Source organism: Microbacterium sp. ZKA21 (assembly GCF_050434165.1).
Lineage (GTDB): Bacteria > Actinomycetota > Actinomycetes > Actinomycetales > Microbacteriaceae > Microbacterium.
Window position 1 is genome coordinate 448675 of the sequence record NZ_JBNPVV010000001.1, and the last position, 57671, is coordinate 506345.

The following is a 57671-nucleotide window of genomic DNA, read 5'->3' on the forward strand; positions in this document are numbered from 1 at the left end:
GAGGCGCGCACGCAGCGCCTGCACGCCCGCGCCCTCGCCGAGCGCGGCGAGCAGACGCAGCGTGTCGGCGACCGGGCGCAGCCCGCCGAGCGCCTCGAACCGCTCGCTGAGGGCGACGATCAGCTCGGGCTTGTGGTTGTCGTCGCGGTAGTTGCGACTCGGGTCGTCCGCGGCGAGGTCGGTTTCGCGGGCCCAGCCGTCCTTCGCCTGCTCGATCGTCGGGTGCACCTGGATCGACAGCGGCCCGCCGGCCGCGAGGATCTTGAGCAGGTACGGCAGGGAACCGCCCGTGACGGCATCCAGCGTCCCGCCGCCGGTGACGTCGGCCGGGTCGCCAGGGTGGTCGCCGAACCAGACTTCGGCCTCCGGCGCACCGGACGGCGAACGGTTCTCGAGCTCGGCGATGAGGGAGGTCGAGCCCCAGGCGTAGTCGCGGGGCACGTTCGAAAGGCTCAGCAGCATGTCCTCCAGCGTAGAGGCCGGGCCCGATCGCAGCGGATGCCGTGACGTGCGCGGTAGCCTGATTCCCGATGGCGCAGTACACGAAGCATCCCGTGGCAGCCCCGCCCACCGCGCCGGAGCGCGAGTCGACGGGGCATCTGCTGTTGCGCGGCTACATCGTGCTCGTGCTGATCGCCGTGTTCGCGCATTCCGCGGTCTACAACCTCGTCGGGCAGATCGGCGCCGGCATCGCCATCGTCGTGCTCACCCTGTCGACGCTCGCGATCGGCATCCCGATGCTCGCCCGCGCGCGCCCCGCCCCCTTCCTCTGGCGACGGCTGCCGTGGGCGGCGCTGACGTACGCGGCGCTCGCGCTGCTGTCGGTGATCTGGTCGGGCTGGCGCGTGCCGACCCTGATCACGTGGGTGCTGCTCGCCGCGGTGACGGTGAACGCCCTGTTCATCGCGCACGCGCTGAGCTGGCACGAGATCCTCCGCGCCCTCGCGTCCGCGTTCAAGTGGATCCTCGGACTATCGCTGGCGATCGAGCTCTGGGCGGCACTCGTGGTGCACGGACCGATCCTGCCGAATTTCGCCGACCTGCCGGGGGGCGATCCCGATCCGCAGTGGTACTGGGTGCGCGCCAACCTCTTCGACGGCGGGCGTCTGCAGGGCATCGTGGGCAACGCGAACCTGCTCGCGTTCCTCTCGCTGCTCGCGATCATCGCTTTCGGCATCCGCTTCGCCCTCGGTGCGCGCTGGCGCACGACCCTGGGGCTGTGGATGCTGCTGGCGGCGTTCTTCTTCGTGCGCGCCTCCTCGGCCACCGCGTGGATCTGCGCCGTCGCGGCCGCGGCCGTCCTCGCCGTCGCGCTGCTCATCCGGCGCACCAGGACACCCCGCGGGCGCGCGAAGGTGTACGCCTGGAGCTTCGGCATCCTCGTGGTCGGCGTGGCCGCGGCCCTGCTGCTGTACCGGCCGATCCTCGCGGCTCTCGGCCGTTCGGCCGACCTCACGGGTCGCAGCGACAAGATCTGGGGTCCCGTCCTCGAGAAGGCGTCGACCAGTCCGGTGATCGGGCTGGGGTTCTCGAGTCCGTGGGTCCCGTCGCACCCCGCGTTCAAGGGCTGGATCACCGATCACGGGATCACCGTGTTCCATGCCCACAACATGTGGATCGACGTGCTGTTCCAGCTCGGCATCATCGGTCTCGTGCTCATGGCGATCGCCTACGGCGCGCTGCTCTGGCGGTCCTGGTTCTTCGCCGTCGACCGACCGCGGTGGGATCTGCGCGCCGACCGGCCGTACTCCCCCGTGACGCTGCTGCCGATCCTGTACACGACCGTGCTGCTCGTGCAGGGGCTCAGCGAATCCACCCCGATCATGCTGTGGGGCTGGCTGCTGCTGGTGCTGCTGTCGTTCAAGATGAAGTCCGTGCCCCTGGTCGGGGTCGGCCTCAGCGAACAGGTCCGCATCACCGAGCGCGGGCGCGGCTCCCGGCGGGTCCCGTGAACCGTCGCCGTGGTCTGGCGGCCCTCCTCGGCTCCGTCGAGATGGCGAGGGCGTTCACGCTGACGGCCCTGCTGGCCGTCTTCGGGTCCTTCGTGATCGCCCGCATGACCTCGACGGTGACGCTGGCGACCATCGTCTTCGCACTGTGCGCCGTCGGGGTCGCGATCCTGGTGGTGCGCCGTGAGGAGCTGTCGCTGCTGCGGCTGGCGCCGTCGTCGCTGCTCGCGTTCCTCGCGCTCGCACTGATCAGCGTGATCTGGACGACGGACCGCAGCGACACCGTGTTCGGCTGGCTGTCCCTGCTGGGGTACGCCGTCCTGGCGATCACGATCGGCCACATCAGGGACACCCTGCAGACGGTGCGCGCCATCGGCGACACGCTTCGGGTGCTGCTGTCGATCTCGCTCGGACTCGAGATCCTCTCCGGCATCCTGCTCGACCTGCCGATCGCATTCCTGGGCATCGAGGGGACGCTCGCATCCGGCGGACCGATCCAGGGCATCTTCGGCACCCGCAACATGCTCGGCTTCGTCGCCGTGATCGCCCTCATCACGTTCGTGATCGAATGGCGCACGCAGTCGGTGACCTCGCCGGTCGCGGTGCCGTCGATCGCGCTGGCGGGGTTCCTCGCACTGCTGTCCGCGTCCCCGACCGTCCTCGTGCTCGCGGCAGGTGTCGGCGTCGCCACGGCGGCGCTCACGATCGTGCGGCATACGGCCGCCGCGCACCGAACCGTCGTCCAGTGGGTGCTCGCCGCGCTCGTGACCGCGGCGCTGGCCGTCGCGTTCCTGCTGCGGCATCCGATCATCGCCTGGCTCGGCGCCGGGTCCGATTTCTCGATGCGCGCCGACCTGTGGAACCGCATCCTCGACTTCGTGGCGGCCAAGCCGCTGCAGGGCTGGGGCTGGTTCGGTCCGTGGCAGCGCGGCGAGTATCCGTTCAACTATCTGAACTACCTGCTCGATCAGCAGCACGCGACCGCGCTCAACGCCTACTTCGACGTCCTCCTGCAGCTGGGCGCCGCGGGTCTGGTGCTGTTCGTGCTGCTCGGCGGGATCGCACTGGTGCGGTCATGGCTCGTCGCGAGCTCGCGGCGCTCGGTCGTGTACGCGTGGACGCCGCTGATACTGGTGACCCTGGCCATCGATTCGATGTTCGAGAGCTTCACGCTGTCGGACGTCGGCTGGTTCATGCTCGTGCTGTGCGCGCTGCGCGCCGGCCAGTCGCGGTCGTGGCGGGAGAACATCGACGCGGTGCAGACGGGTGTGATCCCGACGCTGCCGCCGCAGCGCTGATCCGCCGGGGACCCGCCACGACTCCGGGGATCCCGAGGTCGGCCAGGTAGGCTTGCTCTGCTCGCCTGAGCCGCCCGTCGGCATGTCGTGTCGGCGAGCGCCGCCCCACCCGGAGAGATCATCACGTGACCCACGTCCTGCAGAACGTCGTCTTCCCGCTCGATCGTGACCCCGACCTGCTGCCGCTGTACGCCGACCCGGAGACGTGGTCGACGATCGAGGGCGAGGCCGTCAGGGTGTCCTCCCGCGCGCATCTGGGGAACATCCTCGGGCGCACCCAGGCGCGCATCGTCGCCGGCCGGCGCGTCTCGCTCGGCACCTACTTCAACGCCTTCCCCGCTTCGTACTGGCAGCACTGGACGAGTGTGCGCGACGTGCGCCTGACGGTGCGCACCAGCGGTCCGGCGACCGTCCTGGTGTATCGCTCGAACGGAGCGGGCGTCCAGCAGCGCGTCGCGACGCAGGAGGTCACCGGCGACGCGACCAGCAGCTTCGACCTCTCGCTCACGCAGTTCAGCGACGGCGGCTGGATCTGGTTCGATGTGGTCGCCGACGAGAAGCACGCCGTGCTCGAGGGCGCGCAGTGGACGACCGAACAGGAGCCGACCCGCACGGGCAAGGCCTCGATCGGCATCACGACCTACAACAAGCCGGACTACTGCGTCTCGACGCTCACCGCGCTGGCCGACGCGCCCGAGGTGCTCGACCTCGTCGACCGCATCTTCCTGATCGATCAGGGCACCCAGCTCGTCGCCGAGGAGGACGGGTACGAAGCTGTCGCCGAGCGTCTCGGCGACACGCTCGACATCATCCGCCAGCCCAACCTCGGCGGCTCCGGAGGGTTCGCGCGCGCAATGCACGAGACGCTGCAGCGCCCCGAGAGCGACTTCGTCCAGTTGCTCGATGACGACGTGCGCATCGAACCGGAATCCCTGCGCCGATCGATCATGTTCGCCCGCTACGCGACGAACCCCGTCCTCGTCGGCGGGCACATGTTCGATCTGCTCGACCGCCCCAAGCTGCACGGCTGGGCCGAGGTCGTCGACCAGGTGCCGTTCATGTGGCGCAACCTCTACCAGGAGGAGATGCCGCACGACTTCGGCGCCGCCAACCTGCGTCAGACCCCGCTGCTGCACATGCGCATGGATGCCGATTACAACGGCTGGTGGATGTGTCTGATCCCCCTGGACACGATCCGGGAAGTCGGCCTGTCGCTGCCGGCGTTCATCAAGTGGGACGACGCGGAGTTCTGCCTGCGCGCCGGCGAAGCCGGATTCCCCACCGTCTCGATGCCCGGCGTCGCGCTGTGGCACGTGTCGTGGATCAACAAGGACGACTCGATCGACTGGCAGGCGTACTTCCACGCCCGCAACCGGATCGTCGCCGCCCTCCTGCACTCCGGCGTCAGCCGCGGGGGCAGGCTCATCCGGCACAGCCGCCGCGTCGACCTCAAGCACCTGATGATGATGCAGTACTACCCCGTCGCCCTGCGGGCGCAGGCGCTGCGCGACGTGCTGTCCGGCCCCGACCACATGCGCGGCAACCTTGCAACAGCCATGCCGGCCGCTCGTGCCCTGGCCGCCGAGTTCCCCGAGACGGTCGTGCACCGCGATCCGTCCACGGTGCTGCACTCGCGCCACGGCCGCCAGGTGTACAAGCAGCTGAAGAAGAACGAGTTCGACAGCCCGACCGGTCTGAAGCTGCGCTGGTTCACGCTGTCCACGCTCATCTCGCACTGGCTGCATCGACCCGATCCCGCCAACGTCGCCCAGCCCGAGGTGGAGTTCGGCAAGGGAGACGCCCACTGGTGGCGGCTGCCGCACTTCGACAGCGCGCTGGTGAGCGCCGCCGACGGCTCGGGCAAGAACATCTACACGCGGGACCGCGCCCGCTTCCGCCGCATGCTGCGCGAGACGATCAGCCTGCACCGCCAGTTGCAGCGCCGCTGGCCGGAGCTCCAGCAGCAGTATCGCGGTGCGCTGCCCGGCCTCGTCTCCGACAGCTCCTGGCAGCAGACCTTCGAGGAGAAGGCATGAGCCCCGCCGCGTTCGACCCGGCCTCCGCGACCATCGTCATCGTCACGTTCAACCGCTCGCATCTGCTGACGGGGCTCCTGCGCAGCATCGAGGGCATGGATCCGAAGCCCGGCCATGTGGTCATCATCGACAACGCCTCGTCGGACGACACCACCGACGTGGTCGAGTCGTTCCGCGACACGATCGGCACCGAGATCGTCTATCGCCGCCTCGAGGAGAACACCGGTGGATCCGGCGGCTTCAGCGAGGGCATGCGCACGGCGTACGAGCTCGGATCCGAGTGGATCTGGATGATGGACGACGACGTCGAGGTCGTCTACGACGGCCTCGCCAGGATGGGCGCCTGGACGCCGCGGTTCAAGAGCATCCAGGGCCGCCGGTACGACTACGACGGCAGCGAGTTCTACTGGCAGTACAAGATCGCCGAGCGGATGGGCATCCCGATTCCGTTCGCTCCGGCCGGCTTCGACGCGTCCGGCTTCAAGGAGATGAACAGCGGATGCTTCGAGGGCATGTTCATCCACCGCTCCATCGTCCAGCAGATCGGCCTCCCCGACCCGCGGTTCTTCATCTACTGGGATGACCAGACGTACGGTTGGCTGGCATCGCGCAAGACCACAGCGGTGATCGTGAACGAGTTCGTGCTCCGGCGCACCCGCGAGATCCGCCAGTGGGACATGGGCGTGCGGCACCTGAACGCGTCGAGCAACGCCTACCGGTACTACATCATGCGCAACCGCGCCTACATCAAGCAGTACTACCGCGCGAACCGCGTGTACAACCCCGTGCTGTTCGGGCTCGGTACGACTGCGACGTTCTTCAAGGAACTGATCCGGCTCGTCTTCGTGGAACGCACGGTTCGCGGCACGAGCAACCTCTTCCGCGGCATCCGTGACGGCGGCAGGCTCGGCCGTGACCGGAGCTGGAAGCCGATGCCCCCGCTGGAGGCCTGATGACGAACGAACCGCAGCCCTCGGACGCGCCTCAGCAGGAGGCCGTCTGGTACTTCCCGCCGAAGAAGAACGGCAGCGGGAAGATCTGGCTGATCTCCGCTCTCGCGGGCATCGCCCTGGCGATCGCCGTGGTCTTCCTCGTGTTCGTGCTGCCGAGCGCCTTCGGCCCGGAGGCGTCCCCTTCGCCGACGCCGTCCGACTCCGCCACGCCGAGTCCGAGCCCGACGGCGACCGAAACGCCGACGCCCACGCCGACTCCGACCGCTACTCCGACGCCCACGCCGACTCCGACTCCGACGGCGGATCCCGAGGAGCCCGCTCCCCCGGTTCCCGATCCCGGCGTCGACGAGTTCGCCGCTCAGGTGCAGCCGCAGCTCGACGACGCATCGACCGGTCTGCAGTACGCCGCCGAAGCGGGCGGCGAGCAGGCCGCCTCCGACGTCGGTCTGCTCCGCGAGGATGCCGAACGGCTGTCCGACACGCCTCCGCCGAGCTCGATCGCGGCGGACTGGGCGAGCGGCGTCTCGAACTACCTGTCCGCGTTGGACGACCTGCAGAACGCGTACCGCAGCGGCGGCGACGTCGCAGGCGCCCAGAGCACCGCGACCTCCGCGCTGCAGACGCTGCGCGGCCTCGTCGGGATCTGACGCGGTCTGACGTCGGCACCGGGCGGCGTCAGACCTCCAGATCGGCGTTGTAGCGGTCCAGGACGTCCTCCAGGGGGCCGTCCAGCACGAGCCCACCGCGGTTCAGGTACAGGCCCCTGGTGCAGAACCGTCGCAGATCGCGCTCGTTGTGGCTCACGAAGAACATCGTTCGGCCCTCGGCGAGCAGTTCATCGATGCGGCGGTAGCACTTGTCCTTGAACCCCTTGTCGCCGACCGCGAGCACCTCGTCGACGAGCAGGATCGGCTCGTCCAATTGCGAGACGACCGAGAACGCGAGGCGCACCTTCATACCGCTGGACAGATGCTTGTACGGCGTCTCCTCGAAGCCCTCGAGCTCGGCGAACTCGATGATGCCGTCGTAGCGGCGGGCGATCTCGGCACGCGACATTCCGTGCAGTCCTGCCATCATGCGCACGTTCTCGCGCACGCTGAGATCATTGTGAAATCCACCGGTGAGCTCGATCAGGGGCGCGACCCCGCCGTTCACCGTGACACTGCCCTCGTCGGGCAGGAGGACTCCGGCGACCAGGCGCAGCAGCGTGGATTTGCCCTGGCCGTTGCGGCCGACGACGCCGATCGACTCCCCCGGCTGCACCTCGAACGAGACGTTGCGCAGCGCCCAGAATTCGCCCGGCCTCGACCGCCTCGTCGCGTCGGCGAAGATGTCCTTGAAGTTGCGCCGCCCGCGCCGGTTCCGCCGGAATCGGACGCCCAGTTCTCGCACTTCGATCGCGGCGGCCATCACAGCTCCTTCAGCACGGTGCGCTCGAGTCCGCGGAACGTCCAGGCGCCGAGCGCCAGGATGCCGAAGCTGATCACGACGCTGGCGATGACGGCGACCGGTTCCCACTGGTCGGGGAAGAACGCCATGCGGTAGAGCGTCATGATGCCGGCGAGCGGATTGAACGCACCCAGAGTGTCGAACGGCGCGGGCAGATCCTGGACGCCGTAGATGATCGGCGACGCATAGAACAGCGCCCGCAGGATCAGCGCCGTGGTGCGCTCGAGATCGTTGTACATGACGCACAGCGGAGCGATGAGAAGGCCGAGCCCGACGAGCAGGACGATCTGCAGCAGCACCGCGACGGGGAACCACAGAAGACCCCAGCCGACGTGCACGAGCTTGGCCGGGTCCGCCTCGACCATCACGTTCACGACGACGAAGAGCACGAGCACCGGAAGGGAGAACAGGAACTCCATGCCTTTGCTCAGCACGATCCGGTTGATCCAGATGGACCGCGGGATGTTCGTCGAGCGGACCAGACGCGCGTCCTTCTTGAAGGCCCGCGTGAAGTCCGACACCGCCACGTTGAACCACACCCACGGCAGCAGCGCCGTGATGAGGAAGATGATGTACGGCTCGTCGCCCACCGAACGCTGGAACACCTGCGTGAAGACGAACCAGTAGATCAGGCTCATGATCAGCGGGTCCAGCACCGACCAGAAATAGCCGAGGAAGCTGGTCGAGTAGCGGACCTTGAGGTCGCGTGCCGACAGCAGCCACAGCGAATGCAGGTATCGCCGCGGCATCCCCGGCGCCCCGACAGCAGCGTGACTCACGGTATCGAGTCTAGGAGAGTTGGTTGTTCCACATGGACAGGGCGGAGCCGATGGCCATGTGCATGTCGAGGTACTGGTAGGTGCCCAGGCGTCCGCCGAAGTGGACGTCCTTCTCGCCCTTCGCGAGCTCCCGGTACGCGAGCAGCCCGGCCCGGTCGTCCGTCGTGTTCACCGGGTAGTACGGCTCGTCGGTGCGTTCCGCGAACCGGGAGAACTCCCGCATGATGACCGTGCGGTCCTGCGCGAAGATGTCCTTGCGCTCGGGGTGGAAGTGCTTGAACTCGTGGATCCGGGTGAACGGGACATCCATGTCCGGGTAGTTCATCACGCTCGTGCCCTGGAAGTCACCGATCTCCAGGACCTCCTGCTCGAAGTCCAGCGTCCGCCAGCTCAACGCCCCCTCGGTGTACTCGAAGTACCGGTCCACCGGCCCGGTGTACACGACCGGAACCTGACCGACCATCGCCTTCTTGTGCAACGGCTGCGACTCGTCGAAGAAGTCCACATTCAACTTCACCTCGATGTTCGGGTGATCCGCCATCCGCTCCAACCACGCCGTGTACCCGTCCGTGGGAAGCCCCTCCCACGTGTCGTTGAAGTACCGGTTGTCATACGTGTACCGCACCGGCAACCGGCTGATGATGTCGCCGGACAGCTTGTGCGGGTCCGTCTGCCACTGCTTCGCCGTGTAATCACGGAAGAACGCCTCGAACAGAGGCCGCCCCACCAGAGCGATCCCCTTCTCCTCGAAGTTCGCAGCCGTCGCGACATCGAACTCCCCCGCCTGCTCCCGCACCAGCGCGCGCGCCTCAGCCGGCGAATACGCCGCCTGGAAGAACTGATTGATCGTGCCCAGATTCACCGGCATCGGGAACACCACACTCTTATGATTCGTGTACACCCGGTGCACATAATCCGTGAACGACGTGAACCGGTTCACGTACTCCCACACCGTCGCATTCGACGTGTGGAACAGATGCGCCCCGTACCGGTGCACCTCGATCCCCGTCGACGCCTCCGCCTCACTGTACGCATTCCCACCGATGTGATGACGACGATCGATGACAGTGACCTTACGACCCGCAGCAGCAGCACGCTCAGCAATAGTGAGGCCGAAGAAACCCGACCCGACGACAAGGAGATCCATACCACCATCGTATCCAGGCCAGGCAGTGAACCTTCTGCGCGCCCGCCTCCGAGGGTCCTCCGGGATCGCGACCTATGATGTTCGTGCCATGACTCTGCAGATCTTCATTCCCTACTGGGGGGAACCGGGCCTTCTCTTCGATGCCATCGACTCGGTCCGCGCCCAGCGCAACCCGGATTGGGAACTGACGATCATCGACGACTGCTACCCCGACGAGTCCGTGGGCGAGCGGCTGCGTTCGGAAACGGATCCGCGGATCACGTACATCCGCAACGAGACCAATCTCGGCATCACGGAGAACTACCGCGAAGCGATCCGCCGCGCGACCGGCCGCCACGTCGCGATCCTCGGCTGCGACGATCTGCTGCATCCGAACTACGTCGACGTCATCACCGGCATCCTCGAGCGGCATCCCGATGTGGACGTCGTCCAGCCGGGCGTGCAGGTCATCGACGAGCACGGCACCGTGGTGATGCCGCTCGCCGACCGCATCAAGCAGCGGATGCTGACGCCTCGCGCCGAGACGGTGCTCACCGGCGAGGAGATGGCGACGAGCCTGCTGCGCGGCAACTGGCTGTACTGGCCCTCGCTCACGTTCCGCACCGACACGCTGCGCCGGGTCGACTTCCGCGACGGGCTCCCGATCATCCAGGATCTCGCGCTGCTCGTCGACATCGCGTTCCAGGGCGGCTCGCTCGCCTATTCGCCGACGCTCGCGTTCTCGTACCGCCGTCACAGCGGCAGCGCGTCGCAGAAGACCCTTCTGGACGGACGCCGCTTCAACGACGAACGGACGTACTATGCGACCGCGCGGCGCCAGGCGGCTGCCAAGGGCTGGAAGCGCACGTCCCGGGTGACGCGGATGCGGGTCATGGCACGGCTGCACGCGATCACCGAGCTGCCAGGGGTTCTCCGGCACGGCACGGCCGCTGGGCTAAAGTCGACTCTGGCCCATATCTTCGCCCTGTAGTCACCCGGGCGAGGTGAGGCCCGATTGGAGAGACTCACCTCATGGCCGACCACGTTCTGATCACCGGAGGCGCCGGATTCATCGGCACTCGTCTCGCACAGCGCTTCGTCCGTGCCGGACACCGCGTGACGGTGCTCGATTCCCTGCTCCCCCAGGTGCACGGCGACGACCCAGAAGCCTCGCCGCTGCTGCGATCGCTCGACGGGGTCGCCACCGTGGTGCACGGAACAGTCACGTCGAAAGACGACCTCCGTACGGCGCTGGACGGCGTGAACGCCGTCATCCACCTGGCCGCCGAGACCGGCACCGGCCAGTCGATGTACGAGATCGACCGCTACGTCGAGACGAACGTCGGCGGCACGGCAAAGCTGCTCGACATCCTCACCAACGAGCAGCACGACGTGCGCCGCATCGTGATCGCGTCGTCCCGTTCGATCTACGGCGAGGGCGCCTACCGCACCGCCGACGGACGCGTCGTCTACCCCGAGCACCGCGCGGATGCCGATATGGCCGCCGGCGACTTCGACGTGCACCACCCCGGCGAGGGCGAGCTGGAGCTCATCCCGACCGACGAGTCCGCGCTGCTGCACCCGTCATCCCTGTACGGCATCACGAAGCAGATGCAGGAGGCGATGATCATGACCGTCGCGCCCACGATCGGCGTCGAGCCGGTGTCGGTGCGGTACCAGAACGTGTATGGACCCGGTCAGTCGCTGAAGAACCCCTACACCGGCATCCTGTCGATCTTCTCCACCCTGATCCGACAGGGCAAGGAGATCAACATCTTCGAGGACGGCGAGGAGAGCCGAGACTTCGTCTACATCGACGATGTGGTGGAGGCGACCTTCCTCGCCGCGACCGAGAGCGCGGCGGCCGGAGAGATCCTCAATGTCGGATCCGGCGTCGGCACCACGGTCAACGAGGTCGTCGCCGCCCTGTTCGCCGCCCTCGGGCGCGAGGTGCCGACCCGGATCTCGGGCAATTATCGTCTCGGAGACATCCGGCACAACATCGCCGACACCTCGCGCATGACGCAGGTCCTGGGCTTCACCCCGCAGGTGGCCTTCCGCGACGGCGTCGCCGCGTTCGCGGAGTGGGTGCTCACCGAGCCGATCGAGCAGGACGCCTACCAGCGCTCGCTCGATGAGATGGCGCAGCGGAACCTCCTGAAGTGAGTGCCGACCTGACGACGCCGCGGGAGTTCCCGTTCCGGAGCAACAGCCTGAATCTGTTCCGGCTGGTCCTGGCGTTCCTCGTCCTTGTCGCGCATGCGTTCTACACCGCGGGGCTCGATTGGGCTCCCGGCTTCAACGGCGAGAACCTCGGCGGCTGGGCCGTCATCGGCTTCTTCGTCATCAGCGGCTTCCTCATCACGCGGTCCCGCCTGCGGACGGATGCCGGTGCGTTCCTCGTGCACCGCATCGCGCGCATCATGCCCGCTTTCCTCGTGTGCCTCGTCCTGACCGCCGCCGTGTTCGGCCCGATCGCCCAGCTCGCGACCACGGGGACGCTGGCCGGCTACGTCACGACGCCGACGACCCCGCTCGAGTACATCTGGGGCAACCTGTTCCTGCACATCGATCACTATGCGATCGGCTCGTCGCTGAGCGCGCTGCCCTATCCGGATGCCTGGAACGGCTCGCTGTGGACGCTCTACTTCGAGTTCATCTGCTATCTCGTGGTGTGGGTGCTCGGGGCGTTCGCGATCTTCCGCCGGTCGGTGCTGCTGACCCTGGTGCTGTGGGTCGGCGCCGTCGCCGTCCGCGCGGCCACGGCCGCCGGTCTGTCCGGTGGCCTCGACGGGGACTTCGACCTGCTCGCGCGTCTGCTGCCGTACTTCCTCGCCGGTTCCCTGGTGTACCTGGTCGTCCAGCGCTGGGGATTCGTCCCGCTCATCGGCATCCTGGCGATTCCGATCGCCGCCGTCCTCATGGTCTTCGTCCCGGTGCTCGGCGGCCCGCTGGCCGCTCCCCTGATGTGCTACGCGCTGCTCTATCTGTCGACCGTCATCCCGCAGCCCGGATGGATCGCACGGAACGACATCTCGTACGGCTTCTACATCTACGCCTGGCCGATGCAGCAGCTGGTCTACATCTTCGGCGGCGCTCAGTTCGGCGTCGTTGTGTACATCCTCATCACGACGGCGTTCACGACCCTGCTGGCGATGGCGAGCTGGTTCCTGATCGAACGGCCCGTGATGCGGCTCGCCAGGCATCGCCCGGCACGCGTGGTCGCCGCTCAGGCCTGATCGCGCACCCGGCGCCGCGCTTCGCGCCACAGCCGCAGTAGCAGCACGCGCGAGCGCAGGGCCGGCAGGATGCCGCGCGGACGATCGCTGGACGCGTTCTCGCCGTGCACCCGCCGGCGCAGCGTGGGCCGCTCGACGTGCACGAGCTCGCCGGCGGCGTTCGCCACCGTCGCGATCCACAGGTCGTGGGATTCGTCGAGCCCCGCGGGGAACGGCGTCGCGACGGGCACGAAGTCGCGGCGGATCGCCATGGCGCACCCGAAGTACGGCGCGTCGCCGATCAGGAGCTTGAGCTGGTTGCGGCAGCGGTGCGCGCCCCCGCCGGTCCGCAGCATCCAGTCGCGGCGTGTCAGAGGCGACCGCAGCGGTGCGCCGGTGGACAGCAGGACGAGATTGGATGCCGCGACCGCACGCTCGTCGAGCGCGGCCACGAGCAGGGCACGACGACCGGGGATCCACACGTCGTCTTGATCGGCGAGCATGAGGACGTCGCCCGTCGCGCGCGTGAGCGCCTCCTCGAACGAGCGGACGTAGCCGTGGTTGACGTCGCGGGCGAACACGCGCACGCGCGGGTCGTCGTAGGTCTCCAGGAGCGCGACCGTGCCGTCCGACGAGGCGTCGTCGACGATCACGACCTCGTCCGTCGGTTCGAGCTCGGCGAGGATCGAGTCCAACTGCTCGCGCAGGTACCGCTCGCCGTTGTACGTCGCCATGCAGACGCTCACCACGGTCATGCCGGCATCCTCCGTTCCGCCAGTGCTCGACGCAGGACGAGCAGCTGATACCCGGCCACGCACAGTTCGGACACGGCCACCGACCACGCGACCATCGGCAGGGAGCCGAGAGCCGCGAACAGCAGGATCAGCGGCGCTCCGACCAGCGCTCCGACCAGGGTCGACACGGCGAGCGCCGACACACGCCCCAACACGACCAGGCACGCGTACCCGACGACCGCGGCGGTGCCGATCCCGATGAAGGCCACCCCGAGCGGGATCGACAGCGAGAACGGCACCTGGATCTGGAAGCTCGACAGCAGCAGCGACACGAAGGGCGAGAGGACCGCGATCGCGATCCCGCCGAGCGTCGCGATCCCTGCGGCCGCCCAGGTCGCGGAGCGGCACCGGGCGGCGATGTCAGCGCCGCGCTCCGGAACCCAGCTCTGGAAGAACTGCTGCACGGGCTGGAAGGCGACCGAAGCGTATCGGAACAGCTGCTGGGCGAGGCCGTAGACGGGCGTGGCCACCGGGAGGAAGATCTGCACCGCGACGATCGGGAGCGTCACGTAGAGACTGCTCGTCAGCGTCGCGAGCACGGCATGCCGCTGCGCCATCAGGGCGTCGCGCCACGGCACTGGGGCGGGTCCCGCCGGCGCGCCGCGCAGGATGACGAGTGCGGACGATGAGACCCCGACGAGGTACCCCAGTCCCTGACCGACGAGATAGACCCACAGCTCCCCCGTGACCACGGCGCCGATGATACCGAGGACTGCGCCGCCGACGATCGGCAGGGTGTCGAAACGGATCAGGCGGGACGCGCTGCCCGTGCCGATGAAGTACCACGCAGCGCCGACGCTGGGCAGCAGATAGACGACAGCCCCGAGCACGGATTCGAGCCACATCCCGCCGCCCAGCAGCGCCAAGAGGATGATGAGGACGACCGGGAAGGTCATGACGTACAGCACCGCGCGGATGCGCAGCGACGAGCGATAGAAACCGGTGCGCTCGTCGGCCGTCATGGACGCGACGCTGGCAGCGCCCGTCGCGCCCCACCCGAACGAGACCACGATGCCGCCGAACTGCGCCACGCTCTGGATCACAAAAAGGTTGCCCCAGGTCGCCTTGCCCAGCGCGTCGATCAGGACCGGCATCGAGACGATGCCGACGAGCGTGACGATGATGACCGAGATCGTGAATCCGCTCAACCGACCGGCGACCTGCCGGCGGCTCATGCGTCCGACCTCTCGACCGAGGCATCCGGACGCGCGACCGGGGCGGCCGACCAGCGGATCGTCCCTGCGATCTCGCGCAGGCGCTGCGGCATCACACCCATCCGCCCGCGGACAGCCGCGACGAGCGCGACGCGGAACACCCGCCACATGGCCCGCCTCGGCCGCGCCACCCGGAGCACATCGAGGAAATGGATGCCGTCGAACAGCGTGTCCCGCAGAATCCGCGCCGGCATGGCACGGAAGTACTCGCGATCGATCACGATCCGGTTCCGGACCCGGTAGTAGTACCGGAACGGCGTGCTGAGCGTCAGAACGGGCGGGATGCCCGGTAGTCGCACCGGCATCCCGAACAGTGTGCGCTCGTAGGCGGCTCCGAGCGCGTGGCCGAGTCGGACGCCGTCCGCCGCCAGCACGGCGAGACCCGCGCGCTTGAGGCGCAGTTCGAACTCGATGTCGACGAGGTCGATGAAGAAGTCCTCGCGCAGCGCTCCGACGTCTTCGCACACGGTCACGGGGATGAGCATTCCGGATTGGATGACCTCGGCTGCGGGCGCGTAGCCGTTGCGCGACTCTCCCCTGGCCTGGCGTACGCCGGCGAAGTACTCCGGCACGATCGCCCCGATGCGGGCTCCGTCGGACTCGGCCGTGGCGGCCGCGTCGAGCAGGCCGGCGACGAGGCCGTCCGGTGCATGGGAGTCCTGGTCCATCGTGAGCACGTGCGTGGCGCCGGTCTCCTGCGCCAGCGCGATACCCCGGTTCAGGGCCGCGGCGATGCCGGCGTTGCGGTCCAGCCGCTCCACGCGGGCGCCGAGGTCGGAGATCCGCTCGAGCGCGGCATCCGCTCCCGTGCCGGATCCGTCGTCCACGACGACGACCTCGTCGACCTGGCCGAGCACGGAGGCCACGGCCTGCACCGCACCGTCCGCTGGACCGAACGTCGAGAACACGGCGACGGTCCGGCGCGCCGTCACAGACGCACCCCGTCCCCCGGCCGAGGGCTCTGACGGCGGGGTTCGGTCATCCCAGAGAGCACATGCATCGCTCACCTAGACTAGCCTCAACGCCGACCGTGCGCCTGAGGAGGACTGCCACACGATGACAGCGGGACATCCCTCGGGGACCATCGTGTTGGCGGCTTTCCAGCCAGACCCGGAGTTGTTCCGCCGGCAGCTGCAGTCCTTGCAGGCGCAGAGCATCCAGGACTGGACGTGCGTCGTCTCCGTGGACGGCGAGCGTGCGCCCGTCGCGGCGCTCGTGGTCGAGATCACGGACGGTGACGAACGCTTCGTCGTGATCGGCGAGGACCGGCGACGCGGCTTCTACGGCAACTTCGAGCAGGCGCTGGAGGCGGTGCCCGCGGATGCCGCGTGGGTGGCGCTCGCCGACCAGGACGACCACTGGTATCCGCACAAGCTCGAGACGCTTCTCCCTCTCCTGGAGGATCACTCGCTGGTCTCGGGGCAGGCGCGCCTGGTGACATATCCGGGCGGCGTCGAGCTCGGCGTCACGGATCGCGCCGATCACGGCGCGGCCTCCACCGTACTCATCAACCAGTTCACCGGGTCGCTGTGCGTCTTCGAGCGCACGCTGCTCGACGACGCACTGCCGTTCCCGCATCCGCCGTCGCACGTCGCGACCCACGATCACTGGCTCGCCGTCGTCGCGGGCGCGCGCCGAGGCACCGCGATCGTCGACGAGATCGTCCAGGACTATGTCCAGCACGACGCGAACGTGTACGGCGACCCGAGCCGTGCGGGTGACACCGGCCTGCTCGCGCCGCTGCGCAACGCCCTGCGGCTCGCCGAGCGCGTCGAGGGATCGAGGTCTCCGCTCGCGGTCGTGCGCATGACCTTCTGGACGTACGTGGGCTGGCGGCAGCTCATGGTGGACGCGCTTGCTGCGCGTCGCGGGCCCGAGTGGCGCGTCGCGCTGCCTCTGGCTGGCGGGTTCGGCCGCGCACGGAGCTACCGCAAGCTGAACGCACAGCTGGGGATCGCCGTGGCCCAGGGCGTGATCTCGTCCCGCTACGCGTGGGGGTACCGAGCGAGCTGGTTCGCCGGCGTGCTGATCGGCGGCCGCGGTCGCGTCGAGCGCGCCCTGGCGGGCGTCACCCCAGTCCGCAGGCCGTGATCCGGTAGAGCCGCGCGTCGCCCTCGCTGTCGGCCAGTTCGACGACGCCGGAATCCTCGAGATCGTCGAGTCCGGGGAGAGGGTGCGTGTCCGGATGCACCTCGCGCTCACCGAAATCGAGCACGTAGCCGACGTTCAGCGCCTCCACGGCGTCGCAGACCTCGGCATCCGTCAGGGCATCCTCGAGGTGATCGTTGACGAGCTCCATGTCGTCGGAGACGTCGACGAGCATGTGCGGCATGAGCACCTCACGATCGCCGATCGCGTAGGCCAGGCCCGCACCGGTGTACGGGTTGCCCGCGATGACCACGCCCTCCGGAACCGTCTCGTCCAGTCGGGCGAGCAGTGCCATCTCATCACTGCTGAGGAGGACGGAATCGGCGTCGAGGTCGAACATGTTCTGCGCGTAGACGATCGCCCTCGGCACCGCGGGGAGAGGGAACACGAGGAAGCCGATTGCGGCCGCGGCGATGCCGACGACGAGTCGCGCTCTGGTCGCTTCGGGACGCGCGGCCGCCCAGCGGCGTTCGACCAGTTCGACCGTCCGCGTGAGGCCGAATGCGGCGAGCGGCAGCAGCGCGATCGCGAATACCGACGCGAGCCGCTGCCAGTTGTTGTACCAGCTGCCCGTCAGTGCGTCGCGGAGATCCCATAGCGGTCCACCGAAGGACGTGACCACGATGAACAGGCCGAGCCCGATGAGCCAGGACGCCACCATGACGATCGCTGTGGCCGTGCGCTCCCGGATCGCCCACACCAGGCCGATGATCACGGCGAGGGCGACGGCGACGGCGCTGATGCCGTAGTACATCGACAGCTGCAGCCCCTCGGACAGCGCCTGCAGCTTGGGGAACGGCACCGGCCACAGCCGCGCGGCCTCCGGGGGACGGAGCACCTTGAGCAGCACGAGTCCGATGGCGACGTAGGCGAGCAGCCCGACGCCGAGCCAGATGCGGTCGCGCACGGCGGACCTCGTCCGCCACGTGCGCCATGCGAACAGCGCGATCATCGGCACAGACAGCGCGAGCCACGCGACGAACCCCCCAGGGTGCGCCAGGGCGAGTCCGGGCAGGGAACCGACGAGCACGAACGCCCACCATCCGCGGTGCAGTCGCTCGGCATCCGATCCGATGCCGAGCGCGGCGGCGGTCGCGGCGAGCACGAACGGCAGCATCGCCAGCGACAGCTGGAACGGGTACAGGACTCCGTAATCCATCGGCAGCAGCGGGAAGGTCGGGATCGAGACGCTCACGATCGCGGCGGAGACCATCGCGATGCGCGACGCACCCACCAGGACGCGCACGAGCAGCAGGGCGCCGATCGGCCAGATGAGCGCCGCGATCACGAGCGTCAGCGCGTTGACGGCGACAGGGATGCTCGCGCCGCTCAGCTGCACCACGATCGACGCGGTGGCGTGCCAGACCGACGGGTAGAACGGCAGCCCGCCGTTCGGGCTCGTCATCTGGCCGAGTTCGAGCGGCGACGCCGCCGAGAAGTCGAGGATGTAGCGGATCGCGTTCAGATGGAAGACGTTGTCGAAGGTCTGCGAGATCGCCGATGGCTGGCCGATGACGAGACACACCTGGATCGTGAGCACCACGGCCGCCGCGATCGCGGCGCCGAACGTCCACCACCCGGCCCCCGGCCAGCGTGCACTCGGCCGACGCCACGTGACCGGCCGACCGGTGAAGCGCCGAACCAGCACGATGCCGACCGCGATGATCGCGGCGACGACGAGGCACGGCAGCACCGACCAGCCGATGCCGAGCCAGCCGGCGATGACGCTCGCTCCGCCGATGACCGTGGTGGCGAAGACCGGTGCGGCGGCAGCGACCCACAGGCCGCGCAGCCCGATCAGTCGAGCCAGCGTCCCGCCGAGGACGGCGTACAGCAGGACCAGAGCCGTCGCGGGCCAGAGCAGCTCCAGCATTCCCATGTGTCTCCCCGACCCTCTCGCGCACGAACCGGATCAGGATATCCCGCGCGGATCGGCAACGCCTGACCACGCGCCCTGGCCGCCCGGGACCCGGGCGGATCACTCGCGTGTGACAACATAGAGGCGTGAAAGGCATCATTCTTGCGGGGGGCTCTGGTACGCGTCTGCACCCGATCACGTTGGGCGTGTCGAAGCAGTTGATTCCGGTGTACGACAAGCCGATGGTTTATTACCCGTTGTCGACGTTGATGTTGGCGGGTATTCGGGACATTCTGGTGATCACGACGCCGCATGATGCGGAGCATTTCGAGCGGCTGTTGGGTGATGGGTCGCAGTTCGGGGTGTCGATCTCGTTCGCGCAGCAGCCGTCGCCGGATGGTCTGGCGCAGGCGTTCACGATCGGTGCGGATTTCATCGGCGGCGATGATGTCGCGTTGGTGCTGGGGGACAACCTGTTGTACGGGCCGGGGTTGGGGTCGCGGTTGTCGCGGTTCACGGGTCTGGATGGTGGGGCGGTGTTCGCGTACTGGGTGGCGGAGCCGAGTGCGTATGGTGTGGTCGAGTTCGATGCGGACGGGCGGGCGATCTCGTTGGAGGAGAAGCCGGTTGTTCCGAAGAGCAACTATGCGGTGCCTGGCCTGTATTTCTATGACAATGATGTGATCGAGATCGCTCGGAATCTGCGGCCGAGCGCGCGGGGCGAGTATGAGATCACGGACATCAACCGGGCGTATCTTCAGGCGGGGAAGCTGCAGGTCGAGGTCCTTCCGCGCGGGACGGCCTGGTTGGACACGGGCACGTTCGATCAGATGACGGATGCCGCCGATTATGTGCGCACGATGGAGCGGCGGACGGCGTTGAAGATCGGGGTGCCGGAAGAGGTCGCGTGGCGGCAGGGGTTCCTGACCGACGCGGACCTGCGGGTTCGGGCGGAGAAGCTGGTGAAGTCCGGGTACGGGTCGTACCTGTTGGAGTTGTTGGAAAGAGGGAAAGCGTGAGCCGTCTGCTCGTCACCGGGGGTGCCGGGTTCATCGGCTCCAACTTCGTCCACCACGTCGTGAAGACGACCGATCATCAGGTGACGGTCCTGGACGCGCTCACCTATGCCGGCAACCGGGCCTCGCTCGCGGGGCTTCCGGAGGACCGGGTGGAGTTCGTGCACGGCGACATCACCGACGCGCCCCTGGTGGACACTTTGTTCGCCGACACGGATGCCGTGGTGCACTACGCGGCCGAGTCGCACAACGACAACTCGCTCAACGACCCGCGCCCATTCCTGGACACGAACATCATCGGCACGTACACGCTGCTCGAAGCCGCCCGCAAGCACGGCACCCGGTTCCACCACATCTCCACCGACGAGGTCTACGGCGACCTCGAACTGGACGACCCGGAACGGTTCACCGAATCCACCCCGTACAACCCGTCCTCGCCGTACTCGTCCACCAAGGCCGGGTCCGACCTGCTGGTGCGGGCCTGGGTGCGCTCATTCGGGGTGGCGGCCACGATCTCGAACTGCTCGAACAACTACGGCCCCTACCAGCACGTGGAGAAGTTCATCCCCCGCCAGATCACGAACGTGATCCGCGGCATCCGCCCCAAGCTCTACGGCGCCGGCGAGAACGTGCGGGACTGGATCCACGCCGACGACCACTCCTCCGCCGTCCTCACCATCCTCGAGAAGGGTCAGATCGGGCAGACGTACCTGATCGGCGCCGACGGGGAACGCAACAACAAGGACGTCGTCGAACTGATCCTCACCCTCATGGGACAACCCGCCGACGCCTACGACCACGTCACCGACCGCGCCGGCCACGACCTGCGCTACGCGATCGACTCCACCAGACTCCGCACCGAACTCGGCTGGACCCCCGCATACAGCGACTTCGAAACCGGACTCGCCGCGACCATCGACTGGTACCGCACCAACGAAGGATGGTGGGCACCAACCAAAGACGCCACCGAAACCTTCTACGCCTCCAAAGGACAGTGATGACCGAATTCGGCAAGGCGCTCTCGATCTCCGAGACCACCATTCCCGGCCTGCTGATCGCAGAGCTCCCGGTGCACGGCGATTCCCGTGGCTGGTTCAAGGAGAACTGGCAGCGCGAGAAGATGGTCGCCGCGGGACTGTCGGATTTCGGGCCCGTGCAGAACAACATCTCGTTCAACGACCAGGTCGGCACGACCCGCGGCATCCATGCCGAGCCCTGGGACAAGTGGGTGTCGGTGGCGACCGGCCGGATCTTCGGCGCGTGGGTCGACCTGCGCGAAGGCCCCACGTTCGGGGCCGTCTACACTGCCGAGATCGACCCGTCCCGGGCGATCTTCGTACCTCGCGGCGTCGGCAACTCGTATCAGACTCTCGAAGCGGACACCGCGTACGCGTACCTCGTCAACGACCACTGGTCCCGCGACGCGTCCTACTCGTTCCTGAACCTCGCCGATGAGACCGCCGCGATCGAGTGGCCCATCCCCCTCGACACCGTCGAGATCTCGGACAAGGACAAGGCGCACCCCCGACTCGCCGATGTGACGCCGATCGCGCCGCGCAAGATCCTCGTCCTGGGTGCGTCCGGCCAGCTCGGTCTCGCCCTGCGCGCCCGCCTCGGCGACGCCGCGCACATCGAGTACGCCACGCGTACCGAACTCGACGTCACCGCGCCCGACCTCGCTTCCGTCCGCCGCTGGCGCGACTACGGCACGATCATCAACGCCGCCGCGTACACGGCCGTCGACACCGCCGAGACCTCCGAGGGCCGCGCCGCCGCCTGGCAGGCCAACGCCACCGCCGTCGCCGCGCTCGCCCGGATCGCGGACGACAACGGCATCACCCTCGTGCACGTGTCCAGCGACTACGTCTTCGACGGCACCGCCACCGGCCTCTACACCGAGGATGAGACGTTCAGCCCTCTCGGCGTCTACGGCCAGACCAAGGCCGCCGGCGACCTCGCCGTGCAGACCGCCGCACGCCACTACATCGTCCGCACCTCCTGGGTCATCGGCGAGGGCAAGAACTTCGTCGGCACCATGCGCTCGCTCGCCGAACGCGGTGTGGACCCGAAGGTCGTCAGCGACCAGATCGGCCGGCTCAGCTTCACCACCGACATCGCCGACGCCATCGTGCACCTGCTCGAAACGGATGCCGAATACGGGACCTACAACGTGTCCAGCGCCGGCGAGCCACAGTCCTGGGCCGACATCGCCCGCTCGGTCTACGAGCTGACCGGCCACGACCCGGCCCGCGTCTCGGACGTCACGACGGCCGACTACTTCGCGGATGCCGTGGGCCCGGTGTCCCCCCGGCCGCTGAACAGCGTGCTCGATCTCGCCAAGATCACCGCAACCGGATACACGCCCCGCGACGGCGCCGACGCCCTCAAGGAGTACCTCGGCGTCTGAGCCGGTCACCAGAAGACGAGAACGCCCCCTCAGCTCTTGGCTGCGGGGGCGTTCTGCTGTCGGGTTCAGGCCGCGGCACCCACCACGATCCGCGGCGTGCCCGCCCACAGCGCCGCGTCAGACGCGTTGCGTCCGTCGACGAGGAGCTTGACGCCGGGGATGCTCGACGGAGCGAGCGTCTTGTAGTCGGCGTGATCGGTCTGCAGGATCGCCAGGTCAGCGGCATCCCCGATGGCGTACGGCTGGAAGCCGAGCCCGCGCAGCTCGTCGTCAGAGTAGAGCGGATCGTGCACGAAGACGTCGGCTCCGCGCTCGACGAGTGCCTTGACCGTCGGGAAGACTCCGGAGAAGGCGGCCTCCTTCACTCCCCCGCGGTACGCGGCTCCGAGCACGACGGCGCGTGTGCCGCTGAGATCGCCGAGGAGTCCGGCTGCCTGGGCGACGAGACGCTCGGGCATCGACGCGTTCAACTGGCGGGCGACGCGCACGATGTCGGCGTCCGGGTCGGTCGCGAGGTACAGGCGCGGGTAGACCGGGATGCAGTGGCCGCCCACGGCGATACCCGGTCGGTGGATGTGGCTGTACGGCTGCGAGTTGCAGGCCTCGATGACCTTGTAGACGTCGATGCCGTGAGACGCCGCGAACAGGCCGAACTGGTTGGCGAGTCCGATATTCACGTCACGGTATGTCGTCTCGGCGAGTTTCGCCATCTCGGATGCTTCGGTGGACCCGAGGTCCCACACGCCGTTGGGCCGCGGGAGGTCGGTGCGCTCATCGAACTGCAGCACGGCCTCGTAGAACTCGCGGGCACGTCGGGTGCCTTCGGCTGAAAGGGCGCCGATGAGCTTCGGGTACTTGCGGAGGTCCTCGAAGACACGCCCGGTGAGCACGCGCTCGGGCGAATAGACGACGTGGAAATCGACGCCCTCGGTCAGCCCGGAGCCCTCCTCCAGCATCGGCTTCCAGCGGGTACGGCTGGTACCGACCGGCAAAGTCGTCTCGTACGAGACGAGCGTGCCAGGGGTCAGGTGCTCGGCGAGCGAACGCGTGGCGGAGTCCATGTATCTGAAGTCAGGCTCCCACGTCTCGTCGTTCACGAAGACGGGGGCGACGAGGACGACGGCATCCGCGCCGGGGATGGCTTCGGCGTAGTCAGTCGTCGCGCGCAGCTTGCCGGCGGGGATCAGTTCAGCGAGGCGCTCCTGCAGGTGCGCTTCGCCCGGGAAGGGCTCCTGTCCCGCGTTGATCGTGTCGACGGCCTTCCGGTTGACATCCACGCCGATCACATCGTGACCGGAGGAGGCGAACTGAACAGCAAGAGGAAGCCCGATTTTTCCCAGGGCCACGACGGCGATGCGCATGGGTTCCAGTCTACGGGGCCGTGGATGCGGCAGAGGTCAGCAGCGTCTCCACGACGCGTTCGGCGGCATGCCCGTCGCCGTACGGTGCGACGTCGGTATCGCTCGGACGTGGGCGGCTGACACCGGCGGCGATCTGCTCGGCGGTGTTCGCGAGGACGTTCCAGCCGAGTTCGATCGTCTCCACCCACTCGGTCTCGGTGCGCACCGTCGTGCACGGCACGCGAAGCAGGAACGCCTCCTTCTGCAGGCCACCGGAGTCGGTGACGACACCGGCACTCGACAGCGCTGCGGCGATCAGGTCGGCGTAAGCGAGCGGCGCGTGGGCGACCAGCGATCCCTGGTTCAGGTCGATGCCGTGCGATGCCGCCTTCGCGACCACACGGGGGTGCGCGAGCAGGATGACCGGCTTGTCCAGACCAGCGAGCCCCGCGGCGACTTCGGCAAGGCGTGCTGGATCGTCGGTGTTCTCAGCGCGATGGATGGTCGCCACGTAGTAGCCGCCCGGCTCGAGACCGAGCTCTTCGAGCAGCACGGATGGAGTCCCCGAGACCTCGTCGCGCACTTCGAGCAGCACGTCGGTCATGACGTCTCCGACGAGGACGGTGCGGTCCTTCAGGCCCTCCGTGGTCAGGTGATCGACGGCGACCTGGGTCGGCGCGAGCAGCAGATCCGCGGCGTGGTCCGTCATGACGCGGTTGTGCTCCTCCGGCATCCGGCGGTTGAAGCTGCGCAGCCCTGCTTCGAGGTGCGCGACCGGAATGTGCATCTTCACGGCGCTGAGGGCGGCGGCGACGGTCGAGTTCGTGTCGCCGTAAACGAGGACCCAGTCTGGCCGGTGCTCGTCGAACACGGCATCCAACGCGGCGAGCATCGCTCCGGTCTGCACGCCATGCGAGCCGCTGCCCACGCCGAGGTGGACGTCCGGTGCACCGATGCCGAGTTCGTCGAAGAAGACGTCGGACAGCATCGGGTCGTAGTGCTGACCGGTGTGCACGATCACGTGATCCACTCCGGCTGCCTTGGCCGCTTTGTGGATGGGGGCGAGCTTGACGAACTGAGGGCGGGCACCCACGACACTGACGATCTTCACAGGAGACAAGTCTAGGCGGGCGGTGCGAGGCTTGACACGCACACCCGAGCTGGCTCGGCGCGCGCAGACTACGATGGAGCAGATGCGGAGAGAAAGCGAGTCCCACCGCCGTGAGTGAGTCCCCCCAAGCCGTTGACCACCCGGAGGTCGCTCGTCCTCACCTGCTGTATGTCGCGTGGGGCTACCCACCGTGTCGGGGCAGTGGCGTCTACCGCGCGTGGGCGACGGCGAACGCCTTCGTCGCGGCGGGGTGGGACGTCACGGTTCTCACCGTCCCGCGCGAAGTGTTCACCATGTCGACGGGGGTCGACGAATCCCTGGAGCGCACGGTCGATCCGGCCATCGAGATCGTCCGCGTCCCGTTCGATTCGGCCGCCTTCGAGAACGATCTCCACCGTTGGTCGTGGCTGCGTGCGACCGTGCCCGAACTGTGGAACGTCATGAATGCGCGGCGCGAAAAGCGTTCGTTCCCGGAGAGCACCTATGGTTCGTGGCGCCCTGCGCTGGAGGAAGCCGCTCTCGCCGTCCACCGACGGCATCCGGTGGATCTCGTGCTGGGGACGGCGAATCCGCATGTCGATTTCACACCCGGACTTCGGCTCTACAAGGATCACGGCATCCCCTACGTCATGGACTATCGGGATGCCTGGCAGCTCGACGTGTTCAGCGGCGCGCGCGTTTCGGCGGCGAACAGCGACGTGGCCCGGTGGGAGAAGGAGCTCATCGACCATGCGCACGCCGTCTGGTTCGTCAACGAGCCGATCCTCCAGTGGCATGCGCAGCTCTACCCGGAGGCGGCCGATCGATTCCGAGTCGTGGCGAATGGATACGATAGCGCCCCCGAGCCCGGAGGAGCTTCGACAGGGCCCGGGCTGGTGTTCGGGTATCTGGGCACGCTTTCCGCAGCTGTGCCGGTCGACCGCCTCGTCGAGGGTTGGAAGGCCGCCCGAGCGCGCTCGGATCTGCTCGCCGCATCCAGAATCGAGCTCTGGGGACATCTGAACCATGTCGGCACGCCGAACGAGGCGATAGCGCGTCAGCTCGAACACTTCGCGGCCAACGACATCGCCTATTGCGGGCCGGTGCCCAAGCACGAGGTGAGTCAGGTATACGGGCGGTTCGATGCGCTCCTTCTCGTGCTGGGCACGGGGCGGTACGTGACCAGCGGGAAGGTGTACGAATACGCCGCGACGGGCCTTCCGATCGTCTCGGTGCACGATCCTCGTAACGCTGCGAGCGATGTCCTGCAGGACGCACCGTCGTGGTTCCCCGTCTCCGACATCAACGACACCGACGCGATCGCTGACGCGCTCATCGCCGCAGCGGACGCGGCTCAGCGGCAGACGACCGCCGAGCGCGACGCGGCCCGAGGCTGGGCGGAGCAGTTCCAGCGTGCCCGACAATTGGATCCGCAGATCGCGGCGCTGCGGGCGTTCGTCGACAACAGGAGCACCACCCGATGAAGATCATCATGATCGCACCGTCCGGTGCCGCAGCGACGGCATTCGAGCAGCTTCCGCTGAACGAATCCGATGACACGCTCGTGCTCTCGCGCGTGCTGCCCGATGCGGGATCACGCTCGCTCGTGCTCACGCCATCGCTGTCCCGTGCAACGGCGTGGGCGGAGCGGACGCTCGGGGGCTCAGTCATCGGCCGCAACGTCCTCAGGCTCACAGTCCTCGATCCAGGGCGTCGATTCGCAGGGGCTACCCGTCGCAGTCGGTCGCTGCGCCCGGAGCTCGAGAGCGCGGATCTCATCGTGGTGCTCGAACGCAACGGTGTCCTCGCGGGCTGGCACGCTTCCCGCGGTCCCGCACGAAATGCTCGGGTGGTCTACGGCATTCCGGCCGCACGCGGAGTCATCTCGGAATCGCGCGTTCCCTGATCAGGCCGCTGCGCCTCCTCCGAGTCGCCGGAGGATCCTGCGCTCGACTTCGATGTCCTCCTCGGAGGACAACCGAACGGCGGCGCTGTCCGATGCCCGTTTGAAGGCTGTGATGCGCTCAGGAGTCAGCGCACGGATGGCCGATGCGAAGTCTTCGGCCGAATATCCGTCGGTGATGACGCCGAGACCTTCATCGCGGATGAGACGATCCGTCTCGACCGACGGACCGAAGACGAGCCCCAGTCGTGCCTGCACGAAGTCGAAGAACTTGTTGGGCAGCATGTAGCGATGATTCGGAGTGTGCGGCGGAAGGAGGAAGACGCCGAGATCATATGCGTTCAACGTGTCCGGCAGGAGATCGGGCGCCACCGGCGGATGAAGCGTCGTCCGTTCGCTTGCTTCGATGCGCGCCGACAGCTCTCGCCAGTACGTATCTCCCTGACGCGAGCCGATCAGATAGAGGTCCAATGTGCAACCGTCGCCAAGCAGTTCGACGCCATCGATCAGTGCCTCGATGTTCCGTCCCGGTACCGCGCCACCGCTGTGGACCAGACGCACCCTCTGCGGTTCGAGGGCGGTCGGAATCAGATCGGAACGATACGGAATCGCGTTGCGTACGACATCGGGGAGGACGCCGAAGGCTTGGCCATACATCTCAGCGATCGACCTGTTGACTGTCGTCGCGGCATCCGCGCGCGGCAGATATTCTGCGCAGATCCAGCGCATGAACGGCGCGACGAGCAGCCTCCACGACAGCACATGGGTGCGCTCCTCCGGCGCCCATTCATGCAGATCGCACCAGATGCGGGGGGAGCCTTCGACACGGAAAGCCAGCGGGAGTGCTCGGGCTTCGTTGGCGACCACGATGTCGAAGCTCTGTCCGTCGATGGCCTTCAGAGCCGCCCTGATCGCCGGCGCCTCCGTCGCGACCGATCGATAGCGCCGCAGCAGCAGCTTCACGACACCGCTGGGCGTCTGAGGCAACGAGGGCAGGCTGCTCGGGAGCTCGAGATGGTGATCCGAGTTCTCCGGCCGCGGGCCATAGGCGAGGGTTGTCACCTCTCCGAACTCTTGAAGCACGCCGAGTTGGCGGAGCACACGGGAATCCGCAGTGATGTCGGAGAACGAGATGCACAGGATGCGGGGACGACTCATGCGGGTATGACCTCCTGGGCTCCGAGAAAATCTGCGAGTGCGTGTGCGGATTCGGCCCCGTCATGCACGGCTCGAACGAACTCCGGTCCCTTCGCGGCGTGAGAAATCCAGGGTTCCCGATCGGAGAGGATCTTCTCGATTCTCGTACCGACGTCCGAGAATCGAGCCTCCACGATCGGCAGCTCTAACCCTGTGGTCCGGCGCACCCGGTCTCGCACCTCGTCGCTCACGTGCCCGATCACGATTCGCCCCGCGGCCATGGCTTCGCATGCGGCGACGCCGTAGTCGCCGAGGCGGAACTGGTCCAGGACGATGTCAGCGTTGCGGTACAGGGCAGGCATCGCTCGCGATGGGATCCCCTCGACCCTGCGGTACTCGATCAGTCCCTGAGATTCGAGCGCACGCAGCTGGTCATCGAGACTCGGATCGCCTTTCATCGGAGAGTTGCTCGGGGCATAGGCGACGACGGGACGCTCGCGTTGGAGAGGCGGCTCGGCGTTTCGCCAGACGCCCGGTTCGATCACCACGGGCAGCCACTGAGATCCAGGGACATCGAGCAGTCCTGGCGTCGAGACGAAAACCGGCATCCCGGAGTCATCGAACATCCGACGACGTTTCAGCGCGTTCTCCTCCAGAATCCGCACGTCGGCCGCCGGGTAGCGCCCATTCGCTCCGAACGGCGAATCCTGCTCCGCACGGGCGTGCTCGCTCGGCACCCGGATATCTGTCCCATGCCAGAGCAGACCGACCTTCACGCCTGCGGCGTTCACCTCATCCGCGATCTGCCGCGGGGTACGGCCGGGTCGTGACCCGTACATGAATCGCCCGGATTCGAGCAGCACGTGAGTGAATTCTCCGACGATCGCGGCGCGCTGCCTGCGCTGCCAACCGTGTGCGAAGACGAACGCGCTGTCCGGGACTGCGACGTCGGCGGGGAAACCGAACGCTGCCGTCCTGGTGTTCGATGTCATGAGGTTCGACGCCGTGACCCCGCGGAGGTGCTCCTCGGCGGCACGCGCCCATCGATACGCCTGGCCGGCCGAGTTGACCGGGGCGATCAGCAACCGCACGGGCACCGATGCGCGCGGCCTCGCGACCGGCATCTGATCCGGATCCCACCCCAGGGAACCGGGAAGAATCCGGGCGAGCAAGCGGTCGGGCACGACGCTCAGTGCAGCTCGCGCTGCGGTGACGACAGCCGCTCTCACGTCCTGTCCCCCTTTGCGTCGATCGGCGCGACTCGCTCGGCCCGCGCCGAATCGACAACCGATCGGTCCCAGCTGCGATCCGGTATCGCCCGGGGTCGCATCCCGAGCAGCGCGTGCATCGCCGAGACGTCAGCCCAGTTCGAGCTCGCCGGTCCTGGAGCGACGACGAAGCCGTCCGGGCTCGGTCGGATCGAGTCCAAGAGCATTCGCGTGCTGACGGCGATCCCCGCCCCCAGGTTCACTACGCGGAATCCGGTCGATGCGACCGTCAACGAAGCGCGCACGAGGTCGACGAGGTCGTCCTGGTGGATGTAGTCACGAACGAACCGGTCGGGTTCACTGAGCGATACCGGATCCGCGGCATCGGCACGGATCAGTCGCTGCACGAGTGAATCAGGGAATGCCGGCCCCGCAACGTTGAAGATGCGCAGCGCCAGCACTGACACGCCCCTGTCCCGCGCGACGAGATCCGCGAAGATCTCCTCCGACCGCTGCTTGGAGCGCGCATACGCGCTGTCCCCATCCAACGGCGCACCTTCCGAGCGCGCGTCCGTCGCGTCGACACCGTAGACCGCCCCCGATGAGGCGAGCACGACTCGAGCGAGTCCGGACGCAGCGGAGGCGACGGCGAGGTCGATCCGCTCATTCACTTTCTCGACGTCGTCTCCGCGCTGAACCGCAAGGTGCAGCATCGTCGTCGCGCCAGATCGTGCGACGACGTCGGCGAGACGCGCTGCATCGGTCAGATCGATGGAGATGTCATCGGGCCGTGCGCCGGGTCCATGCGTTCGCGCCAACGAAGTCACCCGGCCGCCGCGCGCTCGCAGATCCGAGACGACGAGCCGACCGATACGGCCGTTGCCACCGGTGACGACGACGGACTCCGGCACAGCTGACTGATCGTTTGTCGTCATGCGGATGCGCGCTCCTTGACGTTGAAGCCCATGTCCCGCAACGCCGCGATCGTCTGCTCGTCGGAGTAGTTTCCCGATCGGATCTCCGCGATCAGCGCCCGAATCCGAGCCGCCGGAATGCTCATCTCGTCCTCGACCTGCAGGATGAAGACCTTGCTGTTCGCGGTGCTCGTCGCCAGGTCTGGATTGTAAGTGAGCTCTTCGTAGAGCTTCTCCCCCGGACGCAGTTGGGTGACGTCGATGCGAACATGGGGCGCTGTGGCGCGCACGAGGCTCTCGGCCAGATCCAAGATTCGGACCGGCTCCCCCATGTCGAGGACGCAGATATCACCGTTGGAACCGAGAAGAGCCGACTGGATGATCAGCTGGGCAGCCTCGTCGATGGTCATGAAGAACCGCGTGACATCCCGATGCGTGACGGTCAGAGGCCCACCGGCTTCGATCTGGCGTCGAAAAGTCTCCATGACGCTGCCGTTGCTCTGGAGCACATTGCCGAATCGGACGGCAGTCAGCTTCGTGTCCCCGGAGCGCTGAGCAAGGTCACTGAGCAGCAGCTCGCCCAGGCGCTTCGACGAGCCCATCACGTTCGCCGGCCGGACCGCCTTGTCGGTCGAGACGTACACCGCGTGGCTCGCGCCGGCGGTGATCGCTTGTCGGAGGACGTTCTCCGCCCCGAACGCATTGTTGGCCACCGCCTCCATCGGATTGTCCTCCATGAGGGGGACATGCTTGTAGGCGGCTGCGTGGAACACGAGTTCGGGACGGTACTCAGCGAAGATGCCTGCGATCCGACTCTCGTTCTTCACATCGGCGACGACGACACGGAGCCGATCGTCGGCGAGGCGGTTCTCCAAGTGGAACAGGCCGGTCTCCCACCAATCCACCGCGACCACCTGAGCGGTCCCCAGTGTCAGGAGGTGTTCGACGAGCCGGGAGCCGATCGAACCAGCCGCGCCGGTGACCAGGGCCCGTTTGCCGCCGACCATGCGCTGCGCGTCGAGCAGGTCGTGCTTGATCGGCTGGCGACCGACCAGTTGCAGGACGTCGACGTCGGTGAGGTCGCTCACACTCACCGTCTCGCTGCTGATCGTCTTGTACGTCCGGGGCAGGATCGACAGGCGCAGTCCGGTCTTTTCCAGCCCCGAAAGGAAATCGCGGAGGACCTTCGCGTCGACCGTCGGGATGGCGAAGTAGACGGAGTCGATGTGATGCTCGCGGACAACGCGGTTGACGTCGCCGAGGGCCCCCAAGACCTCCGGTGCGCGCTTCACATCATCGAGGAAGCCGACGACCTCGTGTCCGTGGGAGCGCGCGTCCGCAGCGATGCCGACGCCGGCCACACCATAGCCGACCACCAGGACGCGCTGTCGTGCGGGCGGTGTTTCGCTCCCGTATGTCATGCGTCGCTCCTCGTTCGGGTCCCCTTGCCGAGGAATGGCGCGAGCACGCGCGACGCGAGGGCACCGTTGTGCACGGCCTCGACGTAGTCCGGACCGCGCTGAGCGATTTCGCGATAGTGCTCCGGCCGAGCGGCGACGTCGCGGAGCACCTCACCGATCGTGTCAGGCGTGGCCTCGACGATCGGAGCATCGAGCCCCGTGACCTCCCGGATGTGGTCGCGCACCTGATCGTGCAGATGCGCGACTACGAGGCGCCCAGCCGCCATGGCTTCGATCGACGTCGTGGCGTAGATGCCGAGCGCGAACTGATCCAGCACCACGTCCGCCTGCGCGTACCGCTCGGGCATTTCGGATGCCGGGACCTTGACGATGCGCTGATAATCGATGAGGCCGTCCGCCGACAGGCGTTCGACGACGGGTTCGATGAGCGCGGTGCCCTTGACCGCCGGATTCGTCGGGGCATGCAGCACGACCGGAGCTCCGCCGGTCAGCGCTTCGCGATCCGAGTGCCAATCCGATGGGTCGATCACGATCGGCAGCCAGACCGCATCCGGCCAATCGCCCAGCAGCTCCGGCGTGGCGACGAAGGACGGGACGCCAAGGCGCTCGAACAGGCCACGGTTCCGAAGCGCCTTGGTTTCGAGGTCGGCGATCCACGCACGGTCGCCATCACGGAACGGCGACCATCGGTCCAGTTGCGCATGCCGGCTGGGCAGCCGCAGATCGGTTCCGAGGCTCGCCAGCCCCACCTGGAGACCACGAACCTGCAGCCAACGCGCCTCCCGCTCGGGGAAGCGCTCGAACTCCAGCCCGAAGATGGGCCGCTCGGCCTCGAAGATCACGTGCGTGAAACCGTCGGCGACCGCATCGCGCTGGCGGCGAGCCCACGTGCCGGAGTTCAGGAACACCCGTTCGGACACCGAGTAGTCGGCCGGAAAGCCGAAATCACCACTGGCACGGTACTGCATGTTCACCGCGCCGACGCCGGGGAGCCTCTCGGCGGCTCGCGCCCATTGGTAACCCTGCGCGGCGAAGTTCGCCGGCGCCGTGTACAGACGTGTGTCTCCCATCGGCGCCTCGACCGGAGGTGGCACATCCGCGAGCTCGAACTTCCGATCGGTAGGACGCAACGGCACGGAGAGTCGATCGGGCAGCATGCCCACCGCTCGCCGATAGGCCATGCGCGCCTTCGTCGACAGTGTGCTCATGCGAGGCCTGCCAGTCTCGCCTGCGCCGCGAACTCGGCGCTCGCGGCGACCACCTCATCGAAGGTGCCCTGCGCTGTGACGGTGCCGTCGTGCATGAACAGGACGATGTCCGAGTCGCGTATGGTGCTGAGCCTGTGTGCGACGGCGATGACGGTCACATCGCCGCGCAGGTCGCGGATCGCATCCGCGACATCCGCCTCGGTCTTCGTGTCGAGCGCGCTGGTCGCCTCATCAAGGACCAGGATGAGCGGGTCGCTGTACAGCGCCCGCGCGATGCCCAACCGCTGCCGTTGGCCGCCCGAAAGCGTGAGCCCGCGTTCGCCGACGCGAGAGGAGAGCCCGTCCGCGCGCTGCTCGATGACGTCCCAGAGCTGAGCGCGGCGAGCCGCCTGCTCCACACGCGCAAGGTCGAGATCGTCACCCCAGGTCAGGGCGATGTTCTGCGCGACCGTGCCGTCGAAGAGCGTCACCTCCTGCGGAACGTAACCGACGTGCGTCCGCCACGCGGCCATGACGTCCTCGAGCGGCAGACCATCGATCCTGATCGAACCCTGCGTCGGCGTCAGCAACCCGAGCAGCAGGTCGATGAGCGTCGACTTCCCGGCTCCGGACGCGCCGGCGATGCCGACCGTGGCTCCCATCGGGATGCTCAGGTCGACGCCCCGGACAGCAGGTCGATCGCTTCCGGGGAACGTGAACGCGACGTCCTGCAGATCGAGCTGCCGCGGCTCGCCCGGGAGCGGCTGCTTGCCGAGGATCTCCTGATCCGCGAGGAACTTCTTGGACGCTTCGATGTCGGTGATGACGGCATCCACATAGGGCGCCGAGGTGATCGTTCGGGTGATCACCGATTGGAACCCGGTCAGCGACGGCACGAGCCGGAAGCCCGCAATTCCGAACATCGCCACAGCGGAGATGGTGCTGTTCATGTCGCCGCCGGAACTGATCATCGCCGCACCGCCGACGATGACGAAGCCGCCGATGATCGCCGCATCGAAGATGAATCGCGGAACGGTCGCCAGAAAACTGGAGTTCGCCCGAGCCTGGGCGGTCTGACGACGATTGCGTTCCACGACGCTGCTCACCTCGTCCGCCTTGTCGCGCAGCGTGATCTCCTTGAGGGACGCGACCATGCCGGAGATGAGCGCGGCGACGCGGAGCGCGGAATCGCGCGCCACCCGAGCCGCTTGACGCGTTTTGCCGCTGAGCACGAAGTACTGCAGCAGCGCGATCCCGCCGAGATACACGATCGTCACCAGGGCGGTGATCGGCTGCGAGACGATGAGCACCGCGACGACGCCCACGCTGGTGACGATCAGCCCCGGAAGCGTCGTGATCGGCAGGAGGAAACCGGCGACCACGTTGGCGATGCCGCTGTCGGACATGGCCACGATCTGGGCGCTGTTGCGCGAGATCCGGTCCGTCCAGGACGCTCGGATGTACGCGCCGAACAGTTCCTGCCCGACGCTGAGCTCGAATGAGGCGAAGCGACGCGTCGCGATCCACTGCAGCCACACATTGGCGGCGGACTTCAGGATCACGATGGCGGCGAGCACCAGGATCAGAACGAGGGACTGATCCGCCGAGATCGTACCCAGCAGGGGCAGGGTGATGTCCGCTTGAGTCACGCTGGCGGCGAGCGTCAAGGCCATCAGCATGAGTGCCACGACATCGATCAGTGAAAGCACGGACGATGTCAGCGAATACACGAACAGGAATCGACGAGCCGACGCCGGGAGGAACGGCATCAGTCGTCGGAGAGTGCGGACGATGAGTTTCATGTGATCAGAGCGAGACCGACGCACCCTCTCGCGCTGATTCCAGCGCGGCCTCCACGACGACGAGCGTCCGAAGGCCCTGCTCCATGGTCACGACGTCGGTCTTCTTCCCGAGCACGGCGTCGCGGAACGCCTCATGCTCGACTCGAAGAGGCTCGCGCTTGGCGAACGCGTATCGGGTCACGTCTCCTTCGGAGACGCCGCGGAAGGAGGACACCGATTCCCACTCGAGCGGAATCGTGCCGTTGGCATAGAACGTCAGATCACCTGTGGAGGTATCGGCGATGAAGGCGCCCTTCTCCCCCGTGACAACAGTGAGGCGCTCCTTCATGGGGCTCAGCCAGTTCACGATGTTGTTCACGATGACGCCCGACGCCGTGCGCCCGGTGATCGTGATCATGTCCTCGTGCTCGCGACCGCTCTTGAAGGCCGTCTGCGCGAAGACGCGCTCGTAGTCGCTCTGCACCACCCACGCCGTGAGGTCCACGTCGTGCGATGCGAGGTCCTTCGCGACGCCGACATCGGCGATACGCGACGGGAACGGCCCCTGACGGCGGGTCACCACCTGGTAGACCGCGCCGAGTTCATCGGCCTCGATCCGGCGGCGCAGTTCCTGCAGTGCAGGGTTGAAACGCTCTATGTGACCGACGGCACCGACCAGCCCGGCCGACGCGAAGGCGTCGACCATCCGCTGCCCGGCCTCGACGGTGTCGGCGATCGGCTTCTCGACGAGAGTATGCACTCCCGCAGCCGCGAGCTTGAGCGCGGCATCCTCATGGAAGCGCGTCGGAACGGCCACGACGGCGATGTCGATTCCGGCAGCGATCAGTGCCTCGATGTCGGGGAGGACCTCGAGGTCACCAGCGACGCCGTGCGGGTCACCGCCCGGATCAGCGATCGCGACCAGGTCGACGCCCTCCACCTCGCGCAGCACGCGCGCGTGGTGGCGGCCCATCATCCCGACGCCGAGGAGTCCTGCACGCAGGGCCATCAGGCGCCGGCCCCGGCGACGGCGTTGACCGCTGCGACGATGCGTTCCAGGTCGTCCTGCGTGAGCGACGGGTGCACGGGCAGCGAGACGACCTCGCGCGCGGCGAGCTCGGTCTCGGGCAGTTCGAGGCCCGGCGCGTACGGTGCGAGCGAGGGAAGGCGATGGTTGGGAATCGGGTAGTACACGCCGGAACCGACGTTGTACTCGCTCTTGAGAGCGGCGACGAAACCGTCGCGGTCATCGGTCACCCGAATCGTGTACTGGTGGTAGACGTGCGTGGCCCCATCGGCGACCGGCGGGATGACCACGCCCTGCAGGTTGGCGTCCAGGAAAGCCGCATTGGCCTGACGGGTCTTCGTCCAGGCATCCACCTTCGTGAGCTGCACGCGACCGATCGCAGCGTGGATATCGGTCATGCGGGCATTGAACCCGATGATCTCGTTCTCGTACTGACGTTCCATGCCCTGATTGCGCAGCAGCTTCACCCGGCGGGCGATGTCGCCGGTCGCCGTCGTGACCATGCCGCCCTCGCCGCTGGTCATGTTCTTGGTCGGGTACAGGCTGAACATCGCGAAGTCGCCGAAGGTTCCGACCGGACGGCCGTCGAGCGCAGCTCCGTGCGCCTGCGCGGCGTCCTCGTACAGCGCGACGCCGCGGGCGGCCGCGAGCGCTTCGAGTTCGCGCATCCGAGCCGGGTGCCCGTAGAGATGCACCGGGAGGATCCCCTTGGTCTTGGGTGTGATCGCCGCAGCGACCGCCTCGGGGTCGAGCGAGAAGGTTTCGGGCTCGATGTCGACGAACACCGGCGTCGCACCGGTGAGCGCCACCGAGTTGCCCGTGGCGGCGAAAGTGAAGGAGGGCACGATGACCTCGTCCCCCGCGCCGACACCGGCGGCGAGGAGACCGAGGTGGAGACCTGCGGTACCGGAGTTGACCGCGACGGTCGGACGACCCTGGACGAAGTGCGCCGCGAACTCGTCCTCGAATGCCGCGACCTCCGGTCCCTGCGCGACCATGCCGCTGCGCAGGACGCGATCGACCGCCTCGCGCTCGTCGTCGCCGATGATCGGCTTGGCCGGGGGAATGAACTCGCTCACACGTTCTCCTTGCTCAGTGCGCCATCGTTCTCGATGTAGCGCGTGCCGCTCGCGGGGCAGATCCAGACGCCGTCGGCATCCGCGCGGGTGAGCGGATGACCGGACTCCCCCACCCAGCCGATACGGCGTGCCGGGACTCCGGCGACCAGGGCGTATGCGGGGACGTCCTTGACGACGACGGCACCTGCGGCGACCGTCGCCCAGGCGCCGATGGTGACGGGGGCGACGCACGTCGCACGGGCGCCGATGGAGGCGCCTCGCTCGACGATGACGCCGACGGGCTTCCAGTCGTGCGCGCTCTTGATCGAGCCGTCGGGGTTGATCGCACGCGGATACGTGTCGTTCGTCAGCACCACGGCCGGGCCGATGAAGACGCCGTCACCGAGCTTCGCAGGCTCGTAGACCAGCGCGTAGTTCTGCACCTTGCAGTTGTCGCCCATGACGACGCCGGTGCCGATGTACGCGCCGCGCCCGACGATGCAGTTCGCGCCCATACGAACGTCCTCACGGACCTGTGCCAGATGCCAGATCGAGGACCCATCGCCGATGACGGCGTTCGATGCCACGTCGGCGGAGTCGACGATGCGCACGGATTCAGTCATGAAAAATGCCTTTCACTCCGGTCGAGAGCTCGCACCAGAGGCCTTGTTCAGCTTACCGGCGCGCGCCAGAGCGACCTGAGAGACCACCGCCGAGACCCGCGCGGCCACGGCATCGAGAGATGCGTGTTCGGCCGCCCAGCCGGCGCGCTCCGCCCGACGGCTCTCGGTCCGGCCATCCGTCATCTCGGCGAGCAGGGCGCGCATCGCGTCTGCGACGGCCTCGGGCGTGAATTCGACAGCGACGCCCAGTTCGGCCGATCGCACCAGCTCGGCACCAGCGCCTGGGCCCGCGAACAGCACCGGAGTCCCGATGGCCGCGGCGGCATACGTCTTGGTGGGTTTGGCGAAGTCGTAGCCGATGCCCGGAACGATGCTGACCAACGCGGCCACGGCGCCTCGTATCCACGCGGCAGATGCTGTCGGGCTCACCACTCCCCCGAAGCTGACGCGGCCGGGGACGATTTCTTCGGCAAGAGACCGGAGGGCGGACTGGACGGACCCCTGGCCGAAGAATCGCAGCTTCACGTTCGGATGCTCATCGGCGATGAGCGCCAGGGCCCGCACGAAGATATCGGGCTGCTGCCATTCGGACATCGTGCCGGTGTAGACGAAGTACTGATCATCCGTCGCCCGCTCCACGTCGGGCGCGAAGACCGCTGTGTCGATGCCGTTGCCCACCGTCGTGACCCGCGCGGGATCGGCGCCCAGTTCGATCAGGCGGGCGGTCACCTCGTCGGAGACCGAGATGATTCCTCTCGAGCCTCGCAGAACGGCTCGCTCGAGCCCGCGGATGACGGAGATGACCGGACGAGGAGCCGCCATCGAGACGACTCCGTCGGTCCAGACATCAGCCGCGTAATAGACGACCGGACGTCGCTTGAGCCACGCGACGATCAGCACGACGAGTCCCGTCGTCGGCGGGGCCTCGGCGACGGCGACATCGAATCGACGCCCCATCAGGCGGAAGATCAGCGGCACATCGAAGCTGAGGTACTGGATGTACCCACGGACGTTTCCTCCGCGATCACGCAGCACCGGCCAGCGGCGCACAGCGACGCCGGGCGGATCGGCGACGGCGGGAGCGTGCTTCGGCGGACGCGTCGTCAGCACGGTCACCTCGGCGCCCCTGCGCGCGAGCGCGCGTCCGAGCGCGCCGAGGCGGAAGGCACCGGCACTGACCTCCGGAGGGAACAGTCGTGACGCGATGAGCGCACGCATGGGTCGACTCATTCGTGCGGGTCTCCGTCCGCACGCTCGGCACGAGCGGAACGATCGTCGAGACGTCGCTCGAGCTGCGCGATCCGGTTCTCCTGGAACGCAGACTGCTCCGCCAGCGTACGCAGCTTCTCCTCGACTCTCGTCAGCTCTGCGCCGTACTGCAGGCTGACCAGGAACAGCAGTCCGATCGCGACGAAGAACACCAGGTTCGTCGGCACCGTGATGCCGAGCGTCTGGGCGGCCCAGGTGAGCGTCTGCGGGAAGACTGCGATGACCAGTGCCAGCACGCCGCCGACGAACCACCACACGGCGTGCCGCTCCCGCAGAGTGCCACGACGCATCAATTCGATGATGGCGACCAGCGCGAGGACCGCGGCGGCGATGCCGAACGCATACGTCACAGGACTCATCGCACGTCCTCCAGTCGCGTGCGCGGCCGCAGCATCGCCAGCCCGAAGGCCGCGCATGCACGCACCAGATAGACGGCAGCCTTGAACGGATGATGCGAGGGACTGCCCGCCTGACGCTCGCGCATCTCCACCGGCAGCTGTCGCACGACCAGCCCCGCCCGTGCAGCGATGACGAGCGCCTCGACGGTGTCGCCGAGATACTCGGCCGGGAAAGTATCGGCGAACAGGCGCACGGCTCGCGGACCGGCAGCCTTGAACCCGCTCGTGACATCGGTCAGCCGGGTTCGGGCGACCCTGCTCATGACAGACGCGAGGATGCGCATGGCCCATTTCCGCGGTCCGCGTACGCCGTAGTCCCCGACTCCCGCGAAACGCGCACCGATCATCAGGTCGGCCTCGCCGAGTCCTCGGATCAGTTGGAGGACGGCCGCCGGATCGTGCTGTCCATCCGCATCAACCTGGACGACGACGTCGAAGCCGTTGTCGCGGGCGAAACGGAAGCCGGCCCGCATGGCTCCTCCGACACCCAGGTTGAAAGGCAGCGTCAGCACGGTCGCTCCCGCCTCGGCTGCGACGATGCCGGTCCGGTCCTTCGACCCGTCGTCGACGACGACGACGACGGCGCTGGGGATCGCGTTGCGGACGTCGCGAACGACGCGCGCGACGGATTCCTCTTCGTTCAGCGCCGGAAGGACGATGAGGACACGACTTTCTGCGGCTTCCATCGTGATCGATCCTAGTCGGGAGGCCTGTGCCGCTACTCGTCGCATGCCGTGATCCGCCAGAGTGATGCGTCGCCCTGTTCCGCGACGAACTCGAAACCGTCCTGTCCTTCGAAGTCGGTCATCCCCGGCATGACGTACCGGCCGGGCTCTGCCTCGCCAGGGCCGAAGTCGAGCACGTACTCGGGCGATCCGTACAGTTCGAGGGCGTCGCAGACGGCGGCCTCCGTTTCGGCGTCCCGCAAGTGCATCGCCAGTACCTGCCACGCGTCTGTTCGAGGCGGTGCCCATGTCCGAGGGTAGACGTCGAGTCCACTCAGGAAGTACCCGAAGCCCGAGCCCGTCGACGGGTTCCCGAGCACCCGATCATCAGCGGCGACGCGGTCGGGAAGCGACTCGAGCAGTTCGCGCTCATCGGGACTCAAGTACGTATCGGAGCCAGCACGGTAGGTCGAGCCCTGGTAAACGGTCCCCTCTGTGACTTCCGGCATCGCGACAGGACGCACCAGGACCAGGACGATCATGAAGACGGCCGTTCCGGACACGGCCAGCAGCGTAGGGATCGAATCGTTCTCCGCATGCCCGAACCGTCGCGTCACGGTGCGGACGACCGCATCGACGCCGAGAGCAGCGAGAGGGATCACCACGACGGGAGCGATCGCCGCGATCCGGTACGGATCCGCATACCAGGCGCCGAGGATCGCGTTGCGCACGAACGGATTCCCGACCGTGGCGACCAGGAAGTACAGGGCAGATACTGCGACCCATGCGACAGCCAGCCATCGCATATTCGAACGGCGCACCGCGACGATCAGACCGAGGACCATGAGCAGGCTCACGCCGTACGCGAACGGGATCATGACCTGACCGTTCAGCAGGATGTCCACCAGCACGGCCAGCTTGCCGCGAATGGGCGGCCAATGCGAGCCCGTCGTACCTTGCGCCAGATAGGCCCACAGCGCCGCGAGGATGATCCACGAGACCGCGACGAGGACCAGCGCCAGTGCCCGCCGCACGGGTGCGCCACCGAGGAGGCGGAACGTCAACCAGATCACGCTGATCAGAGCCCAGGGCAGGAACGCGGACGGCTGCGAAAGCAACAGGGCGCCGACGACGACGAGGACGAGCAGTGCACCGCGAATCCCGGCACGCCAAGGAGTGGTCCCCGCGCTCCATCTCCACAACGCCATGACGAGTGCGACTCCGGCAGGAACCAGCGCCATCGACAGCGCATTCGGGAACAGCACTCCCCATTGGAACAGCAGCAGCGGGAAGATCTGCAGCGCACTCGACAGAATCGCCGCATACGCCGCGACAGCGCGCGAACTGCTGACCTCGCGCGCGAGCCAGGCGATGCCGAGCGGCCAGATGAGCGCGCCGATGACGAGCGTGATCGCGTTCGCCGCGGCGGCGACGGAGGCGCCCGTCATCATGACGACCAACGAGACGATCCCGTGCCATGCGGCCGGATAGAAACTGTTCCCGCCGATGACGGCGTTGATGTGCAGCGATGACGCATCCGCCGTCTCCACGGCGAAGCGCACGGCATTCATGTGGAAGACGGCATCGTTGGTCTGCGAAATGGCGTCGGGGCTGCCGATGTATGCCGTCAGCCTCCACACCGCGATGGCCGCACCGATCACCAGACCAGCGATCACTGACCACCGCGGTCCTGCCACTGGCGCAGAGGGCAGTCTGTTGCCCAGCACGCGCGCGATGACCCACGCGAGCCCCGCGATCAGCAGCGCCGTGACCCCCCAGCCCAGCGGCGACCAGGGAATGCCGACGGCACCGAAGAACAGCGCCGTCGCGCCGACCGTCACGACGCCGAAGAGCGGTGCCGCGGCGACCAGCGACAGTCCGCGGAGCCCGACCCCCCAGAGAGCCAGGATCCCGGGTCCGAACACCACGAGCACCCCGGCCACGACGACCGGAATCTGCGCGACCCAGTCCAGGATCACTTGTCCACCAGTGCGATGGCGCCTTCGATTTCACCGTCGTAGACGACGTCGCCCTTGTTGATCACGATGCCGCGTGTGCAGAGCTCGCGAACCATCTCCATGTCGTGGCTGACGACGACGAGGGTCTTGCCGTGGTCGATGAGCTCTTCGAACTTCAGGCGGCACTTCTCGCGGAACGGCGCATCGCCCACCGAGAGGATCTCGTCGACGAGCAGGACGTCGAGTTCCACGTGGATCGCGACGGAGAACGCCAGCCGCATGAACATGCCCGACGAGTAGTGCTTGACCTCCTGGTCGATGAACTGCTCGATCTCGCTGAACGCGACGATCTCGTCGTAGCGCGCTTCGATCTCGTGCTGCTTCATGCCCAGGATGGCCGCGTTGAGGAAGACGTTCTCGCGCCCGGAGAGCTCGGGGTGAAAGCCAGCTCCGACCTCGATGAGGCCGGCGACGCGGCCACGTGTGAGCACCTGCCCATCGTCGGGCTCCATGACGCCGGAGACCATCTTGAGCAGCGTCGACTTGCCGGACCCGTTGAGTCCCAGGATCGCGACGGACTCGCCCTGTCCGATCACGAGGTCGATGCCCTTGAGCGCTTCGAACTCGCTGGTGAGCTTGCGCCGCTTGATCCAGGACACCACGGTGTCCTTGAGCGAATACGCGTGATTGAGCGTGAACCGCTTGTGCACGCCGTCGACGATGATGCTGGGCTTGAGGGTTGTCTGCTCGCTCATAGGTCTTGTGCGAACCTTCCTTCGAGGCGGCGGAACACGAGCTGGCCGAGCAGCAGCGTGACCACGGCGATGAGGAACGTCCACAGCGTGTTCCAGGCGAGCCCCGGCGGGATCTCGAACGCGGTCGCCGTGACGGGGCGCCAGAAGGCGTAGTGGAACAGTTCGACGCCCTGCGTGATCGGGTTGAGCAGGTACAGATCGACGATCCACTGCGGCCAGCCGAGCGTGTCCACCACCGCCTGCTGCACCTGGAACCAGCCGTACAGCACCGGCGACGCCCACGTCGCCAGCAGCAGCATGAGCTCGACGATGTTCTCGGCATCCCGGAAGCGCACGTTGATCGCACCGAAGAAGAGTCCGAGGCCGAGCGCGAACACCATCACGATGATCATGCCGGCGAAGATCGCCAGCACCGACAGCAGCGAGATGTTCGTGATCCAACCCAGCAGCAGGCAGACGACGAGCAGCAGGCCGACCTGTGGCAGGAAGTGCACGAACGCGACGATCACGGCCGACACCGCGAACAGCTGACGGGGAAGGAAGACCTTCCGCACCAGCGCGGCGTTGCCCACGATCGACGTGGTCGCGTTCTTGAACGCCTCGGAGAAGAGGTTGATGATCACGATGCCGCTGAACAGGTACACGGCGTAGTTCGGGATGCCGTGGTCGAGCTGCATGAACAGCCCGAGCACCACCCAGAACACGAGGAACTGGGCCGCGGGTCGCACGTAGGACCAGGTCCAGCCGAGCACGGAGTTTCGGTAACGCGTCGTCACACCGGTGCGCACGAGCAGGCGCAGCAGATAGCGCCAGCGCACCACGTCGATCAGCCCGCGGCTCTTGCCTGGGGTGTCGAACTCGGAGCGCGGGACGGCGGCGAAGAGGTCTCGGGTATCAGTCACTGGCCCACACAATCGAACGCGATGACATCCGTCACCGCGGCATCCAGTATCCCATGGGCGGCTGAGACTTCTGCCAGGACACGTCCCCGGGAGCCGACGCCGTCAGCCCACACTGCTGATCGAACTCCAGCCGTTGCCGATCTGCTTGCGTGCCTTCCAGCCGCCCTTGCCATCGCCCGGGTACAGGTGCATGGTCCCGTCCTTGCGGATGCCGATGACATCAGCCAGCCCGTCACCGTCGAAGTCACCAGGACCGATGATCCGATCCATCGCACCCCATCCGTTGCCGATCTGGCGCGGCGCGGCGAAAGTGCTCTTTCCCGTCGTGGGGTAGACGCGCAACGTCCCGTCCTTGAGCCGGGCGACCAGATCGGCGTGACCGTCCCCGGTGAAGTCGCCGACATTGAGCACCTGATCCGCGATGCCCCATCCGTTGCCGATCTTGATGCCTCTGCCGGTTTCCCAGCCGCCATTGCCGTTGCCGAGATAGAGGTACATTTCACCCCGGGGCGTGATGGCGATGATGTCAGTGCGTCTGTCGCCGTCGAAGTCGAGTCCGCCGATGACGTGGGCGAACTTCTGCCATCCCTGTCCGATCAGTCTCCGGTCGGTGTAGCCGCCGCCGCTCTTGCCCGGATAGAGCCAGAACGCACCGTTGGCGTCGATGCGCGCGATGTCGCGGATCCCGTTGTTGCCGAAGTCACCGAGGGCGATCACTTTGTCGCGGGCCGTCCACCCTGTCGTGAGCCTCGTCACACCGGTCCACCCGCCGTGTCCGTCTCCACCGTAGATCCGGACCTCACCGCTCTTGGTTATGGCGACCAGATCGTTCCCGGCTCGCCCGTCGGCATTGCCCACGCCTGCCGTGAGCGGCCGAGAGTTCTTCACCGCCTGACCGACGGATCCCTTCGTCGCCAGAGTGTGCCAGCTCGTGCCGACGACGCCGAGGCTCTTGGGATACGCGGTGCCTCGTCCTTCGAACGCGACCAACCGTCCGTCTGCTCCGTGCGCCAGGAGATCAGGCGTGCCGTTTCCGGTGAAGTCACCGGGGCTGAAGATAGCGGTCATGCTCTTCCAGCCGTTGCCGATCTGAACCTTGGAACCCCATCCTCCGTTGCCGTTTCCCGGGTAGAGGAACAGGCTCCCGGCATTGTCGCGCGCGATGAGGTCCGTCTTGCCGTCGTCGTTCATGTCGATGCCACCGATGAGCTGACTCATGGCGCCCCATCCCGAGCCGATTGCCACGGGAGCCCGGAATCCGCCGCGGTTGTCGCCTGCACGCAAGAAGAGCTTGCCCGCCGAATCGACGGTGAAGACGTCTGGGAGGCCATCCCTGTTGAAGTCACCAGCCGGAACCACCGTCTTCGTCCCTGACCAGTCTCCGCCCAGCCCCTTGGGCGCCGACAGCGTCGTCGAACCGTTGCCGTACAGCGCCGACGGCTTGCCGTTCGAACCGACCGCGATGAAGTCGCGATGCCCATCCCCGTTCAGGTCGCCGACGCCGAAGAAGGACTTCAGCGCGCCGAGGCCGCTCGCCATCTTCACGCGCGTGCCCCAGACGCCCTTGGCGAACGGGTAGCCCCAGACGTTTCCGGCCGAGTCCGTGCTGACCACATACGCGGATGTGTTGACGTTCGCCAGCTTCGGCGGATCCGCAGCAGGCGCCGGCGCTGGCGCGGTCGGCTTCTGGGTCGAGCCGAACCAGTCGGTGAAGTAGTTGTAGAAGTTGCGGTTGCCGTACGCCGAGCACGAGTCCCCGGTGCCGTAACCGGCGCGCAGCGCCGCGGCGTTGGGCTGATACGGCGTGTAGTAGTACATCGCCGCGGTCGCCTTGTTCTCGATGTACACGGGCGAACTGCCGCACGACGCCTCGACGTCCCAGCGGATGTTCCAGGTCTTCCCCGGCGCGTACCAGGTGAAGTGGCGACCCTCCATGTAGATCTGCATCTGGCGGGCCGCGCCGTAGATCTGGTGGAAGAATCCGACGAACTTCGGATTGCAGGGAATGCCGCCATCCGGGCACCCCTGCCCGAGCGCCTTGTCATAGCGCCAGGAACTCGGCCAGGTGTGGTTGACGAGCCCCTGCTCCTTCTGGAGCATCACGATCAGCACCTGCGGGTTGATCCCGCAGCTCTGCGCCACACGGTAGATGATCCGCGCGGCCGACTCGTTCGCGGCGCCGGTGTACCCCTTGCAGTAGGTGTCAGCCGGGCGATTGACGGACGTGGTCCTGAAGTCCTTCAGGCACGTGTATCCGGACCGGCACGTCTTCACCTTGCCGTTGAAGAACGACTGGATCTGCGCTTCGGACATCGAAGAGCGGTTCGTGAAGACGGCGTCGCTGATGATGTTCCCGGCCTTGAAACCTGCGAGAGACGTCTTGACGATGCCACTGGATGCCGGGTCGGCAGCCACCCTCGAGATGGGTGCTCCAGCGCCAGCGGCCGCTGTCGCGGCGCTCGCAGGTATCGCCGTACCGACCGTCACCGCTATGGCAGCGAGGAAGACGGTGAGGATTCGGGTGATCCTGGGCACGTTTCGAGGGCGTGGGGCACGACGAGACATGTGACCAGTGTGACGCACGAGACGGCATTATCCGCTCTGGCGCGCCCTGCGCGTGGCGCGCCGGGCCGTGTGTCGCCCCTGCTCAGCAACCTCTCAGCAGCTACAGCTCGGCATGCAGCGCCCAGACGCGCTCGGCTGAGCTCGCCCACGAGAACGCGCGCGACCGGTCCCCGGCGAGCACTTTCAGACGCGCCGCGCTCGACGCGACGGCGTCCGCCACGGCATCCGGCAGTTCCTCGGGTGAAACCGTGACTCCGCCGTCGGCGATGACATCTCGATGCACGCCGCTGTCGACCGCGATGACCGGCACTCCCAGCGTCATCGCCTCGACGGCGCGCCAGGGCCAGGCCGTCGACGCGCTCGTGGCGACGAACGCACGCGCACCCGCGAGCACAGCGGCGCGATCGGCCGCGTCCAGCTGCCCGGGCACATGCACGCTGCGCTCCGGAAGCCCGGCGGCCGACGCGAGCTCGACGAGCTTCGGCTCGTCGCCGTCCGCTGCTCCGAGCACCACGGCACCCGTTCCGGCGGCCACGGCGGCACGGAACCCGTGCTCGTACGACTCGCCCGCGCCGGCGACCACGACGTAGGTCTCCGGCGTCCCGACCCGCGTGCGGCGGGCCGCTGCGTCCTCCGGTGCCCGGAATCCGGATGCCGCGGCCCCTGCGATCACCCGCACGCGATCGCCGAATCGGGCGTACTCCTCGAGGCGATCGACGAAGGCGTGCGATGGGACGACAATCGCGTCCGCGTGCTTGGCTGCACGACGCAGCATTCCCCTGTGCCACGCGACGGCGGGCTTGGCCATCGTCTGCGGCTCCTCCCACGCGTCCAGGTCCCACAGCGTGACGACCGTCTGGTCCATGTCGTGCACGCGGTCGTGCTTGACCAGTGGCGCCATCAGACTGGGCGCGTGGATCATCCCGCCGCCGACCATCGGTGCGATGCCGAGCTGCCAGGATGCCGCGAGCTCGCGTCGCTGCAACCCGAGAGTCCGCACCTCGCCGATGCCGCGGATCTCGGGCTTCGCGCCCGCCGGGACGATGACGTCGACGGTGCATCCGCTCGGCGCCGTGGCCAGGAGTCCCGTCGTCAGTTCGAGCGAGGCCCAGGCGATGTCCGGCGACACGACCTGCGCGAGCTGATCGAGAACGACACGCAGCTGAGCACCCATAACAGAAGGGTAGACGGCCTCGGCCCCTTCGCCGGGACGCGCGCCAACGGTCGTCCCGGCGGCGCAGGCGTGCTTGAATGCTCACGTGAGCGACGGACGACTCCCGCGGCATCATCGACGGTGGCTGGGCTGGACCATCGGCACGCTCGTCGTGCTCCTGCTCGTGGCGATCGGCTGGGTCGCCGTCCGCGGCATCGGCGCGACGAATGAGCTCCAGGCGGTGGCGGAGAACACCTCCGAGCTCAAGACGGCCGTCGCAGCCCGGGATCTCGACGGGGCCGAGCTGGTCGCCGACCGCATCGCCGGCCACGCCGCTGAGGCGGCCGATCTCACGAGCGACCCGATCTGGCGCGGCTTTGAATTCGTGCCGTTCCTCGGGCCGAACTTCTCGGCCGTGCGCGAGATCGCGGAGATCGCGGAGACCGTGAGCGCCGATGCCCTGACGCCGGTTCTGGATGCCGCGGAGGGACTGGATCCCGCCGACCTCGGCTTCACCGGTACGACCATCGATCTCGCTCCCTTCGCGGACGCCGCCGCTCCCCTCGGCCGCGCGGATGAGACGCTCTCGGACGCCCTCATCCGGGCGCGGGCGATCGATGCCGGTGCCACGCTCCCTCCGCTCGAGGATGCGGTCGGCGAGGTCCGCGATGCCGTCGAGGAGGCGGCGACGCTGGTCGGAACGCTGCACGGCGCCGCAGTGCTCCTGCCGAGCATGCTCGGCGCCGACGGCCCCCGGTCTTATGTGGTCGCCATGCAGAACAACGCGGAGGTGCGCTCGTCCGGCGGAATCATCGGTGCCATGGCGCTGATCACTGCCGACAACGGGACCATCCGGATCGTGCACAATGCCTCCACAAGCGACTTCCCGCGGCGCGAGGTCCCGCTGGAGACCAGCGAGACCACCGTGTCGCTGTTCGACGATCAACCGGGTCTCTACATGCAGAACCTCACCAGCATCCCGGAGTTCACCGAGGCCGGACCCCTGATCGCCGAGCGCTGGACGCAGCGATTCGGAGGCAGCGTCGACGGTGTCATCGCTGTCGACACGGTCGTCGCCCAGCACCTCATCGCGGCGACGGGTCCGGTGAGTTTCGGACCGTTCACGGCCGATGCGGACAACGTCCTCAGCATCCTGATGTCGGAGATCTACAGCGCCATCCCCGATTCGGAGACCCAGGATGCCGTCTTCGCGGAAGCGTCGAGTGCACTTCTGGCCGCTGCGCTCTCCTCCGGGGAGCCGCAGGCTCTGCTGGGTGCGCTCTCGCAATCGTCGGATGAAGGCCGCGTCCGCATCTGGAGCGCCCACGAGGACGAGCAGACCCGATTGGCATCCACCGCCCTGGGCGGCGCGCTGCCGACGGACGACGACGACGCGACCTGGGTCGGTGTCCTGTTCAACGACACCACCGGCGGGAAGATGGACTACTACGCCGACGCGGCGTTCGCCGTCGCCACCGGTGTGTGCGCCGGCGAGAAGATCACCCGGTTCCAGGTCACCTGGACCAACAACGCGCCGGCCGATGCCGCCACCGCCCTGCCCGAATACGTGACGGCTCCCGGGTGGTATGGCGTACCCGCGGGTGAAACCCGCACGCTGGTCGCCGTGTACGGTCCGCAGGGCGCGACGCCGGTGCGCATCGATCGCGACGGCACCGAGGAGCAGGTGCAGACGGCCGTCATCGAGGGGCGGACGGTCCTCCAGCATTCGGTCCAGCTCGCCCCGGGCGAATCGACGACGATCACGGTCGACTTCACCGGCGACGGCGCGGGCGACCGGCTCACCGAAGTCGCGCACACGCCGCTCATCCGCACCCCGGAAGTGACACGGGAATCCATCGACTGCGGGTCGTGACTTTCACCCCTGCATGCGCTAGTGTCAACCTCACTGGGGAATATCGGACTCTGCCATCCTGCCGTGGGGGCAGGAAGGGTCCACGCAGTCGAATGCAGGGGTGTGTTCGAGTGTGATTCCGCGTGCATCTCTCTGGGGGAGAATCATGCTGAAGAAGATGGCCGTCATCGGCCTTACCGCGGGAGCGCTGCTCCTGGCTGCGCCGACCGCCGCCTCGGCGGCATCGTTCGAGGTCCCGGCTCCACCGCCGGGCACGTACGCGGAGAATCCGCGTGTCTCGGTCGGCGATCCGATCATCGAGACGTGCGAAGCCGCGACGATCTCGTTCGGCGCGGGGTACTTCCTGCCCGGCGAGCGCGTCAACGTGGCGGTGTCGGGGCTGAACTCCGCTGCGGCCGCGATCTCGGGCGATGTCGCCTCCGGCGACGGCAGCCTGGTCGTGTCGTTCCGGCCACCGTCGGACGGTGAGGGGACGTATTCCCTCACGTTCTCGGGCGGCACGCACTCCGGTGGGGCGGCAGCGCCCGGTGACCTTGCGGTGGCACGATCGTCGGCCGGATCCGTCACGCCCTCCCGCGACTACACCGCGACGATCACCGTCCTGGAATCGGGCGTCGGATCCGACTGCGAGCAGGATCCCGCACCGGCTCCTGCCGACACCGAGCTGCCGCTGACCGGGTCGAACGACTCCGGCATCGAGCTCGCACTCACCGGCGGCTCCGTGTCGCCGTGGTTCATCGGCGGCGGCGCGCTCGCGCTGACCGCCGGCGGCGTCCTGATCGCGACCGGTGTCGCGCGACGGCGTCGCATCTGAGTCCGGTCGTCGCATGCGGCGACTGTGACTGGCCGGGCGGCGACGGCCCCTCCCCCTCCGTCCGTCGTCGCCCTGTGCCGAACCGATGGGCTCGTGGAGCGTGGGGCTCCGCGAGCCCATCGACCTGCCTGCGATCAGGAGGACGGTTCGGGCGTGGGCGTCGGCGGGTGCAGGGTGTCCTGCAGGACCTGGCGGATGTAGTCGTAGTCCGGATCCCGGTCGTCGATCCCGTTCTCGGGCGTGAGCTCGATCGTGGTGACCGGCAGCTCCTTCGCCTTCGTGACCAGATCGAAGAACTCCGGCAGCTTGTCCTGCGGAAGATCGGTCTCGACGAGAGCCGTCCCCGCAGCGGCGATCTCGTTGAAGCGCGTCAGCACGGTCTGCGGCGTGAACTGCGCGAGGATCGCCTCCTGCAGCTGACGCTGCCGCTTCATCCGGTCCCAGTCGTTCGTGGTGTACCGCGAGCGGGCGTACCACTGCGCGGTGTCGCCGTCCATCGTCTGCTCGCCGGGCTCGATCCAGCCGATCGCCCAGTCTGCGGCCGGCTCGCCGTCGTACGAAGGGCCGCCGCCCTTGGGCAGACGCTGATCGACCGTGATCTGCACGCCGCCGAGCGCATCGACGAGGTTCGCGAAGCCGTGCATGTCGATGAACACGTAGTACGGAATCGTGATCCCGAGGATGCCTTCGGCGGCATCCTTGGTCGCCTCGATGCCCGGCTCGGAGCCCTGCGCCACGGCATCCGGATACAGTTCCGCGCCGTCGTTGCAGACCTCGACCTCGGTGCGCAGCTGGTTGATCCCGCTGCCCCATCCGCATTCGGGATCGTTGTGGCTCTCGTGCCCGTCCGGATACCTGTCATGCATCGGCCCCTCGGCGAACGGGAAGCCGGGCATATCCCGCGGGATGCCGGTGATCGTCACGGCGCCGGTGTCGGCATTGACGGAGACGACCGAGATGCTGTCGTAGCGCATCGAGTCGCGGCCCTCGCCGCTGTCGGCGCCGAGCAGGAGGATGTTGTAGTAGCCGTCGCTCGGCGGCAGGCTCGGCCCGCTCTGCGTGAAGATCGACCCCAGTGTGTCCCGGCTCGAGCCGACAACGCTCGCGGCGTACGCCGTGCCGCTCCCGACCAGGCCGAGGATCACGACCATCGCGATCGGGATGCCGAAGCGCGACACGGTCGACACCCTCACCAGGCGCACGAGCCGCAAGGTATCGATCGCGAGCACGATCCACAGCACGAGATACGCCACCAGCACGGCCTGCACGACGGTGAGCAGGATGCTGGACATCCACCCGGCTCCCACCGTGAGCCAGAGGAACGTCGGGCGCGCGAAGAGCGCGAGCCCGACGGCGACGATCACGAGGAGCCAGCCGGTCAGCGTCGCCCCGAGGGCGAAGCGGCCGAGGCGGCGGTTGCCGGCGAGCACCTGGGCTGACCCCGGCACGAGCACGTTCAGGACGACGAGCCACCATCCGCGCCGCGCCATGAAGCCGGGATCGGTCAGATCGGGGTTGCGGATCGGTCGCGTCTCGATGAGAGGGCGAGCGCCGAAACCCGCGCGCGGCGCGGCGATGGTCACAGCGAGTCCTTCAGCCGCTGGTTCTTCTCCGCCACCTGCCCCTCGAGCGTGCGGGCGTACTCCTCGATGCGGTCGGCGATCTCGGCATCCGACGATCCGATGATGCGGGCGGCGAGGATGCCGGCATTGCGCGCCCCGCCGATGGAGACGGTCGCGACCGGGATGCCGGCCGGCATCTGCACGATCGACAGCAGCGAGTCCATGCCGTCCAGGTAGGCGAGCGGAACGGGGACCCCGACCACCGGCAGCGGCGTCATGGAGGCGAGCATGCCGGGCAGGTGGGCCGCACCCCCGGCACCGGCGATGATCACCTTGATGCCGCGGCCGCGGGCCTCGCGTGCGTACTGCACGAGCTTGTCCGGCGTCCGGTGCGCCGAGACGACCTCCACCTCGTGGGCGATCCCGAAATCGGTCAGCGCCTGGGAGGCGTCGCTCATGATGCGCCAGTCGGAATCGGATCCCATCACGACACCGACGAGGGGCATGGCAGCGGAGTGCAGCGGCTCAGTCACTCACCCAGGGTACGGTCTGGTGCCTCACGATCCGCTGAACGGCGCGGACATTCACGCTTCGTCAGGCTCACGCTTCGTCAGGCTCAGCGGAAGTGATCGGCTGCCGCCCTCGCCACGAAGACGACGTCGTCGAGCTCGTCGCCGGTCGCGTTGACGTGTCCTACCTTGCGTCCGGGCCGCGGCGCCTTGCCGTAGGTGTGGATCTTGGCGCCAGGCTGATCCGCCATGGCATCTGCGAACCGGGAATCGAGCGTGCCCTCCTGCGGCCCGCCGAGGATGTTGATCATGACCGCCCACGGCGCTCGCTGCGTCGTCTCGCCCAGCGGGAGGTCGGCCACCGCGCGCAGATGCTGCTCGAACTGCGACGTCACCGAGCCGTCCTGGCTCCAGTGGCCGCTGTTGTGCGGCCGCATCGCGAGCTCGTTGACGAGGATGCGCTCATCATCGGTCTCGAAGAGCTCGACCGCGAGCATGCCGGTCACTCCCAGGCCCTCGGCGATGCTGCGCCCGATGCCCTCGGCGACCTCGATCAGTCGCAGAGTCGCCCCCGCTGCCGGTGCGAAGACCTCCGCGCACACTCCGTCGCGCTGCACCGTCTCCACGACCGGATACGCGACGATCTCACCGCTCGGCCGACGCGCGACCTGCTGCGCGAGCTCGCGGACGAACGACACGAGTTCTTCCACCAGAAGGGCGCCGCCGTCGAGGGCTTCGAACCAGTCGGCGGCATCCGCGGCATCCGACACGACGCGGACGCCCTTGCCGTCATAGCCGCCGCGGGGCGTCTTCACGACCGCTCGTCCGCCGTGGTCGTCCAGGAACGCCTGCAGTTCGTCCGTTGTCGCGACCGCGGCCCAGTCCGGTTGCGGGATGCCGAGTTCGGCGAGACGAGCACGCATGTCGAGCTTGTCCTGCGCGAAGCGCAGCGCGTCGGGACCGGGGTGCACAGCCACGCCGTCGTCGACCAGGGCGCGCAGCACCTCCTGCGGGACGTGCTCGTGATCGAAGGTGACGACGTCGACATCCGCCGCGAAGCCGCGGACCGTCTCGAGATCGCGGTAGTCGCCGACCGCCGTGGCCGCCAGTTGCGCCGACATCCCCTCGGCCTCCGCCAGCACCCGCAGTTCGAGCCCCAGCTCGACCGCGGGGGCGATCATCATCCGGGCCAGCTGGCCCCCACCGATCACACCCACACGCAACGCCATTCGCGTTCTCCGTTCGTCTCGACCATTCTCCCGCATCCGGAGGCCGGCGCGGGATGCGGTCAGGACGTCGGCCCGGTATCGGACGCGGACTGCGCGTCCCGATGCGCCAGGATCTGGTTGACCTCGATCTGATCCACCAGCGTCTCGTGCACGAGAGTGACGGTCGGCACGTTGGTCAGCCGCAGGGGCGCGTCGACGCCGTTGGACAGTGTGATCGTCCCCGCTCCCCACAACCGCTGGAGGATCCCGCGGCGCACGCTGATGGTGTAGCCGCGCACATGCGTCATCTCCCGGCGGTGGCGGGCACCCAGTCCCGACTTCACGATGACGCGCCGCGTCGTGATCACGTAGGTCCGCGAGACCCACACGAGGAAGGGGATCACGACGCCGATGAGCAGCACGACGCCGGCGGCCGTCAGCAGCATCCAGTTCTCGAAGCCATCCGGCAGGTTGTCGTAGAAGTAGGCCGTGGCACCGAGCACGGCGATCAGCAGGAGAGCCGACCAGAACAGCCGCCGAGCCTGACTGCGGAAGCGTGCGACGAGCAGCTCTTCGCTGGGCGCACCCGGTGGCGGCATCATCGGCCGACCGCCGAGCGTCACTGGCTGCGTCATGCCTCCATTGTGACCGAGGCAGGCGACATCACCCGACTCTGCGCGGCGTGTCAGCGCCAGCCGTGCTGTCAGACGAGCGTCGCGTGGACGACATCTCCAGCGGCGACAGGATGCCGCACCCCACCGCCCTCGACGATCAGCCGCCCATCCGGCTCCAGGCCGACGGCCGTGCCGTGCAGCGTCGTCCCGTCCGGCAGCGACACGTCCACCAGGCGGCCCAGGCTCAAGCAGCGCGCCTCCACCGCGGAGCGCAGGCCCGAGGCATCCGCGTTCCCGGCGCCGCGCAGCTCGCTCAGCGCCGAGGACAGACCGCGGACGAAGCCGGCGGCGAGCCGGTCGAGATCTACCGCAGCGCCGAGGGCGGCGAAGGACGTCGCCGTCGGCACAGGAAGCTGCTCGGTCGTCATCGCGGTGTTCACCCCGGCGCCGACGATGACGGCGCGGCCCGTGCCCTCGGCGAGGATCCCGCAGATCTTGCGCCCGTCGACGAGCACGTCGTTGGGCCATTTCACGCCGACCTCATGGCCGGGAAGCTGCGCAGCCACGGCATCCGCCATCGCGAGACCGGCCGCCAGCGGAATCCAGCCGAGCGACTCGGCATCCGGCAGGTCGCTCAGCAGCACCGAGATCGCGAGAGCGGAACCCGCGGGCGTCGTCCAGGTGCGATCCAGGCGGCCACGGCCCGCGGTCTGGTGGGTGGTCAGCAGGACCGCAAGGTGCGGCGCGTCAGCGGACCGTTCGCGCAACTGCGCGTTCGTCGAGGGCGACTGCTCGACGACCTCCAGCCGTGCGGCGGCCTCTTCGGTACGCGGATATTCCACCGATCAGTCCTCGCCGTCCTTGGCCTCTTCGTCGTCGTCGTCCTCTTCTTCCGGCGTCGCACCGATCTCTGCCGCGCGCCACTCGTCCCACTGCCCCATCAGACGCTCGATCCCGGCGTGGAACTTCGCCGTGGCGACACCAGGCGTAGTGTCGCCGAAGTAGTGCTGGACCCACATGCGCAGCTTCGCGATGGCGTCGTCGTCCGCACGGACGCGCTCGACCTCGCCGACGATGTCGTACGAGCCGTCGACGGTGAGCCACTCGCAGTCCGACAGGTAGCCCTTCGTGTCGATCGACGCGCGCTCGTCGGCCGGGCGCGTGATGAGCAGCGGCTTTCCCGCGGCGAGACGGTCGTAGACCATCGCCGAGATGTCGACGATCGCGACATCGGCCGTGGCGAGCTGCCAGCCCAGTTCCGGCCCGTCGTCGAAGATGTGGTGGGCCGTCGCGTCGGCCGCGTTCGCCGCGTCGATCGCGGACAGGATGCGCCGGTGCGCCGCCCCGTACTCGTCGTCGACCACGCCGCTGCGCGGGTGCGGCCGATAGATCACGCGATGCGATCCGGTCGCGAGCAGCTTCTTCACGAGCGTCTCGCCGTGGGTCGCGATCGACCCGTAGTGCGCGCTCGGACGGTCGCCCTCCCAGGTCGGCGCGTACAGCACGACCGTGCGCTCGTCCGGCGTGTACGGCAGGATGCCGGAGTAGTGATCGGCCTGCGGCCGGCCGATCTCGATGGTGCGTCGATCGATGTCGTAGTCCCACAGCGTCCGCGACAGGCGGTCCCGTGCCGCTTGCCCTGCCACCATCGCGTAGTCGTACGCCTTGTACTGGTTGGTCGTCATGTACATCTTGTCGGACTCGCCGTGGTTGATGAACACGTGCCAGCGTCGCCCGTAGCGGAACATCTGGAAGTTGCGCGTGTTCTGGTTCACGTACAGCACGATGCGGATGTCCTGCGTGGCGATGAAGCGCTCAAGATCGCGCACCTTCGGCACGAACGCCACCGGCGGCGAGTCCTCGTCGAGCAGCTTCTCGGCACCTGTCGCGCTGCGCGAGAGGACGACGACCGGCCACAGCTTCGACAGCTCGGCGAGCGGCCGGTACCACTGCCGCATCTGATACATGTTCACCGCGCCGTCGGCGAAGTACACCGCGATCCTGTAGTGATCGTGCTCATGCGGCGGCATCGTCGCCAGACGTCGGCGGACGCGCTGCACAGCGGTCCGCGAAGCCAGTGCGCGCCGGAGCAGCCGGTACGCCTTCTTTCCATCGGACACAAGACTCACCTGCCAAGACTACCGAGGCACCCCACCCCGCCTCATGACATGATCGGGTGGTGCTCGACAACGAAACGACAACACCTGCGCCCGGTGTCACGTTCGTCATGCCTGTACTGAACGAACGGGACTACCTCCAGCACGCCGTCGAGTCCGTTCTCTCGCAGCAGGTGCCAGGGGATGCCGAGCTCATCCTCGCCCTCGGCCCGTCCACCGACGGGACCACCGAACTCGCTCAGGAGCTGGCGGCGGGCGACGACCGCATCCGCCTCGTCGACAACCCGGCCGCCGACATCCCGGTCGGTCTCAACACGGCGATCCGAGCCGGACGCTACGACACGATCGTCCGCGTCGACGCGCATTCCGAGCTCTCCCCCGGCTACGCGGCAACGGCTCTCGAGACCCTCAAGCGCACGGGGGCGGCGAACGTCGGCGGCGTCATGCACGCCGAGGGACGCACCCCGTTCCAGAAAGCTGCGGCCTGGGCCTACAACTCGCCGATCGGACTCGGCGGCGGCGCGTACCACGGCGGCGCTCGCGAGGGCGAAGCCGAATCCGCGTACCTCGGGGTCATGCGGCGGAGCGTCCTGGACGAGGTCGGGCTGTTCGATGAGAGCATCCGCCGCGGCGAGGACTGGGAGCTGAACCTGCGCATCCGCCAGGCCGGGCACCGCGTCTGGTTCGATCCCGCGCTCTCGGTGACCTACTGGCCGCGCGAGAGCTGGCTGCGGCTCGCCCGGCAGTTCCGCGCCACCGGCGCGTGGCGCGGCGAGCTGGTGCGCCGCTACGGCCGCAGCAACAGCCTGCGCTTCTTCGCACCGCCGGCGCTGCTGGCGAACGTCGTCGTCGCGGTGCTCGTCGCCGTGCTGCAGCTGACCGGCGTGCTCTCCGGCATCTCGTCCCTGATCGCGTGTCTGGTCTACCTGCCGCTGGCGGCCTATGCCGTGCTGGTGATCGTGATGGCGCTGACGCCGGGGCGCAGCTTCCGCGAGCGGCTCTGGATCCTGGCCGTGCTGCCCACCATGCATCTCTCCTGGGGGTGGGGATTCCTCAGCGGCGTGCTCCGCGGCGCGCGCGGCACGGTCGACGCCTCGCGGCTGGGCTCGCGCAACACTCCCCTGCCGTAGCGGACCTCAGGCGTCGACGAAGCCCAGATCGAGGATCCGCGACACGACCCGCTCGGCGGCATGACCGTCGTCGCGGGCGTTGAACTGCCGACGCCATGCGTCGTACCGCTCGGCGTATGCCGCTGTGCGCGACGGATCGGAGAGCGATGCGACGAGCTCCTCCTGAGTGTGCAGCAGGGGTCCGGGTGCTCGGGCCGCGAGATCGAAGTAGAACCCGCGCAGGCGACCCCGGTAGTGCTCGAGATCGGGCACGAGGAAGTGCATCGGCTTGCCGGTGACGCTGAAGTCGAACATCACCGACGAGTAGTCGGTGATCAGCTCGTCGGCGATCAGCAGCAGTTCGGCGGTCTGGGGGTAGCCCGTGACGTCGATCACGCGCGCACCGTCCTGGTCACGGCCCGGCTTCAGCGTGCGGGAATGCCCGCGCACCAGCACGACGGCATCCGCGTCGTGCGCCAGCCGCTCCGGATCGATGAAGTCCACGATCTCGGTGCGGTCGTCGCGCCAGGTGGGCGCGTAGAGCAGCACGCGTTCGCCGTCGCGGATGCCGAGGGCCCGGCGCACCGCGGCCGCATCGCCGGTCACGAGCACGTCGTTGCGCGGGTAGCCGTCCACCCAGATGGGTTTGCGGAAGAACGCGTACGCCTTGGCGAGGATGCGCTCCGAGTAGCGGTTCTGCGCGAGGAGGACGTCCCACCGGCGGGATTCCTTGACCACGGCCGCCATCCGCCGCGGATCGAATCCGGGCCGATGCAGGGCCAGGCGCTTGAGCGGTGTGCCGTGCCAGGTCTGCAGCACCCGTTGTCCGTTCTTTCGGACATAGCGCCGCCGCAGCCAGTCGTTCACGACGAGCAGGCGTGCGCACGCGCGCGCCCGCCACCACTCGGGACTCCCCTCGACCACTGCGATCGCCCCCTCCGGCACGGCGACCGACAGGTCGGTGACGCTCCAGTAGCGCACGACGTCCGGCGCGCGATGGGCGAGTTCGCGGTCGATCGCCCGGGGGTTGCAGCCGGCGCTCTGGCCGTAGAAGCTCTCGAAGAAGACCGCGTTCTCGGTGCCGCCCGGCTGCGCCGCATAGCGTCCCTCGAGCGTGCGCTGCCCCTCCGGGGAACGATGCACGGCGTCCAGCGGCGGATCGATCGTCACCGACGCCCCCTGCACGGCGATGCCGAGGTCGGCGTGCACGCGGCGCTCGAGAGCTGCACCGGCGAGGTCGACCCCCTCAATGCGCAGCGCGTAGTC

General features: G+C 67.7%; 51 protein-coding genes (2 of these 51 only partly in view). 17 read left to right on the forward strand and 34 right to left on the reverse strand.

Annotated elements, in window-relative coordinates; translation table 11 throughout:
• A protein-coding gene (manA, locus tag M2317_RS02290; RefSeq protein WP_429456923.1) for a mannose-6-phosphate isomerase, class I crosses the window boundary here: on the reverse strand, window positions 1-462 show its 5' portion. It extends 645 nt beyond the left edge of the window; the window shows 462 of its 1107 coding nt (coding positions 1-462); its start codon is at window positions 460-462; the stop codon falls past the left edge of the window.
• Window positions 463-530: 68 nt separating this feature from the next.
• Here manA and M2317_RS02295 point away from each other — a divergent pair, with 68 nt between their 5' ends.
• The 5 genes from M2317_RS02295 to M2317_RS02315 all read left to right on the forward strand — a co-directional run bounded on the left by M2317_RS02295 (window position 531) and on the right by M2317_RS02315 (window position 6883).
• Window positions 531-1952, forward strand: coding sequence for an O-antigen ligase family protein (locus tag M2317_RS02295; RefSeq protein WP_429456925.1), 1422 nt, complete (start codon window positions 531-533; stop codon window positions 1950-1952).
• Window positions 1949-3247, forward strand: a complete 1299-nt coding sequence (locus M2317_RS02300) for an O-antigen ligase family protein (RefSeq protein ID WP_429456927.1) — start codon at window positions 1949-1951, stop codon at window positions 3245-3247. Before M2317_RS02295 ends, M2317_RS02300 begins: the two co-directional genes overlap by 4 nt.
• Window positions 3248-3372: 125 nt before the next feature.
• A complete protein-coding gene (locus M2317_RS02305) occupies window positions 3373-5283 on the forward strand; it encodes a glycosyltransferase (RefSeq protein ID WP_429456930.1) in 1911 nt (636 codons plus the stop codon).
• Window positions 5280-6236, forward strand: a complete 957-nt coding sequence (locus tag M2317_RS02310; RefSeq protein ID WP_429456932.1) for a glycosyltransferase — start codon at window positions 5280-5282, stop codon at window positions 6234-6236. The genes M2317_RS02305 and M2317_RS02310 overlap by 4 nt, the downstream gene beginning before the upstream one ends.
• Complete coding sequence (locus M2317_RS02315) at window positions 6236-6883, forward strand: hypothetical protein (RefSeq protein WP_429456934.1); 648 nt, start codon at window positions 6236-6238, stop codon at window positions 6881-6883. The genes M2317_RS02310 and M2317_RS02315 overlap by 1 nt, the downstream gene beginning before the upstream one ends.
• Before the next feature lie 28 nt (window positions 6884-6911).
• On the opposite strand, the gene M2317_RS02320 is transcribed toward M2317_RS02315, so the two are convergent.
• The 3 genes from M2317_RS02320 to glf are packed head-to-tail and all read right to left on the reverse strand — an operon-like array spanning window position 6912 to window position 9611.
• Complete coding sequence (locus M2317_RS02320; protein ID WP_429456936.1) at window positions 6912-7646, reverse strand: ABC transporter ATP-binding protein; 735 nt, start codon at window positions 7644-7646, stop codon at window positions 6912-6914.
• The gene (locus tag M2317_RS02325) at window positions 7646-8464 is read right to left on the reverse strand and encodes an ABC transporter permease (protein ID WP_429456938.1); all 819 of its coding nucleotides are present in this window, start codon (window positions 8462-8464) and stop codon (window positions 7646-7648) included. Before M2317_RS02325 ends, M2317_RS02320 begins: the two co-directional genes overlap by 1 nt.
• Window positions 8465-8474: 10 nt before the next feature.
• The gene (glf, locus tag M2317_RS02330; protein WP_429456940.1) at window positions 8475-9611 is read right to left on the reverse strand and encodes a UDP-galactopyranose mutase; all 1137 of its coding nucleotides are present in this window, start codon (window positions 9609-9611) and stop codon (window positions 8475-8477) included.
• An 88-nt stretch (window positions 9612-9699) separates the two neighbouring features.
• On the opposite strand from glf, the gene M2317_RS02335 reads away from it, so the two are divergent.
• Genes M2317_RS02335 through M2317_RS02345 form a run of 3 tightly spaced genes read left to right on the forward strand, consistent with a single transcriptional unit; the run spans window position 9700 to window position 12829 of the window.
• Entirely contained in the window at window positions 9700-10581 is an 882-nt protein-coding gene (locus tag M2317_RS02335) for a glycosyltransferase (RefSeq protein ID WP_429456942.1), read from the forward strand.
• Window positions 10582-10622: 41 nt separating this feature from the next.
• Window positions 10623-11756: an NAD-dependent epimerase/dehydratase family protein gene (locus M2317_RS02340; RefSeq protein WP_429456943.1), complete on the forward strand. Its 1134-nt coding sequence runs from the start codon at window positions 10623-10625 to the stop codon at window positions 11754-11756.
• Complete coding sequence (locus M2317_RS02345) at window positions 11753-12829, forward strand: acyltransferase family protein (protein WP_429456945.1); 1077 nt, start codon at window positions 11753-11755, stop codon at window positions 12827-12829. Before M2317_RS02340 ends, M2317_RS02345 begins: the two co-directional genes overlap by 4 nt.
• Here the strand turns inward: M2317_RS02345 and M2317_RS02350 are convergent.
• Genes M2317_RS02350 through M2317_RS02360 form a run of 3 tightly spaced genes read right to left on the reverse strand, consistent with a single transcriptional unit; the run spans window position 12820 to window position 15748 of the window.
• The gene (locus tag M2317_RS02350) at window positions 12820-13563 is read right to left on the reverse strand and encodes a glycosyltransferase (RefSeq protein WP_429456947.1); all 744 of its coding nucleotides are present in this window, start codon (window positions 13561-13563) and stop codon (window positions 12820-12822) included. The two genes, M2317_RS02345 and M2317_RS02350, sit on opposite strands and share 10 nt — an antisense overlap.
• Window positions 13560-14777, reverse strand: coding sequence for a lipopolysaccharide biosynthesis protein (locus M2317_RS02355; RefSeq protein WP_429456949.1), 1218 nt, complete (start codon window positions 14775-14777; stop codon window positions 13560-13562). The genes M2317_RS02350 and M2317_RS02355 overlap by 4 nt, the downstream gene beginning before the upstream one ends.
• Complete coding sequence (locus M2317_RS02360; RefSeq protein ID WP_429456951.1) at window positions 14774-15748, reverse strand: glycosyltransferase; 975 nt, start codon at window positions 15746-15748, stop codon at window positions 14774-14776. The genes M2317_RS02355 and M2317_RS02360 overlap by 4 nt, the downstream gene beginning before the upstream one ends.
• A 157-nt stretch (window positions 15749-15905) precedes the next feature.
• On the opposite strand from M2317_RS02360, the gene M2317_RS02365 reads away from it, so the two are divergent.
• The gene (locus M2317_RS02365; RefSeq protein ID WP_429456953.1) at window positions 15906-16907 is read left to right on the forward strand and encodes a glycosyltransferase; all 1002 of its coding nucleotides are present in this window, start codon (window positions 15906-15908) and stop codon (window positions 16905-16907) included.
• On the opposite strand, the gene M2317_RS02370 is transcribed toward M2317_RS02365, so the two are convergent.
• Complete coding sequence (locus M2317_RS02370) at window positions 16885-18843, reverse strand: DUF6541 family protein (protein WP_429456955.1); 1959 nt, start codon at window positions 18841-18843, stop codon at window positions 16885-16887. The genes M2317_RS02365 and M2317_RS02370 overlap by 23 nt on opposite strands.
• 125 nt (window positions 18844-18968) lie before the next feature.
• Between M2317_RS02370 and rfbA the strand changes: the two genes are divergently transcribed.
• The 3 genes from rfbA to M2317_RS02385 are packed head-to-tail and all read left to right on the forward strand — an operon-like array spanning window position 18969 to window position 22245.
• Window positions 18969-19841 carry a glucose-1-phosphate thymidylyltransferase RfbA gene (rfbA, locus tag M2317_RS02375; protein WP_429456957.1) on the forward strand — a complete coding sequence of 291 codons (873 nt, stop codon included), beginning with the start codon at window positions 18969-18971 and terminating at the stop codon, window positions 19839-19841.
• Window positions 19838-20836, forward strand: coding sequence for a dTDP-glucose 4,6-dehydratase (gene rfbB, locus M2317_RS02380; RefSeq protein WP_429456958.1), 999 nt, complete (start codon window positions 19838-19840; stop codon window positions 20834-20836). The genes rfbA and rfbB overlap by 4 nt, the downstream gene beginning before the upstream one ends.
• A complete protein-coding gene (locus M2317_RS02385; protein ID WP_429456960.1) occupies window positions 20836-22245 on the forward strand; it encodes a sugar nucleotide-binding protein in 1410 nt (469 codons plus the stop codon). Before rfbB ends, M2317_RS02385 begins: the two co-directional genes overlap by 1 nt.
• A 65-nt stretch (window positions 22246-22310) precedes the next feature.
• Here M2317_RS02385 and M2317_RS02390 read toward each other — a convergent pair whose 3' ends face one another.
• Both M2317_RS02390 and wecB read right to left on the reverse strand, forming a co-directional pair.
• On the reverse strand, window positions 22311-23606 hold the full coding sequence (locus tag M2317_RS02390) for a nucleotide sugar dehydrogenase (RefSeq protein ID WP_429456961.1): 1296 nt from the start codon (window positions 23604-23606) through the stop codon (window positions 22311-22313).
• 10 nt (window positions 23607-23616) lie between these two features.
• On the reverse strand, window positions 23617-24696 hold the full coding sequence (wecB, locus tag M2317_RS02395) for a non-hydrolyzing UDP-N-acetylglucosamine 2-epimerase (protein ID WP_429456963.1): 1080 nt from the start codon (window positions 24694-24696) through the stop codon (window positions 23617-23619).
• Window positions 24697-24806: 110 nt separating this feature from the next.
• Here wecB and M2317_RS02400 point away from each other — a divergent pair, with 110 nt between their 5' ends.
• Both M2317_RS02400 and M2317_RS02405 read left to right on the forward strand, forming a co-directional pair.
• Window positions 24807-26159, forward strand: a complete 1353-nt coding sequence (locus M2317_RS02400; protein WP_429456965.1) for a glycosyl transferase — start codon at window positions 24807-24809, stop codon at window positions 26157-26159.
• The gene (locus tag M2317_RS02405) at window positions 26156-26581 is read left to right on the forward strand and encodes a hypothetical protein (RefSeq protein ID WP_429456966.1); all 426 of its coding nucleotides are present in this window, start codon (window positions 26156-26158) and stop codon (window positions 26579-26581) included. The genes M2317_RS02400 and M2317_RS02405 overlap by 4 nt, the downstream gene beginning before the upstream one ends.
• Here the strand turns inward: M2317_RS02405 and M2317_RS02410 are convergent, their stop codons facing one another.
• The 17 genes from M2317_RS02410 to M2317_RS02490 all read right to left on the reverse strand — a co-directional run bounded on the left by M2317_RS02410 (window position 26582) and on the right by M2317_RS02490 (window position 46620).
• On the reverse strand, window positions 26582-27736 hold the full coding sequence (locus M2317_RS02410) for a hypothetical protein (RefSeq protein WP_429456968.1): 1155 nt from the start codon (window positions 27734-27736) through the stop codon (window positions 26582-26584).
• Window positions 27733-28899, reverse strand: a complete 1167-nt coding sequence (locus tag M2317_RS02415) for a glycosyltransferase (RefSeq protein WP_429456970.1) — start codon at window positions 28897-28899, stop codon at window positions 27733-27735. Before M2317_RS02415 ends, M2317_RS02410 begins: the two co-directional genes overlap by 4 nt.
• A gap of 41 nt (window positions 28900-28940) precedes the next feature.
• Complete coding sequence (locus M2317_RS02420) at window positions 28941-29858, reverse strand: NAD-dependent epimerase/dehydratase family protein (protein WP_429456972.1); 918 nt, start codon at window positions 29856-29858, stop codon at window positions 28941-28943.
• Entirely contained in the window at window positions 29855-31258 is a 1404-nt protein-coding gene (locus M2317_RS02425) for a polysaccharide biosynthesis protein (protein ID WP_429456974.1), read from the reverse strand. Before M2317_RS02425 ends, M2317_RS02420 begins: the two co-directional genes overlap by 4 nt.
• Window positions 31255-32466, reverse strand: coding sequence for a hypothetical protein (locus M2317_RS02430; protein ID WP_429456976.1), 1212 nt, complete (start codon window positions 32464-32466; stop codon window positions 31255-31257). The genes M2317_RS02425 and M2317_RS02430 overlap by 4 nt, the downstream gene beginning before the upstream one ends.
• Window positions 32463-34247, reverse strand: coding sequence for an ABC transporter ATP-binding protein (locus tag M2317_RS02435; RefSeq protein WP_429456977.1), 1785 nt, complete (start codon window positions 34245-34247; stop codon window positions 32463-32465). The genes M2317_RS02430 and M2317_RS02435 overlap by 4 nt, the downstream gene beginning before the upstream one ends.
• A gap of 4 nt (window positions 34248-34251) precedes the next feature.
• Entirely contained in the window at window positions 34252-35238 is a 987-nt protein-coding gene (locus M2317_RS02440) for a Gfo/Idh/MocA family oxidoreductase (protein ID WP_429457642.1), read from the reverse strand.
• Complete coding sequence (locus M2317_RS02445) at window positions 35235-36332, reverse strand: DegT/DnrJ/EryC1/StrS family aminotransferase (RefSeq protein WP_429456979.1); 1098 nt, start codon at window positions 36330-36332, stop codon at window positions 35235-35237. The genes M2317_RS02440 and M2317_RS02445 overlap by 4 nt, the downstream gene beginning before the upstream one ends.
• Window positions 36329-36934 carry a DapH/DapD/GlmU-related protein gene (locus M2317_RS02450; protein ID WP_429456980.1) on the reverse strand — a complete coding sequence of 202 codons (606 nt, stop codon included), beginning with the start codon at window positions 36932-36934 and terminating at the stop codon, window positions 36329-36331. Before M2317_RS02450 ends, M2317_RS02445 begins: the two co-directional genes overlap by 4 nt.
• Window positions 36935-36946: 12 nt before the next feature.
• Complete coding sequence (locus tag M2317_RS02455; protein ID WP_429456982.1) at window positions 36947-38164, reverse strand: glycosyltransferase family 4 protein; 1218 nt, start codon at window positions 38162-38164, stop codon at window positions 36947-36949.
• Window positions 38161-38562 (reverse strand): DUF2304 domain-containing protein, encoded by a 402-nt coding sequence (locus M2317_RS02460; protein ID WP_429456984.1) that lies wholly within the window; start codon window positions 38560-38562, stop codon window positions 38161-38163. Before M2317_RS02460 ends, M2317_RS02455 begins: the two co-directional genes overlap by 4 nt.
• Window positions 38559-39287, reverse strand: coding sequence for a glycosyltransferase family 2 protein (locus M2317_RS02465; protein WP_429456986.1), 729 nt, complete (start codon window positions 39285-39287; stop codon window positions 38559-38561). Before M2317_RS02465 ends, M2317_RS02460 begins: the two co-directional genes overlap by 4 nt.
• Before the next feature lie 32 nt (window positions 39288-39319).
• Window positions 39320-41245, reverse strand: a complete 1926-nt coding sequence (locus tag M2317_RS02470) for a DUF6541 family protein (RefSeq protein ID WP_429456988.1) — start codon at window positions 41243-41245, stop codon at window positions 39320-39322.
• Window positions 41242-41979: an ABC transporter ATP-binding protein gene (locus M2317_RS02475; protein ID WP_429456989.1), complete on the reverse strand. Its 738-nt coding sequence runs from the start codon at window positions 41977-41979 to the stop codon at window positions 41242-41244. The genes M2317_RS02470 and M2317_RS02475 overlap by 4 nt, the downstream gene beginning before the upstream one ends.
• Window positions 41976-42881: an ABC transporter permease gene (locus tag M2317_RS02480; protein WP_429456991.1), complete on the reverse strand. Its 906-nt coding sequence runs from the start codon at window positions 42879-42881 to the stop codon at window positions 41976-41978. The genes M2317_RS02475 and M2317_RS02480 overlap by 4 nt, the downstream gene beginning before the upstream one ends.
• Before the next feature lie 102 nt (window positions 42882-42983).
• Window positions 42984-45296: an FG-GAP repeat domain-containing protein gene (locus M2317_RS02485; protein ID WP_429456993.1), complete on the reverse strand. Its 2313-nt coding sequence runs from the start codon at window positions 45294-45296 to the stop codon at window positions 42984-42986.
• Between the two features lie 250 nt (window positions 45297-45546).
• Window positions 45547-46620, reverse strand: a complete 1074-nt coding sequence (locus M2317_RS02490) for a glycosyltransferase (RefSeq protein WP_429456995.1) — start codon at window positions 46618-46620, stop codon at window positions 45547-45549.
• Between the two features lie 85 nt (window positions 46621-46705).
• Between M2317_RS02490 and M2317_RS02495 the strand changes: the two genes are divergently transcribed.
• Window positions 46706-48472: a DUF4012 domain-containing protein gene (locus M2317_RS02495; protein ID WP_429456997.1), complete on the forward strand. Its 1767-nt coding sequence runs from the start codon at window positions 46706-46708 to the stop codon at window positions 48470-48472.
• 145 nt (window positions 48473-48617) lie between these two features.
• Window positions 48618-49286, forward strand: coding sequence for a hypothetical protein (locus tag M2317_RS02500; protein ID WP_429456998.1), 669 nt, complete (start codon window positions 48618-48620; stop codon window positions 49284-49286).
• Between the two features lie 134 nt (window positions 49287-49420).
• On the opposite strand, the gene M2317_RS02505 is transcribed toward M2317_RS02500, so the two are convergent.
• The 6 genes from M2317_RS02505 to M2317_RS02530 all read right to left on the reverse strand — a co-directional run bounded on the left by M2317_RS02505 (window position 49421) and on the right by M2317_RS02530 (window position 55308).
• The gene (locus M2317_RS02505; protein ID WP_429457000.1) at window positions 49421-50869 is read right to left on the reverse strand and encodes an LCP family protein; all 1449 of its coding nucleotides are present in this window, start codon (window positions 50867-50869) and stop codon (window positions 49421-49423) included.
• Entirely contained in the window at window positions 50866-51333 is a 468-nt protein-coding gene (gene purE / locus M2317_RS02510) for a 5-(carboxyamino)imidazole ribonucleotide mutase (protein WP_429457644.1), read from the reverse strand. Before purE ends, M2317_RS02505 begins: the two co-directional genes overlap by 4 nt.
• 131 nt (window positions 51334-51464) lie before the next feature.
• Entirely contained in the window at window positions 51465-52622 is a 1158-nt protein-coding gene (locus M2317_RS02515; RefSeq protein WP_429457001.1) for a 5-(carboxyamino)imidazole ribonucleotide synthase, read from the reverse strand.
• A gap of 23 nt (window positions 52623-52645) precedes the next feature.
• The gene (locus M2317_RS02520) at window positions 52646-53200 is read right to left on the reverse strand and encodes a PH domain-containing protein (RefSeq protein ID WP_429457003.1); all 555 of its coding nucleotides are present in this window, start codon (window positions 53198-53200) and stop codon (window positions 52646-52648) included.
• Between the two features lie 68 nt (window positions 53201-53268).
• Window positions 53269-54021, reverse strand: a complete 753-nt coding sequence (locus tag M2317_RS02525) for a biotin--[acetyl-CoA-carboxylase] ligase (RefSeq protein WP_429457005.1) — start codon at window positions 54019-54021, stop codon at window positions 53269-53271.
• Window positions 54022-54024: 3 nt separating this feature from the next.
• Window positions 54025-55308 carry a CDP-glycerol glycerophosphotransferase family protein gene (locus M2317_RS02530; RefSeq protein WP_429457007.1) on the reverse strand — a complete coding sequence of 428 codons (1284 nt, stop codon included), beginning with the start codon at window positions 55306-55308 and terminating at the stop codon, window positions 54025-54027.
• Between the two features lie 98 nt (window positions 55309-55406).
• On the opposite strand from M2317_RS02530, the gene M2317_RS02535 reads away from it, so the two are divergent.
• Window positions 55407-56426 (forward strand): glycosyltransferase family 2 protein, encoded by a 1020-nt coding sequence (locus M2317_RS02535; protein ID WP_429457645.1) that lies wholly within the window; start codon window positions 55407-55409, stop codon window positions 56424-56426.
• Window positions 56427-56432: 6 nt separating this feature from the next.
• Here the strand turns inward: M2317_RS02535 and M2317_RS02540 are convergent, their stop codons facing one another.
• Window positions 56433-57671, reverse strand: partial view of a CDP-glycerol glycerophosphotransferase family protein gene (locus M2317_RS02540; protein ID WP_429457009.1) — the 3' portion only. The gene runs 198 nt beyond the window's last position; the window shows 1239 of its 1437 coding nt (coding positions 199-1437); the start codon falls outside the window, past its right edge; the stop codon is at window positions 56433-56435.

What these genes read in the sequence shown, in the direction of transcription:
- M2317_RS02340 (WP_429456943.1), top strand. Translation starts at nt 10,623, where the DNA reads ATGGCCGACCACGTTCTGATCACCGGAGGCGCCGGATTCATCGGCACT.
- M2317_RS02335 (WP_429456942.1), top strand. Translation starts at nt 9,700, where the DNA reads ATGACTCTGCAGATCTTCATTCCCTACTGGGGGGAACCGGGCCTTCTC.
- purE (WP_429457644.1), bottom strand. Translation starts at nt 51,333, where the DNA reads ATGGGATCCGATTCCGACTGGCGCATCATGAGCGACGCCTCCCAGGCG.
- M2317_RS02385 (WP_429456960.1), top strand. Translation starts at nt 20,836, where the DNA reads ATGACCGAATTCGGCAAGGCGCTCTCGATCTCCGAGACCACCATTCCC.
- M2317_RS02390 (WP_429456961.1), bottom strand. Translation starts at nt 23,606, where the DNA reads ATGCGCATCGCCGTCGTGGCCCTGGGAAAAATCGGGCTTCCTCTTGCT.
- M2317_RS02465 (WP_429456986.1), bottom strand. Translation starts at nt 39,287, where the DNA reads ATGGAAGCCGCAGAAAGTCGTGTCCTCATCGTCCTTCCGGCGCTGAAC.
- M2317_RS02370 (WP_429456955.1), bottom strand. Translation starts at nt 18,843, where the DNA reads ATGGGAATGCTGGAGCTGCTCTGGCCCGCGACGGCTCTGGTCCTGCTG.
- M2317_RS02430 (WP_429456976.1), bottom strand. Translation starts at nt 32,466, where the DNA reads ATGAGCACACTGTCGACGAAGGCGCGCATGGCCTATCGGCGAGCGGTG.
- M2317_RS02295 (WP_429456925.1), top strand. Translation starts at nt 531, where the DNA reads ATGGCGCAGTACACGAAGCATCCCGTGGCAGCCCCGCCCACCGCGCCG.
- M2317_RS02535 (WP_429457645.1), top strand. Translation starts at nt 55,407, where the DNA reads ATGCCTGTACTGAACGAACGGGACTACCTCCAGCACGCCGTCGAGTCC.
- M2317_RS02350 (WP_429456947.1), bottom strand. Translation starts at nt 13,563, where the DNA reads ATGACCGTGGTGAGCGTCTGCATGGCGACGTACAACGGCGAGCGGTAC.
- M2317_RS02320 (WP_429456936.1), bottom strand. Translation starts at nt 7,646, where the DNA reads ATGGCCGCCGCGATCGAAGTGCGAGAACTGGGCGTCCGATTCCGGCGG.
- M2317_RS02420 (WP_429456972.1), bottom strand. Translation starts at nt 29,858, where the DNA reads ATGACGACAAACGATCAGTCAGCTGTGCCGGAGTCCGTCGTCGTCACC.
- M2317_RS02500 (WP_429456998.1), top strand. Translation starts at nt 48,618, where the DNA reads ATGCTGAAGAAGATGGCCGTCATCGGCCTTACCGCGGGAGCGCTGCTC.
- M2317_RS02435 (WP_429456977.1), bottom strand. Translation starts at nt 34,247, where the DNA reads ATGAAACTCATCGTCCGCACTCTCCGACGACTGATGCCGTTCCTCCCG.
- glf (WP_429456940.1), bottom strand. Translation starts at nt 9,611, where the DNA reads ATGGATCTCCTTGTCGTCGGGTCGGGTTTCTTCGGCCTCACTATTGCT.
- M2317_RS02425 (WP_429456974.1), bottom strand. Translation starts at nt 31,258, where the DNA reads ATGACATACGGGAGCGAAACACCGCCCGCACGACAGCGCGTCCTGGTG.
- M2317_RS02455 (WP_429456982.1), bottom strand. Translation starts at nt 38,164, where the DNA reads ATGAGTCGACCCATGCGTGCGCTCATCGCGTCACGACTGTTCCCTCCG.
- M2317_RS02355 (WP_429456949.1), bottom strand. Translation starts at nt 14,777, where the DNA reads ATGAGCCGCCGGCAGGTCGCCGGTCGGTTGAGCGGATTCACGATCTCG.
- M2317_RS02450 (WP_429456980.1), bottom strand. Translation starts at nt 36,934, where the DNA reads ATGACTGAATCCGTGCGCATCGTCGACTCCGCCGACGTGGCATCGAAC.
- M2317_RS02310 (WP_429456932.1), top strand. Translation starts at nt 5,280, where the DNA reads ATGAGCCCCGCCGCGTTCGACCCGGCCTCCGCGACCATCGTCATCGTC.
- M2317_RS02515 (WP_429457001.1), bottom strand. Translation starts at nt 52,622, where the DNA reads ATGCGGGAGAATGGTCGAGACGAACGGAGAACGCGAATGGCGTTGCGT.
- M2317_RS02490 (WP_429456995.1), bottom strand. Translation starts at nt 46,620, where the DNA reads ATGGGTGCTCAGCTGCGTGTCGTTCTCGATCAGCTCGCGCAGGTCGTG.
- M2317_RS02405 (WP_429456966.1), top strand. Translation starts at nt 26,156, where the DNA reads ATGAAGATCATCATGATCGCACCGTCCGGTGCCGCAGCGACGGCATTC.
- M2317_RS02460 (WP_429456984.1), bottom strand. Translation starts at nt 38,562, where the DNA reads ATGAGTCCTGTGACGTATGCGTTCGGCATCGCCGCCGCGGTCCTCGCG.
- M2317_RS02520 (WP_429457003.1), bottom strand. Translation starts at nt 53,200, where the DNA reads ATGACGCAGCCAGTGACGCTCGGCGGTCGGCCGATGATGCCGCCACCG.
- M2317_RS02315 (WP_429456934.1), top strand. Translation starts at nt 6,236, where the DNA reads ATGACGAACGAACCGCAGCCCTCGGACGCGCCTCAGCAGGAGGCCGTC.
- M2317_RS02475 (WP_429456989.1), bottom strand. Translation starts at nt 41,979, where the DNA reads ATGAGCGAGCAGACAACCCTCAAGCCCAGCATCATCGTCGACGGCGTG.
- M2317_RS02410 (WP_429456968.1), bottom strand. Translation starts at nt 27,736, where the DNA reads ATGAGTCGTCCCCGCATCCTGTGCATCTCGTTCTCCGACATCACTGCG.